The sequence below is a fragment of the Pseudomonas thermotolerans DSM 14292 genome (genome assembly GCF_000364625.1).
GTDB classification, from domain to species: domain Bacteria; phylum Pseudomonadota; class Gammaproteobacteria; order Pseudomonadales; family Pseudomonadaceae; genus Aquipseudomonas; species Aquipseudomonas thermotolerans.
In genome coordinates, this window is record NZ_KB822600.1 from 221,573 (window position 1) to 273,773 (window position 52,201).

General features: G+C 67.3%; 53 protein-coding genes and 1 pseudogene (1 of these 54 only partly in view). 41 read left to right on the forward strand and 13 right to left on the reverse strand.

The window, feature by feature from the left end; genetic code table 11:
* The 3 genes in view from H165_RS0102620 to H165_RS0102630 are tightly spaced (at most 43 nt apart) and all read right to left on the reverse strand, a layout consistent with a single transcriptional unit that may run on beyond the window.
* On the reverse strand, nt 1-1,280 hold the 5' end (the start) of the coding sequence (locus H165_RS0102620; RefSeq protein ID WP_017937351.1) for a site-specific DNA-methyltransferase. The gene continues 1,957 nt to the left of window position 1, outside the view; the window shows 1,280 of its 3,237 coding nt (coding positions 1-1,280); the start codon lies at nt 1,278-1,280; its stop codon lies off the left edge, out of view.
* A gap of 43 nt (nt 1,281-1,323) precedes the next feature.
* On the reverse strand, nt 1,324-4,224 hold the full coding sequence (locus H165_RS0102625; RefSeq protein WP_017937352.1) for an SNF2-related protein: 2,901 nt from the start codon (nt 4,222-4,224) through the stop codon (nt 1,324-1,326).
* Entirely contained in the window at nt 4,211-5,068 is an 858-nt protein-coding gene (locus H165_RS0102630) for a BrxR family helix-turn-helix transcriptional regulator (protein ID WP_017937353.1), read from the reverse strand. The genes H165_RS0102625 and H165_RS0102630 overlap by 14 nt, the downstream gene beginning before the upstream one ends.
* A gap of 628 nt (nt 5,069-5,696) precedes the next feature.
* On the opposite strand from H165_RS0102630, the gene H165_RS0102635 reads away from it, so the two are divergent.
* Nucleotides 5,697-6,254 carry a YbhB/YbcL family Raf kinase inhibitor-like protein gene (locus tag H165_RS0102635; RefSeq protein ID WP_017937354.1) on the forward strand — a complete coding sequence of 186 codons (558 nt, stop codon included), beginning with the start codon at nt 5,697-5,699 and terminating at the stop codon, nt 6,252-6,254.
* Nucleotides 6,255-6,342: 88 nt separating this feature from the next.
* Here the strand turns inward: H165_RS0102635 and trhP are convergent, their stop codons facing one another.
* Nucleotides 6,343-7,743, reverse strand: coding sequence for a prephenate-dependent tRNA uridine(34) hydroxylase TrhP (trhP, locus tag H165_RS0102640; protein ID WP_040640567.1), 1,401 nt, complete (start codon nt 7,741-7,743; stop codon nt 6,343-6,345).
* 257 nt (nt 7,744-8,000) lie between these two features.
* On the opposite strand from trhP, the gene H165_RS0102645 reads away from it, so the two are divergent.
* Nucleotides 8,001-9,371 carry a multicopper oxidase family protein gene (locus H165_RS0102645; RefSeq protein WP_026146310.1) on the forward strand — a complete coding sequence of 457 codons (1,371 nt, stop codon included), beginning with the start codon at nt 8,001-8,003 and terminating at the stop codon, nt 9,369-9,371.
* 64 nt (nt 9,372-9,435) lie between these two features.
* The gene (gene tadA / locus H165_RS0102650; protein WP_017937357.1) at nt 9,436-9,918 is read left to right on the forward strand and encodes a tRNA adenosine(34) deaminase TadA; all 483 of its coding nucleotides are present in this window, start codon (nt 9,436-9,438) and stop codon (nt 9,916-9,918) included.
* A 9-nt stretch (nt 9,919-9,927) separates the two neighbouring features.
* Here tadA and mltF read toward each other — a convergent pair whose 3' ends face one another.
* A complete protein-coding gene (mltF, locus tag H165_RS0102655; protein ID WP_017937358.1) occupies nt 9,928-11,382 on the reverse strand; it encodes a membrane-bound lytic murein transglycosylase MltF in 1,455 nt (484 codons plus the stop codon).
* 158 nt (nt 11,383-11,540) lie between these two features.
* On the opposite strand from mltF, the gene purL reads away from it, so the two are divergent.
* From purL to H165_RS0102670, 3 genes are all read left to right on the forward strand, one after another.
* Nucleotides 11,541-15,437, forward strand: coding sequence for a phosphoribosylformylglycinamidine synthase (purL, locus tag H165_RS0102660; RefSeq protein ID WP_017937359.1), 3,897 nt, complete (start codon nt 11,541-11,543; stop codon nt 15,435-15,437).
* Between the two features lie 123 nt (nt 15,438-15,560).
* Complete coding sequence (locus tag H165_RS0102665) at nt 15,561-15,833, forward strand: CDGSH iron-sulfur domain-containing protein (RefSeq protein ID WP_017937360.1); 273 nt, start codon at nt 15,561-15,563, stop codon at nt 15,831-15,833.
* Nucleotides 15,834-15,990: 157 nt separating this feature from the next.
* Entirely contained in the window at nt 15,991-16,308 is a 318-nt protein-coding gene (locus H165_RS0102670) for a YqfO family protein (RefSeq protein WP_017937361.1), read from the forward strand.
* Nucleotides 16,309-16,353: 45 nt separating this feature from the next.
* On the opposite strand, the gene H165_RS0102675 is transcribed toward H165_RS0102670, so the two are convergent.
* Nucleotides 16,354-16,857, reverse strand: a complete 504-nt coding sequence (locus tag H165_RS0102675) for a L,D-transpeptidase family protein (RefSeq protein ID WP_017937362.1) — start codon at nt 16,855-16,857, stop codon at nt 16,354-16,356.
* Between the two features lie 41 nt (nt 16,858-16,898).
* On the reverse strand, nt 16,899-17,462 hold the full coding sequence (locus tag H165_RS0102680) for an NUDIX hydrolase (RefSeq protein ID WP_017937363.1): 564 nt from the start codon (nt 17,460-17,462) through the stop codon (nt 16,899-16,901).
* 157 nt (nt 17,463-17,619) lie between these two features.
* Here H165_RS0102680 and H165_RS0102685 point away from each other — a divergent pair, with 157 nt between their 5' ends.
* The 5 genes from H165_RS0102685 to H165_RS0102705 are packed head-to-tail and all read left to right on the forward strand — an operon-like array spanning nt 17,620 to nt 20,957.
* On the forward strand, nt 17,620-18,225 hold the full coding sequence (locus tag H165_RS0102685) for a CoA pyrophosphatase (RefSeq protein WP_017937364.1): 606 nt from the start codon (nt 17,620-17,622) through the stop codon (nt 18,223-18,225).
* 49 nt (nt 18,226-18,274) lie between these two features.
* A complete protein-coding gene (locus tag H165_RS0102690; protein WP_017937365.1) occupies nt 18,275-18,799 on the forward strand; it encodes a gamma carbonic anhydrase family protein in 525 nt (174 codons plus the stop codon).
* Entirely contained in the window at nt 18,799-18,990 is a 192-nt protein-coding gene (locus tag H165_RS0102695; RefSeq protein ID WP_017937366.1) for a DUF1289 domain-containing protein, read from the forward strand. The genes H165_RS0102690 and H165_RS0102695 overlap by 1 nt, the downstream gene beginning before the upstream one ends.
* Nucleotides 18,991-19,041: 51 nt before the next feature.
* Nucleotides 19,042-20,223, forward strand: coding sequence for a formate-dependent phosphoribosylglycinamide formyltransferase (purT, locus tag H165_RS0102700; protein ID WP_017937367.1), 1,182 nt, complete (start codon nt 19,042-19,044; stop codon nt 20,221-20,223).
* Complete coding sequence (locus H165_RS0102705) at nt 20,220-20,957, forward strand: SGNH/GDSL hydrolase family protein (RefSeq protein ID WP_017937368.1); 738 nt, start codon at nt 20,220-20,222, stop codon at nt 20,955-20,957. The genes purT and H165_RS0102705 overlap by 4 nt, the downstream gene beginning before the upstream one ends.
* 7 nt (nt 20,958-20,964) lie before the next feature.
* On the opposite strand, the gene H165_RS0102710 is transcribed toward H165_RS0102705, so the two are convergent.
* Together H165_RS0102710 and H165_RS0102715 are read right to left on the reverse strand one after the other, a co-directional pair.
* Nucleotides 20,965-21,789 (reverse strand): transporter associated domain-containing protein, encoded by an 825-nt coding sequence (locus H165_RS0102710; protein WP_017937369.1) that lies wholly within the window; start codon nt 21,787-21,789, stop codon nt 20,965-20,967.
* A complete protein-coding gene (locus H165_RS0102715; protein ID WP_017937370.1) occupies nt 21,786-22,586 on the reverse strand; it encodes a cytochrome C assembly family protein in 801 nt (266 codons plus the stop codon). Before H165_RS0102715 ends, H165_RS0102710 begins: the two co-directional genes overlap by 4 nt.
* A gap of 297 nt (nt 22,587-22,883) precedes the next feature.
* Between H165_RS0102715 and ffh the strand changes: the two genes are divergently transcribed.
* The 5 genes from ffh to rplS all read left to right on the forward strand — a co-directional run bounded on the left by ffh (nt 22,884) and on the right by rplS (nt 26,402).
* A complete protein-coding gene (gene ffh / locus H165_RS0102720) occupies nt 22,884-24,260 on the forward strand; it encodes a signal recognition particle protein (RefSeq protein ID WP_017937371.1) in 1,377 nt (458 codons plus the stop codon).
* 186 nt (nt 24,261-24,446) lie between these two features.
* Entirely contained in the window at nt 24,447-24,698 is a 252-nt protein-coding gene (rpsP, locus tag H165_RS0102725) for a 30S ribosomal protein S16 (protein ID WP_017937372.1), read from the forward strand.
* A gap of 5 nt (nt 24,699-24,703) precedes the next feature.
* Nucleotides 24,704-25,240: a ribosome maturation factor RimM gene (rimM, locus tag H165_RS0102730; RefSeq protein WP_017937373.1), complete on the forward strand. Its 537-nt coding sequence runs from the start codon at nt 24,704-24,706 to the stop codon at nt 25,238-25,240.
* Between the two features lie 13 nt (nt 25,241-25,253).
* Nucleotides 25,254-26,006 (forward strand): tRNA (guanosine(37)-N1)-methyltransferase TrmD, encoded by a 753-nt coding sequence (trmD, locus tag H165_RS0102735; RefSeq protein ID WP_017937374.1) that lies wholly within the window; start codon nt 25,254-25,256, stop codon nt 26,004-26,006.
* A gap of 45 nt (nt 26,007-26,051) precedes the next feature.
* Nucleotides 26,052-26,402 (forward strand): 50S ribosomal protein L19, encoded by a 351-nt coding sequence (gene rplS / locus H165_RS0102740; protein WP_017937375.1) that lies wholly within the window; start codon nt 26,052-26,054, stop codon nt 26,400-26,402.
* A 104-nt stretch (nt 26,403-26,506) separates the two neighbouring features.
* On the opposite strand, the gene H165_RS0102745 is transcribed toward rplS, so the two are convergent.
* Complete coding sequence (locus tag H165_RS0102745) at nt 26,507-27,172, reverse strand: cyclic di-GMP-binding domain-containing protein, MshE-related (protein WP_017937376.1); 666 nt, start codon at nt 27,170-27,172, stop codon at nt 26,507-26,509.
* A 217-nt stretch (nt 27,173-27,389) separates the two neighbouring features.
* On the opposite strand from H165_RS0102745, the gene xerD reads away from it, so the two are divergent.
* The 11 genes from xerD (at nt 27,390) to H165_RS0102800 (ending at nt 37,506) form a co-directional block, all read left to right on the forward strand.
* Nucleotides 27,390-28,286 carry a site-specific tyrosine recombinase XerD gene (gene xerD, locus H165_RS0102750; protein ID WP_017937377.1) on the forward strand — a complete coding sequence of 299 codons (897 nt, stop codon included), beginning with the start codon at nt 27,390-27,392 and terminating at the stop codon, nt 28,284-28,286.
* A gap of 107 nt (nt 28,287-28,393) precedes the next feature.
* On the forward strand, nt 28,394-29,119 hold the full coding sequence (locus H165_RS0102755; RefSeq protein WP_017937378.1) for a DsbC family protein: 726 nt from the start codon (nt 28,394-28,396) through the stop codon (nt 29,117-29,119).
* Between the two features lie 118 nt (nt 29,120-29,237).
* Nucleotides 29,238-30,542 carry a homoserine dehydrogenase gene (locus H165_RS0102760; protein WP_026146311.1) on the forward strand — a complete coding sequence of 435 codons (1,305 nt, stop codon included), beginning with the start codon at nt 29,238-29,240 and terminating at the stop codon, nt 30,540-30,542.
* Between the two features lie 51 nt (nt 30,543-30,593).
* A complete protein-coding gene (gene thrC / locus H165_RS0102765; protein ID WP_017937380.1) occupies nt 30,594-32,003 on the forward strand; it encodes a threonine synthase in 1,410 nt (469 codons plus the stop codon).
* A 472-nt stretch (nt 32,004-32,475) separates the two neighbouring features.
* The gene (locus H165_RS0102770) at nt 32,476-32,970 is read left to right on the forward strand and encodes a phosphate-starvation-inducible protein PsiE (RefSeq protein ID WP_017937381.1); all 495 of its coding nucleotides are present in this window, start codon (nt 32,476-32,478) and stop codon (nt 32,968-32,970) included.
* A gap of 470 nt (nt 32,971-33,440) precedes the next feature.
* Entirely contained in the window at nt 33,441-33,740 is a 300-nt protein-coding gene (locus H165_RS0102775) for a DUF3649 domain-containing protein (protein ID WP_017937382.1), read from the forward strand.
* The gene (locus H165_RS0102780; RefSeq protein WP_026146312.1) at nt 33,737-35,269 is read left to right on the forward strand and encodes a PepSY-associated TM helix domain-containing protein; all 1,533 of its coding nucleotides are present in this window, start codon (nt 33,737-33,739) and stop codon (nt 35,267-35,269) included. The genes H165_RS0102775 and H165_RS0102780 overlap by 4 nt, the downstream gene beginning before the upstream one ends.
* Nucleotides 35,269-35,592: a DUF3325 domain-containing protein gene (locus H165_RS0102785; RefSeq protein WP_017937384.1), complete on the forward strand. Its 324-nt coding sequence runs from the start codon at nt 35,269-35,271 to the stop codon at nt 35,590-35,592. Before H165_RS0102780 ends, H165_RS0102785 begins: the two co-directional genes overlap by 1 nt.
* 188 nt (nt 35,593-35,780) lie before the next feature.
* The gene (locus tag H165_RS18295) at nt 35,781-36,056 is read left to right on the forward strand and encodes a DUF3509 domain-containing protein (protein WP_017937385.1); all 276 of its coding nucleotides are present in this window, start codon (nt 35,781-35,783) and stop codon (nt 36,054-36,056) included.
* A gap of 104 nt (nt 36,057-36,160) precedes the next feature.
* Complete coding sequence (locus H165_RS0102795; RefSeq protein WP_017937386.1) at nt 36,161-36,559, forward strand: PA2779 family protein; 399 nt, start codon at nt 36,161-36,163, stop codon at nt 36,557-36,559.
* Nucleotides 36,560-36,594: 35 nt separating this feature from the next.
* Complete coding sequence (locus tag H165_RS0102800; RefSeq protein ID WP_155943576.1) at nt 36,595-37,506, forward strand: PA2778 family cysteine peptidase; 912 nt, start codon at nt 36,595-36,597, stop codon at nt 37,504-37,506.
* A 19-nt stretch (nt 37,507-37,525) separates the two neighbouring features.
* Here the strand turns inward: H165_RS0102800 and H165_RS0102805 are convergent, their stop codons facing one another.
* Complete coding sequence (locus H165_RS0102805; protein WP_017937388.1) at nt 37,526-38,398, reverse strand: helix-turn-helix domain-containing protein; 873 nt, start codon at nt 38,396-38,398, stop codon at nt 37,526-37,528.
* Nucleotides 38,399-38,543: 145 nt separating this feature from the next.
* Between H165_RS0102805 and H165_RS0102810 the strand changes: the two genes are divergently transcribed.
* The 3 genes and pseudogenes from H165_RS0102810 to H165_RS19905 form a co-directional block, all read left to right on the forward strand.
* Entirely contained in the window at nt 38,544-39,449 is a 906-nt protein-coding gene (locus H165_RS0102810) for a DMT family transporter (protein WP_017937389.1), read from the forward strand.
* Between the two features lie 409 nt (nt 39,450-39,858).
* The gene (locus tag H165_RS0102815) at nt 39,859-42,090 is read left to right on the forward strand and encodes a putative bifunctional diguanylate cyclase/phosphodiesterase (RefSeq protein WP_231492901.1); all 2,232 of its coding nucleotides are present in this window, start codon (nt 39,859-39,861) and stop codon (nt 42,088-42,090) included.
* A 106-nt stretch (nt 42,091-42,196) separates the two neighbouring features.
* Nucleotides 42,197-42,278 (forward strand): annotated as a pseudogene (locus H165_RS19905) (methyl-accepting chemotaxis protein); the annotation flags it as partial.
* 4 nt (nt 42,279-42,282) lie between these two features.
* On the opposite strand, the gene H165_RS0102820 reads toward H165_RS19905, so the two are convergent.
* Complete coding sequence (locus tag H165_RS0102820; protein ID WP_017937391.1) at nt 42,283-43,260, reverse strand: 2-hydroxyacid dehydrogenase; 978 nt, start codon at nt 43,258-43,260, stop codon at nt 42,283-42,285.
* Nucleotides 43,261-43,442: 182 nt separating this feature from the next.
* Between H165_RS0102820 and ercA the strand changes: the two genes are divergently transcribed.
* The 5 genes from ercA to H165_RS0102850 all read left to right on the forward strand — a co-directional run bounded on the left by ercA (nt 43,443) and on the right by H165_RS0102850 (nt 48,466).
* Nucleotides 43,443-44,606 carry an alcohol dehydrogenase-like regulatory protein ErcA gene (gene ercA, locus H165_RS0102825; RefSeq protein WP_017937392.1) on the forward strand — a complete coding sequence of 388 codons (1,164 nt, stop codon included), beginning with the start codon at nt 43,443-43,445 and terminating at the stop codon, nt 44,604-44,606.
* A complete protein-coding gene (locus H165_RS0102830; protein ID WP_017937393.1) occupies nt 44,590-46,284 on the forward strand; it encodes a hybrid sensor histidine kinase/response regulator in 1,695 nt (564 codons plus the stop codon). The genes ercA and H165_RS0102830 overlap by 17 nt, the downstream gene beginning before the upstream one ends.
* A gap of 6 nt (nt 46,285-46,290) precedes the next feature.
* On the forward strand, nt 46,291-46,431 hold the full coding sequence (locus tag H165_RS19555) for a hypothetical protein (protein ID WP_017937394.1): 141 nt from the start codon (nt 46,291-46,293) through the stop codon (nt 46,429-46,431).
* 496 nt (nt 46,432-46,927) lie between these two features.
* Nucleotides 46,928-48,004, forward strand: a complete 1,077-nt coding sequence (locus H165_RS0102845) for a 3-deoxy-7-phosphoheptulonate synthase (protein WP_017937396.1) — start codon at nt 46,928-46,930, stop codon at nt 48,002-48,004.
* Between the two features lie 48 nt (nt 48,005-48,052).
* The gene (locus tag H165_RS0102850; RefSeq protein WP_017937397.1) at nt 48,053-48,466 is read left to right on the forward strand and encodes a PA0061/PA0062 family lipoprotein; all 414 of its coding nucleotides are present in this window, start codon (nt 48,053-48,055) and stop codon (nt 48,464-48,466) included.
* Nucleotides 48,467-48,513: 47 nt separating this feature from the next.
* On the opposite strand, the gene H165_RS0102855 is transcribed toward H165_RS0102850, so the two are convergent.
* Nucleotides 48,514-50,406, reverse strand: coding sequence for a PhoX family protein (locus tag H165_RS0102855; protein WP_017937398.1), 1,893 nt, complete (start codon nt 50,404-50,406; stop codon nt 48,514-48,516).
* 116 nt (nt 50,407-50,522) lie between these two features.
* On the opposite strand from H165_RS0102855, the gene H165_RS0102860 reads away from it, so the two are divergent.
* From H165_RS0102860 to H165_RS0102885, 6 genes are all read left to right on the forward strand, one after another.
* On the forward strand, nt 50,523-50,885 hold the full coding sequence (locus tag H165_RS0102860; protein WP_155943573.1) for a hypothetical protein: 363 nt from the start codon (nt 50,523-50,525) through the stop codon (nt 50,883-50,885).
* A gap of 40 nt (nt 50,886-50,925) precedes the next feature.
* Nucleotides 50,926-51,225, forward strand: coding sequence for a hypothetical protein (locus H165_RS0102865; protein ID WP_017937400.1), 300 nt, complete (start codon nt 50,926-50,928; stop codon nt 51,223-51,225).
* Nucleotides 51,226-51,254: 29 nt separating this feature from the next.
* Nucleotides 51,255-51,533, forward strand: coding sequence for a hypothetical protein (locus tag H165_RS0102870; RefSeq protein WP_017937401.1), 279 nt, complete (start codon nt 51,255-51,257; stop codon nt 51,531-51,533).
* Nucleotides 51,460-51,702, forward strand: coding sequence for a trypsin-like peptidase domain-containing protein (locus H165_RS20210; RefSeq protein ID WP_420493614.1), 243 nt, complete (start codon nt 51,460-51,462; stop codon nt 51,700-51,702). Before H165_RS0102870 ends, H165_RS20210 begins: the two co-directional genes overlap by 74 nt.
* Nucleotides 51,703-51,765: 63 nt before the next feature.
* A complete protein-coding gene (locus tag H165_RS20075) occupies nt 51,766-51,897 on the forward strand; it encodes a hypothetical protein (RefSeq protein ID WP_017937403.1) in 132 nt (43 codons plus the stop codon).
* Nucleotides 51,898-52,000: 103 nt separating this feature from the next.
* Nucleotides 52,001-52,201 (forward strand): IS5/IS1182 family transposase (locus H165_RS0102885; protein WP_017937404.1); only part of this gene is annotated, 201 nt, incomplete at its 3' end.

The following is a 52,201-nucleotide window of genomic DNA, read 5'->3' on the forward strand; positions in this document are numbered from 1 at the left end:
GCCTTTAGAAACTCCACCGTCAGCGGTGCGCTGTAGCCGGGAGTGGTCAGGTCGCCCTTGATCTCATCGATGGCGCACAACCGCACCCATTCCTCACGCTGTGCGTCGTTAGCGGCGATCTCCGGATAGAACTCCTCCGGAATCACACCCAGCCGGATGCAGTAGCTGGTCTCGACGACGAACTTCTTCTTCAGCCACAGCTTCTTCTGGAAGTCCTCCAGCTGCGCCAGGAAGTCGATGATCTTGTGGGCGATGCGGCGGATGACCTTGATCTTGGACAGGTACTGCTCGACGCGCGGGGCGGTTTCGCTTTCCACGTCGTCCAGGTGCATGACCTCGTTCTTGATGTAGAAGTCCAGCTCGCGTCGCAGGAAGCCGCCCAGGTCCTTGTGGATGAAGTAGTCGAAGGTGTTGCGGGCGGTGTAGCGGTCTAGGTGCACGCGCAGGCGGGTGTTCTCCGAGGCCGTGCCGTCGGCGCGCACATGCCGCCCGCCCAGGGCCTTGATCCAGTCGGCCAGCGCCGGGTCGTCGAGGGCCAGGATCGCGGCCTCGGCCTCGGCGTTCAGGTCCTTCTGCTTTTCCGTCTCGGGCTTGTAGGTGAAGCGGATCACCAGCTCGCCGTCCTCGATGGCCGCAAAGGGCGCCGGGGCGAGCCGGAAGCGGCGCTCCTTGCCGGCCTGTTCCTTGACGTTGCCGTGCTCGCCCTCGGCGGCGTCCGCCAGCTTGAAGTGGACGCGCATCGGGTTCGCTTCATCTTCCGGGCGCAGGCGGAAGGCGTAGTCGCGGAAGCTTTCGCTGGTCTTGATGTAGTACTGGTCCGCGTTGGCCCAGTGGAGCTTGACCTCCTCGCCTTCGTAGGGGATGGCGTAGACGCCGGGCTTGTAGACGCGCTTGCTGAGGAAGTCGCCCTCCGAGTAGTAGCGGCGAAAGAAACTGTAGAGGTGGTCGTAGACCTCGGCTTCCAGCGCCCCGGTGTCCACGGCTTCGCTGGCCAGGCGGGCGTGCAGGTCCTTGACCTTCTGCGTGCTTTCCGGATCGACGCCCAGGGCCTGGGCGGCTTCGATGGCCTTGGCCAGTTCCTTCTCCAGTTCGGCCTTGTCGGCGGTGCGGTACTGGGCGAACGCCTGCTTCACCTGCGGCAGCAGGTCCTTGTCCAGGAACTGCGTCACCTCCGCGCTGCGTGCGTGCAGGATGCGGTAGATGCCGAAGTCCAGCTCCGGCTGGTCGAGCTGGAACAGTTCCTTGAGCAGGGTTTTCAGCTTTTCGTATTTCTGGCTCATTGCGTGGTGGTCCTGTTGAATCGTTGGTGGGCGCGTCGCTTCGTCAGACGACGGCCCAGCGAATGGTGAAAAGGGTTTCTGCTTGCGTGCGCTGCACGAGCCGCTGTTCCAGCTGGTCGATCAGCTGGTCGCGCTTTTCCATGATCTCGTCCTCGATGCGGAAGATCTCCTGCCGCTGGCGGCGCTGCTGCCGTTCCAGTTTCTGGAGCTTCTCCTGGATCGCGTGCTGCTCGGCCAGCGTGGTGGCCTGGCGGGCCTGCCGGCGCAGGGCCTTGATCTGTTCCTTGGTGTCGGCCAGCGCCTTTTCGGCGGAAAGCACCATGTCGTCGGCCCAGCGCTCCAGCTTCTCCCGCGCCTCGTGGAAATAACGGTTGTTCTGTTCCAGCGAGCGGCTGAGGGTGGCCTGGGCATGGCGCTCGCTCTCCGCAGCCAGACGCCGGGAAACCGTGTCAGGGATCGTTGCGGTGCCCGCGACGCAGCCGCCGCACTGGAACAGCTTCTCCATGGTTTCCGGGTCCAGCGCAGCCCCGGCGTCGGTAAAGCCGGAGAACAGCAGGTGCTCCTCCCGTTCGTAGGACGCGATGGTCAGGCGGGTGAGCGTCAGGTAGCCGCGCTGGCCGCGCAGGGCTTCGACGACGGCGATACGGGTCGGGTGGCGGCTGATGTCGAAGAGGATCTCGGCGGCAGGTGTATCGGCATCCCGCGCCTGGGCGAGCACATGCTCGCCCAGGGGGTGCGAGAGCCGGTAGAGGAACTGGCCGGCAGCTTCCGTCTGCGGGTGGACGCGGGAGATCAGGTGGTAGCGGCCGGCGGGGATGTCCTTGCGGGGCGGGCTGACCAGGTCGAAGGTGAAGGCGATGTCGTCGAAGCGCGCCTGGTCGGCCAGCACGTGGCGCGTGAGCGACCAGAAGCGCCGGCCGACCCGGTCCAGCTGGGCCTGGGCATCCGCGAGCCGGATGCGCAACCGTTCGTGCACGTCCTCGTCGAAGTGCTCGAACAGCGCCCGTCGGGTGTCTTCCAGCCGCGAGCGGATCTGTTCTTCCATCTCCGCCTGCAGGGCCTTGAAGGCAGCGTCGATCTCCGCGGGGGTCCGGCACGCCTGGTAGATCGCCAGGATGCGCTTTTCGAAATCCACGCCGGACTCGATGGTGCCCAGCACCTCGTCGGAGGCGCCGAACACGCCGCTGAACAGGTTGAACTTCTGCTCCAGCAGCTCCAGCACGCGGCGGTCGGCCTCGTTGCGCTCGTTGAGGAAGTTGATGACCACCACGTCGTGCTTCTGGCCGTAGCGATGGCAGCGGCCGATGCGCTGTTCGATGCGCTGCGGGTTCCAGGGCAGGTCGTAGTTGATGACCAGCGAGCAGAACTGCAGGTTCAGGCCTTCCGCTGCCGCCTCGGTGGCGATCAGAATGGAGGCGTGGTCGCGGAAGTGCTCGAGCAGTGCCGTGCGCATGTTGACCGCGCGGGAGCCGGTGACCTTGTCCGAGCCCCGGTTGCGCTCGAGCCAGCGCTCGTAGATGGCGGTTTCCTCGGGGCCGTTGTTGCTTCCGTTGAAGAGGACAAGCTGGCCGGCGTAGCCGTTGGCCTCGAGGAACTGCTTCAGGTACTCCTGCGTTCGCCGGGATTCGGTGAAGATGACGGCCTTGCGCGCGGCACCGACCGCTGCCATCTGCTCGAACCCTGTTTCCAACGCCTTGAGCAGCGTGCGGCTCTTGGTGTCGACGCGGATGCTGCGGGCTTCCTCGGCAAGGCGTGCGAGGATGGCGATCTCTTCCCGCAGTTTCTGGCGGTCGACCGGTGCATCGGTATCCCCGCCTGGGATCGTGTCCTCGCCCTCGCCGAGGATCTCGTCGAGCAGGTCGGTTTCCAGCTCTTCGTTCTCGGCCAGGAGCTCGGCCAGGTCCACTGTGTCGTCGGTGCCCGAAATGCGCTCGTCGAGCATCGCCTGCAACCGCTGGCGCAGGATGTCCAGGGTGGCGGCAACGGCGGCCGAGGACGATGCGAGCAGCTTGCGCAGGATCAGCGCCGTCAGGTGACGCTGGCGGCGGGGCAGGGCATAGCTGTCTTCGCGCCGCAGGAACTCGGACACCTTTTCGTAGAGGGCGTGCTCCTCGTCGGTGGGACGGAAGGGCCGGGTGACCGGCTTGCGCTCGGTGTAACGGATGTACTCCGTGACCTGGTTGCGCAGGGTCCGCTTGCAGAATGTCGAAAGCCGCTGGCGCAGGGCGCCCAGGTCGCTGCCGGCGCCCGCATACTGCGCGCGGAAGGCATCGACATCGCCGAAGAGGTGCTCGTCGATCAGGGTTGACAGGCCATACAGTTCCAGCAGCGAGTTCTGCAGGGGTGTGGCCGTCAGCAGCAGCTTGCGGCAGTCCTCCGTGGCCCAGCGGATGCCCTGGCCCACCTTGTTGCTCGGGCGGTAGGCATTGCGCAGCTTGTGCGCCTCATCGATGACGACGAGGTCCCACCGGATGGCCCGCAGTTCGTCCCGGATCGAATGGGCGAAGTTGTAGGACAGGATCAGGATGGCGCCCTGCTCCAGCGGGTTGCGGGCTTCCCGGCGGGCCTGCCTGTATGCCCTGGCGTCCAGGACGACCGTGGGCAGGTTGAACTTCTCCTGCAGCTCCAAGGCCCATTGCTTGCGCAGCGACGCGGGGCAGAGGACCAGGAGCCGGCGCCGGCGCTCGGCCCAGTACTGGCACAGTACGATGCCGGCCTCGATGGTTTTCCCGAGGCCGACTTCGTCGGCGAGGATCACCCCCTTGGAGAGGGGGTTCTGGAGCGCGAACAGCGCCGCCTCGATCTGGTGGGGGTTGAGATCCACCGAGGCATCAAAGAGTGCCATGGAGAGGCGATCCATGCCCGAGGCCGCCCGACGGGTCAGGTCGTGGGCATAGTACTTGGCGTGGTGCGGGGTCAGGGAGATGACATCAGGCGACACCATCGAGCACCTCCCTGTTCAACAGCACGATCTGCTGGTCCGCCGGGTTCCGGGTGGACGGGTCAGTGTCCAGCCCGAGACGCTTGAGCGTGTAGTAGAGCAGGGCCTTGCGGACGGTGACCTTGCACTTGCCGTTGCGCATGCCGTAGTCCAGCGCGATGACCTTCTTTTGCGCATCTGATAGCCCCGGGTGCGGGCCGATTTCCAGCGTGATGTGCGTGTGCCAGTCGGCATCCTGGCCGGGGTCCGCGTCACTGGGGCGGCTGTCCCGGATGCCGAGGATGCGCGCCAGCAGGAAGTCCTTGAAGCAGCCGTCGGTGAAGCAGTACGCCCGGGCATGCCAGCGGAAACCGTCGAAGGCAATGGCGTGCGGTGCGATCCAGCGCCAGCGCGGGGCGGGGTTGGAAAGAGACTGGTACTCGACCTCAAGCGCCTGCCCGGTACGGATCGCTTCGATGACGCGGCGCAGCGTGTGGGCATCGATGCCGCGCACGGGGCTGGGAACTGTGTCGAAGTCCGGCAGCTGGCCGATCCAGGTTTCCTCCTGCGTGACGATGCCGTCGGAGATCGACCGCAGCTGGGACAGGTAGCTGGCCGGGTCCGGTTTCAGAAACAGGGGCTCGAAGCGGTCGCCCCGGACGTAGGTGCGGGCGCTCTTGTCGTAGAGCATGTTGCCCGGCGCCATGCCGAGGTAGCGGTTCAGGTCGGCGGAGGCCTGGTTGATCGAGATGCCGAAGGCGGCCATCAGGTCGCCGCGGTTGACATGGCCTTCCCAGAACAGCCGGAACTCAATGAATTCGAGCCGGCGTTCAATGCCCCACCGAACGCTGCCTTGCTTTGCCCCCACCTTTGCCCCCAGTGACCCGCATCGAAATTGTATTCGACCATTTTCTGGTTGGTTTTTAAAGGAGGAGGGGGCTGGCGGGGGCAGCGCCGCAAGGGGGAGGGCGGAGGTCCAGTCAGCAGGTTATGGTGTTTCTCTCGGCGTGCGGAGCTTGGTTTCGTTGTAACACCTTGATTTATAAGGACATGAACTCATTTTTGATAATCGAGCGGGAAAGAGCCGCGCGGTTCCGCCACAAAACAAGAAGCCCGTATTGTTGCGGGCTTTTTGTTGTCTTCTGCGGCACTGCCTGGCAGCGCCAGACAGTGGTGTTTCGCACGGTAGCCCTGGGGTGTGCCCTGCATTCGCCTGAATGCTGTTGCGTGGGTGTCGATGCAATACGGCTCGGGGATACACCCTAGCCAGCACAGGTCGTTTCCATGCCACAGGATTGGGCTCCGAGCATCGCCCGGGCTGCCGAGGTGCCGGCTCGGGCGCAGCCACCCACCTGGGGGTGGGTGATCGCTTTTCGGGGGATGCGCTCAGCTCCACCGACGACGATCGGGTCGCCAGACTGGCCAATGACACATGGGGCTTTCTTCCATATAGATGGCTGGCCGTACTGAACGGATTCTCCCGCAGGAACAGACCGATGAAACGACAGCTTCACGCCCTTGGTGGCACCTTGTTGGCAGCGCTTGTCAGCACCGCGCAGGCAGCGGATTTTTCCCTGAGCAGTCCCACCTTTCAGGCGGACCAGCCCCTGCCCAATCTCCATGTCTTCAACGGCTTCGGTTGCAGCGGTGAAAACCGCTCGCCGGCCCTGGAGTGGCAGAACCCGCCCGAGGGCACCAAGAGCTTCGCGGTGACTCTGTACGACCCGGATGCGCCCACCGGTTCGGGCTGGTGGCACTGGGTGGTCTACAACATTCCCGGGGATGTGCAGGGCCTGCCAGAAGGTGCCGGCAGTGCCGATGGTCAGGGCTTGCCGGCGGGCGCCGTGCAGGGGCGCACCGACTTCGGGGGGCCGGGCTTTGGTGGCGCTTGTCCGCCGGTGGGGGCGCCGGCCCACCGCTACATCATGACCGTGCATGCGCTGAAACTGGAGCAGCTTCCCGTTCCGGCCGATGCCTCCCCCGCCATGATCGGCTACATGATCCACATGAACCGGCTGGGTTCGGCCACGCTTCAGGCGAGTTACAGCCGCTGATCCAGAGGTGACCTGCCCTGAAAAAAGCCCGCAGCATGGCGGGCTTTTTCGTTGTGGCGCGCTGGGCCGGCCCAGGGACGTGATTCGCTCAGCCGGTCTTGGGCAGATGGCGCATCAGCATGGCGAAGCTGGCTTCGTCGCCCAGCTGCACCTGTTCCGGCAGTGGAATGCGCACTACGTGGCCGGAGCCCGGGGCAGCGGCCACGGCAATGCCGTCGCGGTTCTCGATGGCGTCCACGGCGAAGGAGATGTTGCCCCTGGGAGTGATCAGCTCCAGGGTGTCGCCGCGCTCGAAGCGGTTCTTCACCTCGATCTCCGCCCAGCCGCGGGCGCTGTCCACCGTCAGCACCTCGCCGACGAACTGCTGGTTGAGGTTGGTGGAGGTGCCCTGTTCGTAGTTCTGGTACTCCTGGGGCGTGTGGCGGCGATAGAAGCCCTCGGTGTAGCCGCGGTTGGCCAGGTGCTCCAGCTGGGCCATCAGTTCCTTCTCGTCGAAGGGCTCGCCGGCGGCGGCCAGGTCGATGGCCCGGCGGTAGACCTGGGCGGTGCGCGCCACGTAGTAGTGGGACTTGGTGCGGCCCTCGATCTTCAGCGAGTGCATGCCCATGGCCACCAGGCGCGGTACGTGCTGCACGGCGCGCAGGTCCTTGGAGTTCATGATGTAGGTGCCGTGCTCGTCCTCGAAGGCGGGCATCAGTTCGCCGGGGCGGTTCTGCTCCTCCAGGAGGAACACCGGGGTGTCGTCGCGCTGGCTGTCGTCCAGGCTGCCCTGGATATTGGGCAGGCGGTCCGGGGTGTAGGTCTGTACTGCACTCAAGGCCGGGTTGAGCGGTACCAGGTCGCCGGTCTCGGTTTCCCGCGCCGGGTGGGCGTTGTACTTCCAGCGGCAGGCGTTGGTGCAGGCCCCCTGGTTGGGGTCGCGGTGGTTCATGTAGCCGGACAGCAGGCAGCGCCCGGAGTAGGCGATGCACAGGGCGCCGTGGACGAACACCTCCAGTTCCATGTCCGGGCATTCCTCGCGGATTTCCGCCATCTCGTCCAGAGACAGTTCCCGGGAGAGGATCACCCGGCTGATCCCCTGGCGGCCCCAGAAGCGCACGGTGGCGTAGTTGACGGCGTTGGCCTGCACCGAGAGGTGGATGGGCATTTCCGGCCATCTTTCCCGAACCAGCATGATCAGGCCGGGATCGGACATGATCAGCGCGTCCGGCTGCATGTCGATCACCGCTTCCATGTCGCGCAGGTAGGTGCGCACCTTGTTGTTGTGCGGCGAGATATTGCTGGCCAGATAGAACTTCTTGCCCAGCCGGTGCGCCTCGGCGATGGCCTCGGCCATCACGTCCAGATGGTTGAACTCGTTGTTGCGCACCCGCAGGCTGTAGCGCGGCTGGCCGGCGTAGACGGCATCGGCACCATAGGCGAAGGCGAAGCGCATGCTTTTCGCCGTCCCGGCGGGGGACAGCAATTCGGGTTTGAAAGTGACAGGCATCCTGAACTCCCGCTTGCAGGGCGAGGTTGTGGTGAAGGGGCGGCATTCTACATCGTCGGATGCGGTTCGGCAGCGCGGCTCCCCATTGCACTCTGGTTAGGGGACAGCGCTGTCGCCGGGAATGGATCCCCACTAGTGCTGCGGCGATCTGTCGGCTCGCATCTGTTCGGGTTAGGTGAGAAAATCTCTCATCTATGCCGGTCGCCAGATGATATGGCTGAGCCGGCAGCTCATCTTTCAGCCTGGGAACTGCAGCGATGGCATTCACCCGAAGACAAGTGCTCGGCGGCCTGGTTGGCCTTGGTGTGGTCGGTCTTGGCGCCGGCGGTGTGCGCTACTGGCTGGGCCGTCCGGAGCGGGCCGTGACTCACGACTACGAGCTGATCGCCGCGCCTGTGGATCTGGAGTTGGTGCCCGGGCATGTGACTCCGGCCTGGGGCTACGGCGGGCAGGCGCCGGGGGTGGAGCTGCGCTGCCGTCAGGGCGACTGGCTGCGGGTGCGTTTCATCAACAAGCTGGACGAGCCCACCACCATCCACTGGCACGGCATCCGCCTGCCGTTGGAGATGGACGGGGTGCCCTACGTGTCGCAGCTGCCGGTGCAGCCCGGCGAATACTTCGATTACGTGTTCAAGACCGAGGATGCCGGCAACTTCTGGTATCACCCCCACGAGTCCAGCGCCAGCCAGCTGGGCCGCGGCTTGGTCGGCCCGCTGGTGGTGGAGGAGCGCGAGCCCAGCGGTTTCCGCCACGAGCTGTCGCTGAGCCTGAAGACCTGGCACGTGGACGAGCAGGGCGCCTTCACCCCCTTCATGGTGCCCCGCGAGGCGGCCCGGGAGGGCACCCGCGGGCGGCTGACCACGGTCAACGCCAGGCCCAATCCGACCCTGGAGCTGCCCGCCGGCCAGGTGGTGAGGCTGCGTCTGTTCAATCTGGACAACACCGTCACCTACCGCCTCAACCTGCCCGGCGCCGAGGCCCGTCTCTATGCCCTGGACGGCCATCCCATCGAGCCACGGCCGCTGGGCAAGGAATACTGGCTGGGCCCGGGGATGCGCATCGACCTGGCGGTTCGGGTGCCCGAGGCGGGGCGCGAGCTGCCCCTGCGCAACGGTCCGCTGCGCCTGGCAACCCTGAAGAGCGTGGCCACCGCCGAGGCACCTGGAGACTGGCCGGCACCTCTGCCGGCCAACCCGGTGGCCGAGCCGGATCTGTCCATCGCCGAGACCCTGAGCTTCCGTTTCGAGTGGGCGGCGACCCTGGTGGACAACCTGGCCCAGGGCGGCAGCTACAAGTACTGGCAGATCAACGGCCAGGCCTGGGACATCAACGACATCAGCTGCGCCGAGCGGCCGATCGCCACCCTGAAAAAGGGCGGCCACTACATCTTCGAGCTGCGCAACCTGGCCCAGTACCAGCACCCCATCCATCTGCACGGCATGGTCTTCAAGGTGCTCAGCTCGGACCGCCGGGAGATCATTCCGTACTTCACCGACACCTACCTGCTGGGCAAGAACGAGACCGCGCGGGTCGCCCTGGTGGCCGACAACCCGGGGGTGTGGATGTTCCACTGCCACGTCATCGACCATATGGAAACCGGCCTGATGGCGGCTATCGAGGTGGCCTAGCAGACGCCGCTGCGGTAGGGTTTACGCCCCTTTCGCAGTCGCAGTTTCCAGCCACGGGCAGGCCATGAGCAGAATCCGGATCATCGACCGCAGCCAGGACGAGCACTTCATGCGCGAGGCGCTGGCCCTGGCCCACGAGGGCGCCGCGCTCGGGGAGGTGCCGGTGGGCGCGGTGCTGGTGCAGGACGGCCGGGTGGTCGGCCGCGGCTTCAACTGCCCGATCTCGCGCCGCGACCCCAGCGCCCATGCCGAGATGGTGGCGATCCGCGCCGCCGCCGCGGCTCTGGACAACTACCGGCTGCCCGGCACCACCCTGTACGTGACCCTGGAGCCCTGCAGCATGTGCGCCGGACTGATCGTCCACGCGCGCATCCAGCGGGTGGTCTACGGCACCACCGAGCCCAAGGCCGGGGTGGCGGTCAGCCGCGGGCAGTTCTTCGCCCAGGAGTTCCTCAACCACCGGGTGCTGGTGGAGGGCGGGGTGCTGGCGGAGGAGTGCGGGGCCGTGCTGAGCGCCTTCTTCAAGGCGCGGCGCAGCAAGGCATAGCGCGGGGAGTCAGTTCTTCTCCTCGGCCGGCTTGCGCTTGTCGATGGCCGGGAGGTGCAGGCCGCTTTCGGCGATCTGGCCGCCTTCCAGCTGCGGCTGGGTGACCCAGGTGAGGATGTCGTAGTAGCGCCGCACGTTGCGTACGAAGTGCACGGTCTCGCCGCCGCGCGCGTAGCCGTAGCGGGTTTTGCGGTACCACTGTTTCTGCGCCAGGCGCGGCAGCATCTTGCTGACGTCCAGCCACTTGTTGGGGTTCAGGCCCTCGGCCTCGGCCAGCTTGCGGGCGTCGCTCAGATGGGCGATGCCGATGTTGTAGGCGGCCAGGGCGAACCAGGTGCGGTCCGGCTCCTCGATGTCCCCGCTGAGCCCGTCCTTGATCATGGCGAAGTACTTGCCGCCGCCGAAGATGCTCTGCCGGGGATCCAGGCGGTTGCTCACCCCCATGGCCTGGGCGGTGTCCTGGGTGAGCATCATCAGCCCGCGCACCCCGGTCTTCGACGTGGCCTCCGGCTGCCAGAGGGATTCCTGGTAGCCCATCGCGGCGAGCAGCCGCCAGTCGATGCCGGTCTGCCTGCCGGCCTCGCGGAAGTGCCGTTCGTAGCGCGGCAGGCGCTGCTGCAGGTGCCTGGCGAAGGTATAGGCGCCGACGTAGCCGAGTACGTCGACGTGGCCGTAGTAGCGTTCCTTGAGGCGCTGCAGGGTGCCGTTCTTCTCGGCGCGCCCGAGGAACTCGTCGACCGCCTCCAACAGGCTGGTGTCCTCGCCGCTAGGCACCGCCCAGCGCAGGCTGCGGGCGTCGCCGAAGTCGAAGGCCACCCGCACGTTGGGGAAGTACACCTGGTTCATGGCCAGCTCGTTGGAGTCCACCAGGGTCAGGTCAATCTGCCCCTCGTCGACCATGCGCAGCAGGTCGACCACCTCCACGGCGTCGGATTCCTCGAACTTCAGTTCGGGCAGGCGGGTCTGCACCTCGCGCAGCATTTCCGCGTGGCTGCTGCCCTTGAGTACCAGGATGCGCTGGCCGACCATGCCCTCCGGACTGGTTGGGCGGCGCTGGCCGTTGCGATGGATGACCTGCGGGGTGACTTCCAGATAGGGGGCGGAGAAGCGCGCCTGCTGCTGGCGCTGCGGGCTGGCCACCAGGCCGGCGGCGGCCAGCTCGGGACCGCCGGGCTGGTCCAGGCGGGCGAACAGGTCGTCGAGGTTGTCGGCAGTCTCGATCTTGAGCTCGACCCCCAGATCGTCAGCGAAGCGCTTGACCAGTTCGTACTCGAAGCCGGTTTCGCCGTTGCGGTCCTGGAAGTAGGTGGCCGGGCTATTGCGGGTGACCACGCGCAGCACCCCCTCCTTCTGTACCCGTTCGAGACTGGAGGGTTCGTCGACGCAGCCGGAGAACAGCAGAAGGATTCCGAGTGACAGCAGCCAGCACAGGGGGTGCTTGCGGAACACGGTCGGTCTGAGCATCGCTGAAGTATACGCAATGCCGCGACCGCTCCATATCTCGACAGGGGGCGGCTTCTCTGATAGCTGCAGCGCACCACGCCCAGCATGGATGCCTTGGCAGGCGCTTTGAGCTAGAATGCTCGGCCTTCGAAACTCCCCTTTCCGAGGCTTCCCCGACGATGTTGATCCTGCGCGGCGCTCCCGCCCTTTCTGCCTTCCGTCACGGCAAACTGCTCGAGCAACTGACCCAGAAGGTCGACACCGTCAGCGGGGTGTATGCCGAATTCGCCCACTTCGCCGACGTCAGCAGCCCGCTTTCGGGTGATGAGCAGGCGGTTCTCGCCCGTCTGCTCGAGTACGGCCCGAGCGTCCCGGTGCAGGAGCCGAGCGGCCGGCTGTTCCTGGTGGTGCCGCGCTTCGGCACCATCTCGCCGTGGTCCAGCAAGGCCACCGACATCGCCCGCAACTGCGGCCTGGCCAAGATCGAGCGCCTCGAGCGCGGCATCGCCTACTACGTCAGCGGCCAGTTCGACGACGCTGCCGCGGCGCAGATCGCCCGGCTGCTGCACGACCGCATGACCCAGGTGGTGCTCGGCGCCATGGAGGAGGCCGCGGGCCTGTTCAGCCATGCCCAGCCCAAGCCGCTGACCGCCATCGACGTGCTCGGCGGTGGCCGCGCCGCCCTGGAGCGCGCCAACATCGAGCTAGGCCTGGCCCTGGCCGAGGACGAGATCGACTACCTGGTGAAGGCATTCAACGACCTGGGCCGCAACCCCCACGACGTCGAGCTGATGATGTTCGCCCAGGCCAACTCCGAGCACTGCCGGCACAAGATCTTCAACGCCAGTTGGGACATCGACGGCGAGGCTCAGGAAAAGTCCCTGTTCGGGATGATCAAGAACACCTACGAGATGCATCGCGAGGGCGTGCTGTCCGCCTACAAGGACAACGCCGCGGTGATGACCGGCTTCGTCGCCGGGCGCTTCTTCCCGGATCCGGAGACCCGTGAGTACCGCGCGGTGCAGGAGCCGGTGCACATCCTCATGAAGGTGGAGACCCACAACCACCCGACCGCCATCGCCCCCTTCCCCGGTGCCTCCACCGGCTCCGGCGGCGAGATCCGCGACGAGGGCGCCACCGGCCGCGGCGCCAAGCCCAAGGCCGGCCTGACCGGCTTCACCGTCTCCAACCTGAACATCCCCGGCTTCGAGCAGCCCTGGGAAAAGCCCTACGGCAAGCCGGAGCGCATCGTCAGCGCCCTGGACATCATGATCGAGGGCCCGCTGGGCGGTGCCGCCTTCAACAACGAGTTCGGCCGCCCCAACCTGAACGGCTACTTCCGCACCTTCGAGCAGGCGGTCAGCACCCCGCGCGGCACGGAAGTGCGCGGCTACCACAAGCCGATCATGCTCGCCGGCGGCATGGGCAACATCCGCGCCGAGCATGTGCAGAAAGGGGAGATTTCCGTAGGCGCCAAGCTGATCGTGCTCGGCGGCCCGGCCATGCTGATCGGCCTGGGCGGTGGCGCGGCCTCGTCCATGGCCACCGGCGCCAGCTCCGCCGACCTGGATTTCGCCTCGGTGCAGCGCGACAACCCGGAAATGGAGCGCCGCTGCCAGGAGGTCATCGACCGCTGCTGGCAGCTCGGTGACAAGAACCCCATCAAGTTCATCCACGACGTCGGCGCCGGTGGCATCTCCAACGCCCTGCCGGAGCTGATCAACGACGGCGGCCGCGGCGGGCGCTTCGAGCTGCGCGCGGTGCCCAACGCCGAGCCGGGCATGAGCCCGCTGGAAATCTGGTGCAACGAGTCCCAGGAACGCTACGTGCTGTCCGTGGACGCCGCCGACTTCGAGACCTTCAAGGCCATCTGCGAGCGCGAGCGCTGCCCCTTCGCGGTGGTCGGCGAGGCCACCGAGGAGCGCCAGCTGACCGTCACCGACAGCCACTTCGGCAACAAGCCGGTGGACATGCCGCTGGAAGTGCTGCTCGGCAAACCGCCGCGCATGCACCGCTCGGTGACCCACGAAGCCTCCCTGGGCGACGACTTCACCGGCGCCGGCCTGGACCTCGGCGAAGCCCTGTCCCGCGTGCTGCGCCACCCGGCGGTGGCCAGCAAGAGCTTCCTGATCACCATCGGCGACCGCTCGATCACCGGCCTGGTGGCCCGCGACCAGATGGTCGGCCCCTGGCAGGTGCCGGTGGCCGACTGTGCGGTGACCGCCACCAGCTTCGACGTCTACACCGGCGAGGCCATGGCCATGGGCGAGCGCACCCCGCTGGCCCTGCTCGACGCCCCGGCTTCCGGGCGCATGGCGATCGGCGAGACGGTCACCAACCTGGCCGCCGCGCGCATCGAGAAGATTTCCGACATCAAGCTGTCGGCCAACTGGATGGCCGCCGCCGGCCACCCGGGCGAGGACGCGCGTCTCTACGACACCGTCAAGGCGGTGGGCATGGAGCTGTGCCCGGCCCTCGGCCTGACCATCCCAGTGGGCAAGGACTCCATGTCCATGAAGACCCGCTGGCAGGAGAACGGTGCGGAAAAGAGCGTCACCGCGCCGCTGTCCCTGGTGGTCTCCGGCTTCGCCCCGGTACAGGACGTGCGTCAGAGCCTGACCCCGCAGCTGCGCCTGGACAAGGGCGAGACCGACCTGATCCTCATCGACCTGGGGCGCGGGCAGAACCGCCTGGGCGGCTCCATCCTCGCCCAGACCTACGGCCAGCTCGGCCGCGAGGTGCCGGACGTCGACGATCCCGAGGATCTGAAGGCCTTCTTCGCGGTGATCCAGGGCCTCAACAAGGACGGCCTGCTGCTGGCCTACCATGACCGTTCCGACGGCGGCCTGCTGACCACCGTGCTGGAGATGGCCTTCGCCGGCCACTGCGGCCTGAACCTCACCCTCGACGGCCTGGCCGCCTCCCGCGAAGAGCTGACCGCAGTGCTGTTCAGCGAGGAGCTGGGCGCGGTGATCCAGGTCCACCAGGACGCCACCCCGGAAGTGCTGGCCCAGTTCAGCGGCGCCGGTTTGGGCGACTGCGTGGCGGTGATCGGTCAGCCGTTCAACGGCGCCGACGTGGTGATCAGCTTCCAGGGCCAGGCGGTGTTCGAGGGCGAGCGCCGCCTGCTGCAGCGCCAGTGGAGCGAAACCAGCTACCGCATCCAGCGCCTGCGCGACAACGCCGAGTGCGCCGACCAGGAATTCGATGCGCTGCTCGACGAGGACAACCCGGGCTTGGGCATCAAGCTCAGCTTCGACGTCAACCAGGACATCGCCGCGCCCTACATCAAGAAGGGCGTGCGTCCGCAGGTGGCGATCCTCCGCGAGCAGGGCGTCAACGGCCAGGTGGAGATGGCTGCGGCCTTCGACCGCGCCGGTTTCGCCGCGGTGGACGTGCATATGAGCGACATCCTCAGCGGTCGTGTCAGCCTCGAGCAGTTCAAGGGCCTGGTGGCCTGCGGCGGCTTCTCCTACGGCGACGTGCTCGGCGCTGGCGAGGGCTGGGCCAAGTCGATCCTCTTCAATAGCCGCGCCCGCGAGGCCTTCAGCGCCTTCTTCGAGCGCCGCGACAGCTTCGCCCTGGGCGTCTGCAACGGCTGCCAGATGCTCTCCAACCTGCACGAGCTGATCCCTGGCAGCGAGTTCTGGCCGCACTTCGTGCGCAACCGCTCCGAGCAGTTCGAGGCCCGCGTGGCCATGGTCCAGGTGCAGGACTCGCCGTCGATCTTCCTGCAGGGCATGGCCGGCTCGCGCATGCCGATCGCCATCGCCCACGGCGAGGGCCATGCCGAGTTCGAGAACGAGGAGGCCCTGCTCGAGGCCGACCTGTCCGGCTGCGTGGCGCTGCGCTACGTGGACAACTACGGCAAGGTCACCGAGAGCTACCCGGCCAACCCCAACGGCTCGCCGCGCGGCATCACCGGCCTGACCACCCGCGACGGCCGGGTGACCATCATGATGCCGCATCCCGAGCGGGTGTTCCGCGCCGTGCAGAACTCCTGGCGCCCTGACGAGTGGCAGGAGGATGGCGGCTGGATGCGCATGTTCCGCAACGCCCGCGTCTGGGTGGACTGACAGCGGCTGCGCAGCATCCCATGACTCTCTTCCCCTGGGAGAGGGTGCCTGCAGGGCGGGAGAGGGCAGCCCTCTCCTGACCTGCGGCCCGGGTTTCGTTCCCTGACTGCCAAGGGCGTCCCCATGCCCGAGTCCCAGCCCTCGCCGATCCTCCCCGAAGTCCGCCTGGTCCGCCCCGGCGAGCACCTCCTGCTGTGCGGCTGCGGCCGCTGCCCGCAGCGTCCCGAGGCGGCCCCCGACTGCCCGAACCTGAAACGCCTGGTCATCCGCCGCGAACAGCGTCTGCTGCTCTGCCGCTGCGGCCGCTCGGCGGACCTGCCCCACTGCGACGGCAGCCACGCGCCGCCGGCGCCCGGCTGGCGGGCGAAATGGCGGCGTTTCTGGAAGGACGGCTGAAGCGGCTTTCTTATTTCCAACTGCTCTATTGATGCGGCAAACCGGCACGGGCTTTTTCAGTCCAATGGCCGATCCTTGCAGCATTTGGCGTCGGTTGGAGGCATAATGCCACCATTTGCCGGTGCCTCACCTTCGATCCCCTCTTGCGGAGAACCTGATGTACAAGCTGTGTTTCTACGTGCCAGACAGCCATCTGGAAGCGGTAAAAAGCGCGATCTTTGCGGCGGGTGGCGGGCGTATCGGCAACTACGACAGCTGCTGCTGGCAGGTGCTGGGCCAGGGACAGTTCCGTCCGCTGTCCGGCAGTCGGCCGTTCCTCGGCGAGACCGGCGTGGTGGAGCGGGTGGAGGAGTGGAAGGTGGAGATGGTGGTGGCCGACGAACTGATCCACGCGGCGGTCAAGGCCCTGAAGCAGGCTCATCCCTACGAGACGCCGGCTTTCGAGGTCTGGCGGCTGTCCGACCTGCTGTTCTAGGCCGCTCCGCTGCCGGCGCCCCAGGTGAGGGCGCCGTAGTCCGGCTCAGGGGCGGATCTCGATCAGGGTGCCGTCCTTGACCAGATCCCAGACCTCGCGCATGTCGGCGTTGGTCATGGCGATGCAGCCCTCGGTCCAGTCCAGGCTGTTGAAGTACCACTCCGGGTATTCGTCGTCGATGGGCGTGCCGTGGATCATGATCATCCCGCCCGGGTTGACGCCGGCCTCGCGAGCGCGGTGCTGGTCGCGGATGTTCGGGTAGGAGATGTGCATGGCGAGGTTGTACTTGTCGCTGGTCTTGCGCCAGTCGATCCAGTAGAAGCCCTCGGGGGTGCGCTTGTCGCCTTCCTGCAGCTTGGGGCCCACCGGGCGCTTGCCGAGGGAGATGCGGTAGCTCTTCAGGATGTTGCCACGGCTCATCAGGTGTAGCTTGCGCTCGGACTTGATCACCAGCACCTTGTCGACGCGGACTCCGTCCAGGGTCGGGGTGGCGTTGGCATGGCTCCAGGCGGCGAAAGACAGGCAAAGTACGGCTAGCAACCAACGCATCGCAAAGAAATCCCCAAATCCTCGGTGAACGGAATGTCGTGTCAGGTGTAGTGCTGTTCGTTGATGTGCGTGCGCAGGGCCTCGAGGGCTTCGTTGCGCACGGGGTAGTTCTGCGCTACCCGGTCGGCGAAGTAGCATTCTAAGGTGCGGCCGACGGTGGGGAAAGCCAGCTCCGACCAGGGAATCTCGTTTTCACGGAACAGCCTCACCTCCAGGCTCTCCTCGCCGGCGGCGAAGTCGAGGTCGAGCAGGCGGGCGCGGAAGAACACGTAGACCTGGCTGATGTGCGGCAGGTCGAAGAGGGTGTAGAGGTCCAGATCGGTGACCCGCGCCCGGGCTTCCTCGAGGGTCTCGCGCATGGCCGCTTCGAGCATGGTTTCGCTGTTCTCCATGAAGCCGGCCGGCAGCGTCCAGTAGCCGCGTCGCGGCTCGATGGCGCGGCGGCAGAGAAGCACCTGGTCCTCCCACACCGGCAGGCAGCCGGCGACGATGCGCGGGTTCTGGTAGTGCACGGTCTGGCAGCGGAGGCAGACGTAGCGCAGGCGGTTGTCGCCAGGCGGGATGTTCCGGGTCAGTGTCCCGCCGCACTGGCTGCAGAATTTCATGGGCTTTCCCCTATCGTTATTGCCTCATCTTGGCTTGCCCCTCGACGCCCCGCAAGCCGCCCGGAGCAGGGCGGCGGTCGGCGATCAGGCCGCACGGGGCTTGGGCGGCAGGCGTCTTTCTGCCATGATGCCGTGCGGAATAAATGAGAGAATCTGCATGCTCGATGAGCTGGTCCAACGCGTGCGCAACCACCGCCCCCGGACCCTGGAGTGCGACCGGGGCTTCCCGGAGGCGGCGGTGCTGGTGCCCGTCACTCGCAGTCCCGAACCGGAGCTGGTGCTGACCCTGCGCGCCAGCGGACTGTCGACCCATGGCGGCGAGGTGGCCTTCCCCGGCGGACGGCGCGATCCGGACGACCGCGACCTGGTGCACACCGCCCTGCGCGAGGCCCAGGAGGAGGTCGGCCTACCGCCCGGACTGGTCGAGGTGATCGGCCCGCTGAGCCAGCTGGTGTCGCGCTACGGCATCAAGGTGACGCCGATCGTCGGTCTGGTCCCGGACTTCGTCGAGTACCAGCCCAATGACGGCGAGATCGCCGCGGTATTCTCGGTCCCCCTGGAGTTCTTCCGCCAGGATCCGCGCGAGGTCACCCACCGCATCGACTACCAGGGGCAGAGCTGGTACGTGCCCAGCTATCGCTACGGCGACTACCGCATCTGGGGGCTGACCGCGATCATCGTGGTCGAGCTGGTCAACCTTCTGTTCGACGACGCCGACATCCGCCTGCACGAGCCGCCGCCTTCCTTCATAAAGCTGAGCTGACCCGCACCGGCTCCGCGCCTGTATAACAAGACCTGAAGAGGACATCCCGATGAAATACCGCCTGGGCAATGCCCGTGTCGAAGCCCACCCGGACAGCTGGATCGCCCCCGATGCCGCGGTGATCGGCAAGGTCAGGCTGGAGGCCGGCGCCAGCGTATGGTTCGGTGCCGTGCTGCGCGGCGACAACGAGCTGATCCTGATCGGCGAGAACAGCAACGTGCAGGACGGCACCGTGATGCATACCGACATGGGTTATCCGCTGACCCTCGGCAAGGGCGTCACCGTCGGCCACAACGCCATGCTGCACGGCTGCACCGTGGGCGACTACAGTCTGATCGGCATCAACGCGGTGATCCTCAATGGTGCGAAGATCGGCAAGTACTGCATCATCGGCGCCAACGCGTTGATCCCTGAGGGCAGGGAGATTCCCGACGGCTCTCTGGTGATGGGGAGCCCCGGCAAGGTGGTGCGCGAGCTCACCGAGGCGCAGAAGAAGATGCTCGAGGCCAGCGCCGCCCACTACGTGCACAACGCCCAGCGCTATGCCCGCGACCTGCAGATGGACGAGGACTGATGGAGCGACGCGAACGTCCGCTGCCTTCGCCCTGCGTGTCGATTTGCGCGCTGGACGAGGACGACGTCTGTACCGGCTGCCAGCGCACGGTGGCGGAGATCACCCGCTGGGGCCGGATGGACAACGAAGAGCGGCGCGAGGTGCTGAAGCGCTGCCACGAGCGCGCCCAGGCCAAGGGCCAGCTGCTCTGAGCCCCGATTTTCCGGCGACCTGGCTCGCCATTTGACCTTCGAGGAACATTCATGCCCCGTATCGGAACTCCCCTGTCGCCGAGCGCGACCCGCGTGCTGCTGTGTGGCTCCGGCGAACTGGGAAAGGAAGTGGTGATCGAGTTGCAGCGCCTGGGCGTCGAGGTGATCGCCGTCGACCGCTACCCCAATGCACCGGCCATGCAGGTGGCGCACCGCAGCCACGTGATCGACATGCTCGACGGCGCCGCCCTGCGCGCGGTGATCGAGCAGGAGCGTCCGCACTACATCGTTCCGGAGATCGAGGCGATCGCCACCTCCACCCTGGTGGAGCTGGAAGCCGAGGGCTTCACGGTGATCCCCACCGCACGCGCCGCGCAGCTGACCATGAACCGTGAGGGCATCCGCCGTCTGGCCGCCGAGGAGCTGGGCTTGCCCACCTCGCCGTATCACTTCGCCGACAGCTTCGAGGAGTACCGCCAGGCGGTCGAGAAGCTCGGCTTCCCCTGTGTGGTCAAGCCGATCATGAGCTCCTCCGGCAAGGGCCAGAGCCTGCTGCGCGGTCCCGAGGACGTGCAGAAGGCCTGGGACTACGCCCAGGAGGGCGGCCGCGCCGGTCGCGGCCGGGTAATCGTCGAGGGCTTCATCGACTTCGACTACGAGATCACTCTGCTCACCGTGCGGCATGCCGGCGGCACCACCTTCTGCGCGCCCATCGGCCACCGCCAGGAGAAGGGGGACTACCAGGAGTCATGGCAGCCGCAGGCGATGAGCGCCAGGGCGCTGGCCGAGTCCGAGCGCATCGCCAGCGCGGTCACCGAGGCGCTGGGGGGGCGCGGGTTGTTCGGCGTGGAGCTGTTCGTCAAGGGCGACCAGGTGTGGTTCAGCGAGGTCTCACCGCGTCCTCACGACACTGGTCTGGTCACCCTGATCTCCCAGGACCTCTCGGAGTTCGCCCTGCACGCGCGGGCGATCCTCGGCCTACCGATCCCGGCGATCCGTCAGTTCGGCCCCTCGGCCTCGGCGGTGATCCTGGTGGCGGGGCAGTCCCGGCAGGCCAGCTTCGGCAATCTGCAGGCCGCTCTCGCCGAGCCGGACACCGCCCTGCGCCTGTTCGGCAAGCCGGAAGTAGCCGGCCAGCGACGCATGGGCGTGGCCCTGGCGCGGGACGAGTCGGTGGAGCTGGCGCGCGCCAAGGCGACCCGCGCGGCCCGGGCGGTCGACGTCGAGCTATGAGCCCGTGGCGCGGCCTGGTCTGGTGGGCGGCCGCGCTGCCATTGCTACCCCTCCTGCTGCCGCTCGCCGTGCATGCGCGGCGCACGGCGTTGCGCCTGGCCCCGGCGGCGGGGGCGGCGCAGGGGCTGGCTGCCACCGCCGAACAGAGCGGGACGCCGCTACGCCTGCTGGTGCTGGGCGAGTCCACGGTCGCCGGGGTCGGCGCTGCCTGCCTGGAGCAGGCCCTGGCCGGGCAGCTGGCCGTCGCCCTGGCGCGGCGGCTGGCGCGTCCGGTGCAGTGGCAGGCGCTCGGCGAGAACGGCATCACTGCCGGCGAGGCCTGCCGACGCCTGCTGCCGCAGGTGGGCGAGCGCTTCGACCTGGTGGTGCTGGTGTTCGGTGTCAACGACACCACCCACTTCACTTCCGCCGCGGCCTGGCGGGCGGCTCTGGCCCAGCTGATCGAGCGCTTTCGCGGACAGGGCGCCGCGGTGCTCTGCACCGGGGTGCCGCCTCTCGAACATTTCCACGCCTTGCCCTGGCTGCTGCGCCAGCTGCTCGGCTGGCGGGCGCGGCTGCTGGATGCCCAGCTGCGCGCTCAGGCGCAGGACTCTGGGGCGCGCTATTGCGGGCTGAGCCTGGCGATGCGGCGGGAGTTCCTGGCCATCGACGGCTATCATCCCTCGACGCTCGGTTATCGGGTCTGGGCGGAAGGCCTGGCCGAGGTGGCCGCAGCGCTGTACCCGGGGCGCTGAGGCGTGCCTAGCGGGCGCGGGACTGGCTGCGCCAGGCGCGCACCCGTACCACCCGATTCTCGGAGATTTCCAGGGTTTCCAGGCAGTAGGGGCCGACCTTCAGGCACACGTCGTTCTCGGGGATCTGCTCCAGTGCCTCGGTGATCAGGCCGTTGAGGGTCTGTGGGCCGTCGCAGGGCAGCTGCCAGCCCAGGGCGCGGTTCAGCTCGCGCAGGTGCAGGGAGCCGTCCAGGCTGTAGCGGCCGTCGCCTTCCGGCTGAATTGCCGGGTTCGGGCTCAGCTCGTCGAGGTTGCTGAACTCGCCGATCAGCTCGCGGAAGATGTCCTCCAGGCTGACCAGGCCGAGCACCTCGCCGTACTCGTCGACCACCACGGCGATGCGCCGTTTCTCCTTCTGGAAGTTCAGCAGCTGGGTGAGCAGCGGAGTGCCTTCCGGCACGAAGTAGGGCGCCTGGCCGGCGGCCAGCAGGGCCTCGCCGTCCAGATCGGCGCGGCCGAGCAGTTGGGCAATTTGGCGGGCGTGCAGGAAGCCTTCGATCTGGTTGATGTCGTCGCGATAGAGCGGCAGGCGGGTGTGGGTGGCGTTGCGTAGCTGTTCGAGGATGCGCGCCGGCTCGGCGCCGATGTCGATGCCCTGGATCTCGTTGCGCGGCACCATGATCGACTTGATGCTGATCTGCTGCAGGGCCTGCAGCGGCGATAGGGGCGGCTGCTCGCGGGTGTCGGCGGCATTCGGGGCGGGACGCAGGGCGCGGCGGATCAGCCATGCCCCGAGCGCCACCAGCAGGGCGAGGGCCAGGCCGAGCAGCAGGCCGCCAGCGAAGCCGTTCATATGTGCAGGATGAATTCGCGCACCAGCTTGCTGCCGAAGTAGGCCAGCATCAGCAGGCAGAAGCCCGCCAGCGTCCAGCGGATCGCCTTGTGGCCTCGCCAGCCGCGCTGGTGACGGCCCCACAGCAGTACCGCGAAGATCACCCAGGCCAGGCAGGCCAGCAGGGTCTTGTGCACCAGATGCTGGGCGAACAGGTCGTCGAGGTACAGCCAGCCGGACAGCAGGGACAGCGAGAGCAGCAACCAGCCGGCCCAGAGGAAGCCGAACAGCAGGCTCTCCATGGTCTGCAGCGGCGGGAAGCTGCGGATCAGTCCGGACGGGTGCTTGTGCTTGAGCTGGCGATCCTGCACGAGCAGCAGCAGCGACTGGAACATGGCGATGGTCAGCAGGCCGTAGGCGAGAATCGACAGCAGGATGTGGGCGAGGATCCCCGGGTGCTCACGAATTCCCTGGGTAGTGCCGGCCGGGACGAACTGAGCGAAGAGCACGGTCAGGCAGCCGAGCGGAAAGAGCAGGAGCAGCAGGATGGTCACCGGGATGCGCAGCGCGGCCAGCAGGATCAGGGCGATCACCGCGGCGGCGATCAGGCTGGCGGCATTGAAGAAGTCGAGGTACAGCCCGCTCGGGGTGATCAACTGGCCGAACAGGCTGGCGACATGGGCCAGCAGGGCGAGCAGGCCGAGCGGCAGCAGGATGCGCTTGTCCGGCGTCTTGCGCGCGATCAGGCGCAGGGACTGGTAGCTGGTGGCGGCCGCATAGAGCGCGGCGGCGATGACACTGGGCAACAGAGGCTGCATAGGTCCTTTGGAGCGAGGCCCGAAAGGCGCTGAGTGTGGCACACAAAAGCCCTTCCACGAAAGACCGCGAGGGGCTATCCCTTGCGCGCCCGGTCGGTCTGCGGCGCGGCGCCGCGCTGCCCCGGTGCGGCTGCGACGAACGGCCGCGGCGCGGTGCTCCGCAGCCTGCCGGGCGGCCTGGGCGGATCGGCGGCCGGATGCCGCGGACGAGCAGTGTCCGCGCTCGGGGTGCTTCGTTATAATCCGCCGCCTGCCAGAAGCCCAAGTTCCCGGCTCGACCGCTCGAAAGGATCGCGCATGTTTGAAAATCTCACCGAACGTCTCTCGCACACGCTGCGTACCGTCACCGGCAAGGCCAAGCTGACCGAGGACAACATCAAGGACACCCTGCGCGAAGTGCGCATGGCCCTGCTGGAAGCCGACGTCGCCCTGCCGGTGGTCAAGGACTTCGTCAACCGGGTCAAGGAGCGTGCGGTCGGCACCGAGGTGTCGAAGAGCCTGACCCCAGGCCAGGCGTTCGTGAAGATCGTTCGCCTCGAGCTGGAAGAGCTGATGGGCGCGGCCAACGAGGACCTGGCGCTGAACGCCGCGCCGCCGGCTGTGGTGCTGATGGCCGGTCTGCAGGGTGCCGGTAAGACCACGACGGTCGGCAAGCTGGCGCGCTTCCTCAAGGAGCGCAAGAAGAAGTCGGTCATGGTCGTGTCCACCGACGTCTACCGTCCGGCAGCGATCAAGCAGCTGGAGACCCTGGCCAACGACATCGGCGTGACCTTCTTCCCCTCGGACACCAGCCAGCAGCCGGTGGCCATCGCCGAGGCGGCGATCCGCGAGGCCAGGCTGAAGTTCATCGACGTGGTACTGGTGGATACCGCCGGTCGCCTGCACGTCGACGCCGAGATGATGAGCGAGATCCAGGCCCTGCATGCCGCGGTGAAGCCGGTGGAAACCCTGTTCGTGGTCGATGCTATGACTGGTCAGGACGCCGCCAATACCGCCAAGGCGTTCGGCGACGCCCTGCCGCTGACCGGCGTGGTGCTCACCAAGGTGGACGGTGACGCCCGTGGCGGTGCGGCACTGTCGGTGCGGCACATCACTGGTAAGCCGATCAAGTTCATCGGCATGGGCGAGAAGACCGAGGCCCTGGAACCCTTCTACCCGGACCGCATCGCCTCGCGCATCCTCGGCATGGGTGACGTGCTCAGTCTGATCGAGCAGGCCGAGCAGAACCTCGACCGCGAGAAGGCCGAGAAGCTCACCAGGAAGCTCAAGAAGGGCAAGGGCTTCGACCTCGAGGACTTCCGCGACCAGCTGCAGCAGATGAAGAACATGGGCGGCCTGGGCAGCCTGATGGACAAGCTGCCGGCCATCGGCGGGATCAACCTGGCGCAGATGGGCAACGCGCAGAGCGTGGCCGAGAAGCAGTTCCGGCAGATGGAAGCCATCATCAACTCCATGACCCCGGCCGAGCGCCGCGATCCGGAGATCATCAGTGGCTCGCGCAAGCGGCGCATCGCTCTTGGTTCCGGCACCCAGGTGCAGGACGTCAGCCGGCTGATCAAGCAGCACAAGCAGATGCAGAAGATGATGAAGAAATTCACCGCCAAGGGCGGCATGGCCAAGATGATGCGCGGTCTGGGCGGCATGCTGCCCGGTGGCGGCCTCCCGAAATTCTGATCCCTGGCCTGACAGTGGCCGGCCGGAAACCCAGCGGGGCAGCGGGGCGCAGGGATTTTGCCGGCGCGGCGTGCATTTGGCTTGATGCCTGGCGCTTTAGCTCATAGAATATGCGGCCTTTCGGGCCCGGTGTCCGGCCTTGATTGACCAGATTTGCTAGTACCGACCTACAGGAACAACGTTCACATGGTAACTATTCGTCTTGCTCGTGGCGGCTCCAAGAAGCGCCCCTTCTACCACCTGACCGTGACCGACAGCCGCAATGCCCGCGACGGTCGCTTCGTCGAGCGCATCGGCTTCTTCAACCCGATCGCCACTGGTGGTGAAGTGCGCCTGTCCGTGGACCAGGAGCGCGCCAATTACTGGCTGGGCCTGGGTGCCAAGCCGTCCGAGCGTGTTGCCCAGCTGCTCAAGGAAGCTGCCAAGTCCGCAGCCTGAGTCGCATGAGTACGGCGCCTGCTCCGGCCGATGAGCTGCTCGTCATCGGCAAGATCGTATCGGTGCACGGCGTGCGCGGCGAGGTGAAGGTCTATTCCTTTACCGACCCGATCGACAATCTGCTGGATTATCGCCACTGGACGCTGCGGCGCGATGGCGAGATCCGTCAGGTTGAACTGGTCAGGGGACGCCTGCAGGGCAAGGTCCTGGTGGCCAAGCTCAAGGGTCTCGACGACCGCGATGAGGCACGAGCTTTCTCCGGTTTCGAGATTTGCGTTCCGCGCGGCGAACTGCCGCAGCTGGCCGAAGGCGAGTACTACTGGTACCAGCTCGAAGGTCTCAAGGTCATCGACCAGGCCGGGCAACTGCTCGGTCGGATCGATCATCTGCTGGAGACCGGTTCGAACGATGTGATGGTGGTCAAGCCCTGCGAGGGCAGCCTGGACGACCGCGAACGCTGGTTGCCCTATACGGAGCACTGCGTACTGAGCGTCGACCTGGCGGCCGGGGAGATGCGGGTGGATTGGGATGCCGATTTCTGAGCACGGGGCTGGCGTGACTGGCCTGCGCGTGGAAGTCATCACCCTGTTCCCTGAGATGTTTGCCGCCATCACCGATTACGGCATTACCAGCCGTGCGGTGAAGCAGGGGCTGTTGCGGCTCACCTGCTGGAACCCGCGCAGCTACACCACGGACCGCCACCAGACGGTGGACGACCGGCCGTTCGGCGGTGGTCCGGGAATGGTGATGAAGATCAAGCCGCTCGAGGATGCCCTGCTGGATGCCAAGCAGGCCCTCGGCAGGCCGGCGAAGGTGATCTACCTGTCGCCGCAGGGCCGCAAGCTGACGCAGGCGGCGGTCCGCGAGCTGGCGCAGGAAGAGGCCCTGATCCTCATCGCCGGGCGTTACGAAGGGATCGACGAGCGCTTCATCGAGGCGCATGTCGACGAGGAGTGGTCGATCGGCGACTACGTGCTGTCCGGCGGCGAACTGCCTGCCATGGTGCTGATCGACGCGATGACCCGCTTGCTGCCCGGTGCATTGGGCCATGCGAATTCTGCCGAGGAGGACTCGTTTACCGACGGCCTGCTCGACTGCCCGCACTACACCCGACCCGAGGTGTATGCGGGACGCCGTGTTCCTGAGGTGCTGCTTGGCGGCAATCATGAACACATCCGGCGCTGGCGTTTGCAGCAGTCCTTGGGAAGGACCTACGAACGGCGCGCTGATCTTCTGGATTGCCGCTCGCTTTCTGGAGAAGAAAAAGAGCTGTTGGCGGAGTATCTCCGTCAGCGGGACGATAGTTAACGTATCGATGGCTGACCACCAGCGGTCAGTCTTAGGAGCGCAGAGATGACCAACAAGATCATTCAGCAACTCGAAGCTGAACAGATGAACAAAGAGATCCCGGCTTTCGCCCCCGGCGACACCGTGGTCGTGCAAGTGAAGGTGAAGGAAGGCGACCGTTCGCGTCTGCAGGCCTTCGAAGGTGTGGTCATCGGTAAGCGCAACCGCGGTCTGAACAGCGCCTTTACCGTGCGCAAGATCTCCAACGGCGTGGGCGTGGAGCGTACCTTCCAGACCTACTCGCCGCTGATCGACAGCATCACCGTCAAGCGTCGCGGCGACGTGCGCAAGTCCAAGCTGTACTACCTGCGCGAACTGTCCGGCAAGGCCGCCCGCATCAAGGAAAAGCTGGTCTGATCGACCCTTTCCTCACGCAGGACGAAAGAAAAGAGCAGCCCTCGGGCTGCTTTTTTCATGCCCGCGGAAAACTGGTGGCGGGCGGGGGATGGCAGGCGGCGGGCTCAGTGGTGCAGGCTGATCTTCAGGCTGGCCTGGGACAGGTCGATGTCCTGCAGGTGCAGACTGCCCAGGCTCTGACCTGCCGGGGCATGGGCAACGTGGATGTTGTCGAAGCGTAGCTCGCCGATGGAGCTGGGCAGGCGCAGGTTCAGGGTGCCGTCGGGGTTGAGCTGGACATCGGCGTGCTGGATGTCGTAGCGCACGTCCTGCAGCGAGGTTTCCGCCTCCAGGCTCTCCAGCACCGGCATCACCAGCTTGGCCAGTTGCAGCACTGGGGGCGGGCCGTCGCCGCTTTCCGCTTGGAGGAACAGGCCCTGCAGCACGTCGTCCAGGCCTTGGGCGCTGACCCGGCGCATCTCCCGCTCGTCGAGCGGTGCCATGGCCTCGACCGAGCGACTGCCAGGCTGCAGGCGCTGCAGGTCGGCGCTGGCCATCTGGAAGGGGCTGAGCAGAGCGGCGATCAGGGTGGCGGCCAGGCGCAGGTTCTTCTGCTTCTTCAGCGCCCTGGCGAGCTGGCGTTCGCTGAGGACCCCCTGGGCGACGAGGATCTCGCCGAGTCGTTTGCCGCTGCCGGCCTGGGCGCGGATCGCGGCGTCCAGTTGGTCGCGGTTGATCAGGCCCTTGCCGATCAGGATTTGGCCGAGGCGGGAATTCTGTTGGTGCGGCATGCTGGGGACTCGATGCAGTTTGTGGCAATGTGCAATCATGATGCGGCGTGTGCGGCCGTCAAGTCACCCGACGAAAGATAGGGTAGGCCGGGTTGGCGACTCGTGGGGTATCCCGCCGACGGACCGGTCGGCGAACGCCCCTGGTTGCCGAGTCTCTGGCCGTATCGGACCGTGCCATGAAAGACTAGGCGGGTTCGCTTGCTGCCATAGTGATGCCATGCCCGCGATGGACCATCCCCTGATCGACCGCTTCCTCGATGCCCTGTGGCTGGAGAAGGGCCTCTCCGAGCACACCCGCTCCGCCTACCGCAGCGACCTGACGCATTTCAACGGCTGGCTGCAGGCGCGAGGTCTGGAGCTGGCCGAGGTGGGCCGCGAGGCGATCCTCGACCATCTCGCCTGGCGCCTCGACGAGGGGTATGTGGCGCGCTCCACCGCGCGCTTCCTCTCCGGCCTGCGCGGTTTCTACCGCTACCTGCTGGCCGAGGGGCTGATCGCCGAGGACCCGACCCTGCAGGTGGAGCTGCCGCGCATCGGTCGGCCGCTGCCCAAATCTCTGTCCGAGGCGGACGTCGAGGCGCTACTCGCCGCGCCGGATGTGGACGACCCCATCGGCCTGCGCGACCGAGCCATGCTCGAGGTGCTCTACGCCTGCGGACTGCGGGTCAGCGAGCTGGTCGACCTGCGCCTGGAGCAGGTCAACCTGCGCCAGGGCGTGCTCATGGTCTTCGGCAAGGGCCGCAAGGAACGCCTGGTGCCGCTCGGTGAGGAGGCCATCGCCTGGCTGGAGCGCTACCTGCTGGAGGCTCGCTCGCTGCTGCTTGGCGGCAGGCCCAGCGACGTGCTGTTTCCCAGCCTGCGCGGCGAGCGGATGACCCGGCAGACCTTCTGGCACCGCATCAAGCACCAGGCGCGGGTGGCCGGAATCGCCAAGCCGCTGTCGCCGCACACTCTGCGCCACGCCTTTGCCACCCACCTGCTGAACCACGGCGCCGACCTGCGCACCGTGCAGATGCTGCTCGGCCACCAGGACCTGTCCACTACCCAGATCTATACCCATATCGCCAAGGCTCGCCTGCAGGATCTGCACGCCCGTCATCACCCGCGCGGCTGAAGTGGGACTTGCCGGTTTGCGGGTGACTGGCTGCCATCGGCCACGGCGGCCTCCTGTGGTAGGCTTGCAGCATTCATGACGCCGCCCGCCGCTCGATAGGAGTATCCATGCGCGTGACCCGAATCCTCGCTGCTGCCGCCCTCGGCCTGGCCGGCAGCGCCGTCCTCGCCGCCGACCCCGACCAGGCGATCCGCAGCACCCTCAAGGCCCTGCAACCCGACCTGCCCATCGAGGCCATCGCCGAGAGCCCGCTGACCGGCATCTACCAGGTGCAGCTCAAGGGCGGCCGTCAGCTGTACGCCAGCGCCGACGGCCAGTTCCTGCTGCAGGGCTACCTCTACCAGGTCAAGGATGGCCAGGCCATCAACCTGACCGAGCAGGCGGAAAGCCAGGGGATCGCCAGGGAGATCGAGGCCATCCCGGCCAGCGAGATGGTGGTCTTCGCACCGAAGAATCCCAAGGCGCACATCACCGTGTTCACCGACACCGATTGCGGCTACTGCCAGAAGCTGCACAGCGAGGTGCCGGAGCTCAACCGTCGCGGCATCGAGGTGCGTTACGTGGCCTTCCCGCGTCAGGGCATCGGCAGCCACGGCTACAACACCCTGGTCAGCGTGTGGTGCGCCAAGGACCGCCAGGCGGCGATGAACCGCGCCAAGGCCCGCGAGGAGGTTCCGCCAGCTACTTGCGACAACCCGGTGAGCAAGCAGTACGAGCTGGGGCAGATGATCGGCGTGCAGGGCACCCCGGCCATCGTCCTGGCGAACGGCCAGATGATCCCCGGCTACCAGCCGGCCCCGCAGCTTGCCAAGCTGGCCCTGGAGGCCAAGTAAGCCGCGGTCTGGGCCTGATTGACTAATCATGGGCCGCTTCGTAAGGTGCGGCTCCTTCGGATTTACGGCCGGGCGCGCCAAGCCCGGCCGTTTTACGCAGTGCAGATGGGAGTCGAGTGTGAGAGCGGTGAGAGTTGGCATCTGTGGGCTGGGGACCGTCGGTGGCGGTACCTTCAACGTGCTCAAGCGCAACGCCGAGGAGATCGAGCGGCGCGCCGGGCGTGGCATCGAAGTGGCGCAGATTGCCCTGCGCTCGCGCAACCCGCAGTGCGAAATCGGCGACACCCCGATTACCAACGATGTCTTCGAGGTGGCCAATAACCCGGACGTCGACGTGGTCATCGAGCTGATCGGCGGCTACACCGTGGCTCGCGACCTGGTGCTCAAGGCCATCGACAACGGCAAGCATGTGGTCACCGCCAACAAGGCGCTGATTGCCGTGCACGGCAACGAGATCTTCGCCCGTGCCCGCGAGAAGGGCGTGATCGTCGCCTTCGAGGCCGCGGTGGCCGGCGGCATTCCGGTGATCAAGGCGATCCGTGAGGGGCTGGCCGGCAACCGCATCAACTGGCTGGTGGGTATCATCAACGGCACCGGCAACTTCATCCTCAGCGAGATGCGCGAGAAGGGCCGCGCCTTCGACGACGTGCTCAAGGAAGCCCAGGCCTTGGGCTACGCCGAGGCCGACCCGACCTTCGACGTGGAAGGCATCGACGCTGCGCACAAGCTGACCATCCTCGCCTCCATCGCCTTCGGTATCCCGCTGCAGTTCGACAAGGCATACACCGAGGGCATCACCCAGCTGACCACCGCCGACGTGGGCTACGCCGAGGCGCTGGGCTACCGCATCAAGCACCTCGGCGTGGCGCGCCGCACCGAGGAAGGCATCGAGCTGCGCGTGCATCCGACCCTGATCCCCGCCGACTGCCTGATCGCCAACGTCAATGGGGTGATGAACGCGGTGATGGTCAACGGCGACGCCGCCGGCTCGACCCTCTACTACGGCGCCGGCGCCGGCATGGAGCCCACCGCCTCCTCGGTGGTGGCCGATTTGGTAGACGTGGTTCGCGCGCTGACCACCGACCCGGAGAACCGCGTGCCGCATCTGGCCTTCCAGCCGGAGGCGCTGTCCGATCATCCGATCCTGCCCATCGAGGCTTGCGAGAGCGCCTACTACCTGCGCATCCACGCCAAGGACCATCCTGGCGTGCTGGCCCAGGTGGCGAGCATCCTCTCCGCGCGTGGCATCAACATCGAGTCGATCATGCAGAAGGAAGCGGAGGAACAGGACGGCCTGGTGCCGATGATCCTGGTCACCCACCGCGTGCGCGAGGCCCAGATCAACGAGGCCATCGCCGCCCTGGAGGCGCTGGAGGGCGTCACCGGCAAGGTCGTACGGATTCGTGTGGAACAGCTCAATTAACCCAGGCGCGGCTAGCCCGAGGGCTCGTCGCGCACAGCTAAGGTTTGACTTATGCGCTACATCAGTACCCGCGGCCAGGCGCCGGCCCTGAACTTCGAGGATGTCCTGCTGGCCGGCCTGGCCAGCGACGGCGGTCTTTACGTGCCGGAAAACCTGCCGCGCTTCACCGTTGAGGAGATCGCCTCCTGGGCCGGCCTGCCGTACCATGAGCTGGCCTTCCGGGTGATGCGTCCGTTCGTTGCCGGCAGCATCAGCGATGCCGACTTCAAGAAGATCCTCGAGGACACCTACGGGGTGTTCGCCCACCGCGCGGTGGCGCCGCTGCGCCAGCTGAACGGCAACGAGTGGGTGCTGGAGCTGTTCCACGGCCCGACCCTGGCCTTCAAGGACTTCGCCCTACAGCTGCTCGGCCGCCTGCTCGACCATGTGCTGTCCAAGCGCGGCGAGCGCGTGGTGATCATGGGCGCCACTTCCGGCGACACCGGCTCGGCGGCCATCGAGGGCTGCAAGGCCTGCGAGAACGTCGACATTTTCATCATGCACCCGCACAACCGGGTGTCCGAGGTGCAGCGCCGGCAGATGACCACCATCAAGGGCGACAACATCCACAACATCGCCATCGAGGGCAACTTCGACGACTGCCAGGAGATGGTCAAGGCCAGCTTCGCCGACCAGTCCTTCCTCAAGGGCACCCGGCTGGTGGCGGTCAACTCGATCAACTGGGCGCGGATCATGGCCCAGATCGTCTACTACTTCCACGCCGCCATCCAGCTCGGTGCGCCGGCCCGCTCGGTGGCCTTCTCGGTGCCCACCGGCAACTTCGGCGACATCTTCGCCGGCTACCTGGCGCGCAACATGGGCCTGCCGGTCAGCCAGCTGGTGGTCGCCACCAACCGCAACGACATCCTGCACCGCTTCATGAGCGGCAACCGCTACGAGAAGGACACCCTGCACCCGTCGCTGTCGCCGTCCATGGACATCATGGTGTCGTCCAACTTCGAGCGCCTGCTGTTCGACCTGCACGGCCGCAACGGCAAGGCCGTGGCCGAGCTGATGGATGGCTTCAAGGCCACCGGCAGGCTGTCCGTGGAGGATGACCGCTGGACCGAGGCACGCCGCCTGTTCGATTCCCTGGCGGTGAGCGACGAGGAAACCTGCGCGACCATCGCCGAGGTCTACAAGGAGTGCGGCGAGCTGCTCGACCCGCACACCGCCATCGGCGTGCGCGCCGCCCGCGAGACTCGTCGCAGCCTGGCCACCCCGATGGTGATCCTGGGCACCGCGCACCCGGTCAAGTTCCCCGAGGCGGTGGAGAAGGCCGGCATCGGCCAGGCCCCGCAGCTGCCGCCGCACCTGGCCGACCTGTTCCAGCGCGAGGAGCGCTGCACCGTGCTGGCCAACGACCTGAAGGCCGTGCAGCAGTTCGTCAGCGCCCACGGCAATCGCGGCAAGCCGCTCTAAGCCCTGCGCTGCAAGCACGAAGGCCGGCCTCTGCCGGCCTTCTGCGTTTCCGGGCTCGGGCTTCGCCAGGCGTTGGGGCGACGGTCTCCGGCCTGGGCGAGCAGCCGGCGGCGGGTGATCTCGAGCAGTGGGTCGGACGGCTCCGGATTGCTGACGCTGCACGACAGTAGCAGGGCGCCGGGCATCGCGGAGAGCACTCCAGGCTCTGCGTGGCAGCCTCCTCGCCGCCACCCAGGGCGGCCTCGATCAGTGCCAGCCGGCTCCTGACCACGCGTCGCTGGTCGGGCTGGGTAGTTCGCACGGCCTTTCACCCGCCGCTGCGCGCGTGGCGTCCGCCCCCTGCGGCCGTTTGCCGCGGCGGGGAGGGTGTCCTTCGTCACCCGTTCTCCTTCACAGTAGGGCCATTCCCGTCAGCGGATGACGGAGAAGAAGAGCGCACCGTCTGCAATGTCTGTAATCGAGGAGTTCCAGCGTGAAGATCAAGTGGGCCGAATCCCTGCGTGAAAGCGTGCACGACCTGGCGGAATCGTTGGGCAACCTGCTCGTCGAGAGTTTCCACTACCTCGCCCTGTTTGCCATCGGCGCCACTACCGCCTGGGCCTCGGTGATGACCTTCCTGGACATGGTGAAGGCGGGCCACGTCAGCGTGGACGACATTCTCCTGCTGTTCATCTACCTCGAACTGGGGGCCATGGTCGGCATCTACTTCAAGACCAACCACATGCCGGTGCGTTTCCTGATCTATGTGGCGATTACCGCGTTGACCCGCCTGCTGATCTCCGACGTGTCGCACCACAACGGCCCGGGCATGGGGGTGATCTACGTATCGGCGGCGATCCTGCTGCTGGCCCTGTCGATCCTGGTGGTGCGCTTCGCTTCCGCCCGGTTCCCTGCGGTGAGCAGCGATGCGCCGCGCCGCCGCATTTCTGCCGCTCGGTCGGGCGAGGCGGATCCCGGCGAAAGCTGAACTGGCCCTGCGTCACGCGCGCCGAGCCCGGCGCATCCTCGGCTGCGATCGATGGCGAAGGCGCAGGCTGTGGGGCCGTCGCCACATGCTGGCTGTCGAACAGAGGCAGCACCCGCCATCCAGGCTCTCGATGCCGAAGTTCCCCCGGCACTCGGGCTGAAAGGCTGCGCTCGACGGCTGGAGCGGATTCTCCATGGCACGTTACCCGCTCTCGTGAAGAGAGAGCGGCGGGGCTGGCTTGCCGGCCATGCACGACCTTCGTTCGCCACGCCGGAAGTCCCTGGCACCGGGGCTGATTCGAATCTGTTCGTAAATCTTGTGTTTACAAATTTGAATTATTCGTAAATGATCTTGCGAATTTTTCTCGTATCCGCCGACTGGTGGAGGCGGGAACATCGAGCGGATCATGATGGCGGCCCCGGGCTTTTCCGGCGCCGCCCAGCGAAACGGCTTTCACTGGGGAAACGACCGTGACCGGCAAGAGCAGAGCCTCCAGTCCCTGGAGCATCACCTCGCGCGTGCTGGCGGCGCTGGTCGGCGGCTATGCGCTGGCCTACGGCTTCACCGCCTTCTTCACCGTCTACCTGCCGCTGGCCCGCCCCGACCGGGTGGTGTTCGCCGGCCTGCTCAGCTTCGTCGTGTGGACCGCGGCGGTGATCTACGTGTTCGCCGCGCGCAGCGCTATCCGGGCCTGGCTGGTGCTTGGCGTGCTGACCCTGGCCCTGGGCCTGGCGGCCTTCCTGCCGAGCGAACTAGGGGGCCGCCCATGAGCCTGCGACAGAGCATGGCCGGCCTGCACACCTGGGGCGGGCTGCTGCCCAGCTGGCTGCTCTACGTGATCATCTTCGCCGGCAGCCTGGCCTGTTTCGACAAGGAACTGGAGCGCTGGATGCGCCCGGCGCTGCACGTACCGGTGGCCAGCAGCATGACTGCCGACGAGGTACGCGACTGGCTGAGGCGCAACGTCAGCGACGAGCTGCATGCCTTCTGGACCCACGCGCCCACCGAGCGCGAGCCCTACTGGCGGCTCGGCTGGGAGGTGGACGGCAGCATGGAGATCCACGACGTGGCCTTCGACCCGGCCGGTCGCGAGCCGATGCCGGGCAGCGTCGGTGGGAGGTTCTTCTTCGACCTGCACTACAACCTGCACGCCGGCATGCCGGGGGTGTACATCGTCGGTCTGGCCGGCATGTTCATGCTGGTGGCGCTGGTTTCCGGGGTAATCATCCACCGGCGGATCTTCAAGGACTTCTTCACCCTGCGCCCGCAGACCAACGGCCAGCGCGCCTGGCTGGACGCCCACAACCTGTTCGGCGTGCTCGGCCTGCCGTTCCATCTGGTCCTCGCCTACACCGGGGTGGCGATCTTCGTCGCCACCTATATGCCGGCCGGTATCCAGGTGGCCTACGGCAGCGACATCGAGAAGTTCTTTGGCGAGGTGATGGGCGCCTACATCCGCGAGGGCATCCACCAACCGTCGTCCCAGCAGGTGTCGCTGGACGGGCTGATCGAGCGTTCCCGCCAGCGCTGGGACGGCGCCGAGGTGGGCTGGGTGAGCGTGCACCATCCGGGCGACGTCGCCGCGGTGGTGGACGTGCGCCAACGCGACGAGTCGCGGATCGCCCCGCCGCAGGCCACCCTGAGCTACGACGAGGCCAGCGGCGAGTTGCTCGGCGAGCAGCAGGTGTCCGCCGGTTATCAGACCTACAGCTGGCTGACCGGCCTGCACATGGCGCAGTTCGGCGGCACCCTGGTGCGCGTCCTGTACTTCCTGCTCGGTCTGGCCGGCTGCGCCATGCTGGTCGGCGGCCTCAAGGTCTGGCTGGCCAAGCGAGAAGAGCGTAGTGGACGCGCTCTGGCCCTGGTCCGTGCGCTCAATGGCGCGGTGCTCGGCGGCCTGCCACTGGCCAGCCTGGCTCTGCTATGGGGCAACCGCCTGCTGCCGGCCTCTCTTCCGGAGCGGGCCGAGGCGGAGGGCTGGGTGTTCGTCGCCAGCTGGCTCGTGCTGGCCATCTGGGCGGTACTGCGCCGCCACCAGCCGCGCGCCCTGTACCGCGAACAACTGGCCTTGGGCGCGCTGTTGGCTCTGGGCCTGCCGCTGCTCAACTGGCTGACCACCCGCGATGGCCACCTGTTGGCCAGCCTGGCGCGCGGCGACTGGGCGCTGGCCGGTATCGACCTGACGCTGCTGCTGGCCGGCCTGCTCTGCGCGCTGTTCGCCTGGCGAACGGCCCAGCCCATGACGCAGGCTGCCCGCCAGCCGCGCGGTCGCCGGCAACTGGTGGAGGAGGGCGTCTGATGGGCTGGCTGAGTTTCGCCTTCGCCTACCTGGCCATGCTGACCTTCTGCCTGGCCATGGCGCGCCACCACAAGGCACTGTTCGGCCGTGCGCCGACGGCTGGGCACAGCCGCTGGCTGCGGGTGACCGGTGCCGCCGCCCTGGCGGTCGCCCTGGTGCTCGGCATCGCTACGCCGGGCATCGAGATTGGCGTGGTGGTCTGGCTCTGCCAGCTGATGATTGCCGGTCTGCTGCTGGTGCTGCTGCTGGCCTGGCGGCAGCGCTGGGCTCTGCCCCTGGCGCTGCTGCTGCCGGTCGGGGCACTGCTGCAGCTGCTGGTCTGAAGGACGGGCCTGCCCTCGGATGGGGCAGGCAGCCCGGAGCTGCGTCATCCTGGTCCGTGACGGGGCTGCGCCGGCCGGCCGGAAAGGCCCGGCGCAGGGGGCTTTCAGCCACTCGTCGCAGGAGAGACCGGGTTGGCCCCGCGTTTGCTCTGGGCTAGGTGTGTCACCCCAGTTCCAGGTATGCCGCCATGCTCAATCCCTTCAAATTCGTCAGCGACTCCTTCAAGGACCAGTTCCAGGTCCGCTTCACCATCGGCAGCCCGGACGGTAGCACGACCCTCTCGCTTCTGGACGAGCACGGCACCGTGGCCCAGCGCCTGCTCAGCGTCGAGCAACTGAGCGACCCTGCCAAGCTGGAGCAGACCATCCAGAGCATCCGCTTCGGCCTGGCCATCGACCGCGGCCAGGGGCTGTCCTGCCTGGAGGAGATGAGCTCGCGGCGCTGGGACGGGCCGGTCGGCTGAGCGGCGTAGGCTTCCAGTGTGGCGCCGGTCATGGCAGGACTGATATGGAACTGCCATCCTTGGTGGACTGTCTAGGGAAAACACCACCCCAGGAGAGAGTCCTCATGACCATGCGCATTTCCATGCGTCAACTCGCTGCCGGACTGGCGGCCCTCCAGCTCGTCACCTTCGCTCAGATCCCCGTGGCGCAGGCGGCGATGATCGACACCCCGCAGGTGCTCCAGGAGCATCGGCAGGAGGTCGACCGCCAGCAGCTGCGCGCCATGCTCGACGACCGCGAGGTGCAGCGGAAGCTCGAGTCCCTAGGCGTCGACCGCGCCCAGGTGGAGGCCCGCATCGACAGCCTGACCCCCGCCGAGCTGGCCCACTTCAACCAGCAGCTCCAGGAGGAGCCGGTGGGCGGCAGTGTGGTCGGCATCATCGTGCTGTTCCTGGTGATCTTCATCATCACCGACATGCTCTGCGCCACTGACATCTTCACCTTCGTCAAGTGCGTGCGCTGAGCTGCCTGCGCGTCCTCGTCCTGGGGACGCTGGCCGTGCTCGCCGGCTGTGCCGGCAAGCTGCAGCTGCCGGCCGGCAGCGAGCGCCTGCCCGTGGCGGTGGAGCTGCGTGACACCCCCTTCTTCCCCCAGAAGGACTACCAGTGCGGTCCCGCCGCGCTGGCCACCATGCTGGTCCAGCGCGGCGTGGACACCTCGCCTGAGGCGCTGGTGCCGAGGGTCTATCTGCCGGCGCGGCAGGGCAGCCTGAAGCTCGAGCTGGTCGCCGCGGCTCGCCAGCACGGGCTGCTGGTCTATCCGCTACGGCCCGGTCTGGATGCGCTGCTCGCCCAAGTGGCGGCCGGCCATCCGGTGCTGGTGATGCAGAATCTCGGCTTCGACTGGTGGCCGCAATGGCACTTCGCGGTGGTGGTGGGCTACGACCGTGCCCGTGAGGAGCTGGTGCTGCGCTCGGCCACCACGAAACGCTGGATCACCGGTTTCACCGCCTTCGACAACACCTGGCGGCGCGCCGGGCGCTGGGCGGTGCTGACCCTGCCGCCGGAGCGCCTGCCCGCGGAGGCGCAGCTGCAGCCCTGGCTGCAGGCGGCCAGCGACCTGGAGGAAACCGGCCAGCGCGAGGCTGCCGAGCGGGCCTACCGGACCGCCGCCATGCACTGGGCGGACGAGCCGCTGCCGCTCTTCGCCCTGGGCAACGCCCGCTACGCGGCAGGCGATCGCGCCGGCGCCGAGCAGGCCCTGCGCGCCAGCGTGCAGCGCCGCCCGGACTTCGCCATCGGCTGGTTCAACCTCTCCGAGGTGCTCAACGAGCGTGGCTGCGCCGCCCAGGCCAGCGCAGCCCGCGCCTGCGCTCGCAAGCTGGCGCCCGCGGACCGGCGCCTGGCCGCACCACTCGATCCACCCGGGCGCCGGGAAGGTGCCTGCCCGGTGCTGCCGGCCTGTCCCTGATCCGGCTTTTGCCGTCCGGCTAGGCGAAGGCCGCCCGGTACTGTCCGGGCGTGCCGCCCAGTGCCGCGCGGAAGCGGTTGCTGAAGTGGCTGGCGCTGGCGAAGCCGCAGGCCAGGGCGATTTCACCGAGGGGCAGGAGGCTGTCGCGCAGCAGCCGGCAGGCCCGCTCCAGGCGGCGCGCCAGCAGGTAGCGGTGCGGTGGCACGCCGAAGCTGATACGGAACATCCGCGCGAAATGGTAGGGCGACAGGGCCACCAGGCTGGCCAGATCGTCCAGCTCCAGCGGCTCGTCCAGGTGCTGTGCGATGTAGTCCTGCAGCAGGCGGCGCTGCTGCGGCGCCAGGCCGCCCCTGAGCAGCGGGTTCTGGCGCGGCGCGGCCTGGGTGCGCAACAGATGGTCGAGCAACTCGTGGCTCAGGCTGCTGACCAGCAGGCGCTCTCCGGGCTCTTCCCAAGGTAGGGCGATCAGCCGGCGAAAGCGCAGCGCCTGGACGGGGTCGTCGAGGAAGGTGTGCTCGCGCAGCTGCATCTCCCGCGGCTCTCGGTCGAACAGCCGCAGGGCGTCGAGGGCGAAGCGCTCGTCGCTGACGTAGAGGTGCACCAGTCGGATGTCGCCGTTGATCACCCAGGCCGATTCGTGACCGGCCGGCAATACGCAGAGTTTGTCCGGCGCGCCTTTCTCGGCGGGACGTTCGCGGCGGAAGGTGCCGGTGCCGCCGTCCAGGTAGCAGGTCAGGGTGTGGTGCCCGGGGCTGTGGTATTCGCGGGAGTCGTGGTGGTTGCGCCAGATCGCCAGGGCCAGGCCGTCGTTCAGCTCTGCGCAGCGTTCGAGGCGCGCGTGCGGGGAGCTGGCGAGGGACTGGAACACCTGGTGTTGGAGCAGCTGGGGCATGACCGGGCAACCTGCCTGAGGGAGTGCGTCCATGCTACTCCGCGGCGGTGCGGATGCCAGCCGGTGCCGGCGAAAGTGCGCAAGTTTGTGCAAGCCGGGGCGCAGCGGAGGCGGGAGACTGGCACGAGTCACCGCGGAGCCTGCCATGAATCTGTCGCTCTATCTGCTCACCGTGCTGATCTGGGGCACCACCTGGATCGCCATCAAGCTGCAGCTGGAGGTGGTCGCCATTCCCGCCTCCATCGCCTACCGCTTCGCTCTGGCGGCCGTGGTGCTGTTCGCCATGCTGCTCGCCAGCCGACGCCTGCAGCGACTGGATGCCCGCGGCCAGGCGCTGTGCATGGTGCAGGGTCTGTGCCTGTTCTGCCTGAACTTCCTGTGCTTCTACAGTGCCAGCCGGTGGATCCCCAGCGGGCTGATCGCCGTGGTGTTCTCCACTGCCACTCTGTGGAACGCGTTGAATGCTCGGCTGTTCTTCCAGCAGCGGATCGCCGCCAACGTTCTGGCCGGCGGCGCCCTGGGGCTGGCCGGCCTGGCCCTGCTGTTCTGGCCGGAACTGGCCGGACACACGGCGACTCGGGAAACCTGGCAGGGCCTTGGCCTGGCGCTGCTCGGCACCCTGTGCTTCTCGGCCGGCAACATGGTTTCCAGCCTGCAGCAGAAGGACGGCATCCGCCCGCTGACCAGCAACGCCTGGGGGATGTTCTACGGTGCTCTGATGCTGGCCGCTTACTGCCTGCTCAGCGGCACGCCCTTCGGCTTCCAGTGGAGCTTCGCCTACGTCGGCTCGCTGCTCTACTTGGCGATTCCCGGCTCGGTGATCGGCTTCACCGCCTACCTTACCCTGGTCGGCCGCCTCGGCCCGGAGCGGGCCGCCTACTGCACGGTGCTGTTCCCGGTGGTGGCGCTGAACGTCTCGGCGTTCTTCGAGGGCTACCAGTGGACCCTGCCGGCGCTGCTCGGCCTGGTCCTGGTGATGCTCGGCAACCTGCTGGTGTTCCGCCGGGCGCGGCGAACCGGGGCGCCGACGGTGCCCGCCGCCGAATCGTAAATTTCTGCCTGGGGCGAGGACATCTCACGCTTTCATTGATCTGGGTCAATGAAAGCGGCAATCGAGGCAATACAGAGTGCCATCATTTCGGCATCAGTTTATCGATTCCATGGATCGCCTCGGTCATCCCGCCCGGGTCCTCGATCGTCATGACGACCCGAACAGCCGTCCGGAGCCTGCCCCTATCGGGCCGCTGGCGTTCAGGCAGAGCGTGGCGACCGACAAGGAGCCGGCCAGCCAGGGGGCCCGGATGGAGCGGTCGACGCCACTCCCACCTGCAGGTGCGGGCCATTCTTGCTGCGCAGGACACAGAGGCCTGAACGAAGCGCCGTGATGTACGCCCCTAGGGAGCGTGGCCCCGGCGCTTTTTGGCGCCCGTAGAAAACAAGAACACGGGGAGAAGGGAATGATGAATGAGGAACTGGAGGATCTGCTGTGGCGGATCCGTCTGGACGGCGAGGAGATCGCTGAGCGGCGGCGCTTTCTCGACTGGGACGAGGCCGACGCCCGGCGCCTGAACGGGGCTGCCGCACGGCTGGCGTCCTCGCAGCAGGCTTTCGTCGAGCGCCTCTACGCGCATCTGGGCCAGTTCTCCGTACCCTCCGCGCTGCTAGACAACCCCCAGCTGGTCGAGCGCCTCAAGCACAGCCAGGGCGACTACTACCGGCGGCTGTGGATTGGGCCGTTCGACGAGGACTACGTGCGTGGCCGGCTGCGCGTGGGGATGATTCACCAGCGGGTGGGAGTGGCGCTGAAGTGGTACCTGGGCGCCTACTGCCTGTACCTCAACGACATGTTGGCCGAGCTGTTCGCCGGACACCCCGAGCGCGAGCTGTTCGCCAGCCTGCTGAAGGCCGTGTTCTTCGACATGACGTTGGCCATCGACACCTACGGAGCCGCGCAGATCCGCGCCCTTGAGGACAGCGAGGCGCGCTTCGCCCGCGCCCTGCGCGGCGCCAACGACGGCATCTGGGACTGGCACATCGGCCTCGACCGGCTGTACGTCTCCGAGCGCTGGGCGAGCATGCTCGGCCTCAGCCGCGACGCCATCGGCGAGACCAGCGCCAGCTGGTTCGGCCGCGTGCATCCCGACGACCTGCCGGGCCTACGCCAGGCCATCGACGCTCACTTGCAGGGGCGCACGGAGTTCCTCCATCACCAGTACCGCATCCGCCATCACGATGGCGAGTACCTCTGGGTACTGGCGCGCGGCGTGGCCGAGGTGGTGGATGGCCGGGCCCTGCGCATGGCCGGCTCGCAGACCGACATCAGCGCCCGCAAGCGGGTCGAGGAGCGCCTCGAACATGCCGCCCGCCACGACCCGCTGACCGGCCTGGCCAACCGCACGCGCCTCGACGAGCAGCTGCAGCGCCTCCTGCAACGCAAGGACCGCGGCGTTCCAAGAGAGGCGGCGCTGCTGTTCATCGACCTGGACCGCTTCAAGCTGATCAACGACAGCCTCGGCCACACCGTCGGCGACCGCGTGCTGGTGGAAGTGGCGCAGCGTCTCAACCGCTGCCTGCGCCCCGGCGACCAGTTGTTCCGCTTCGGCGGCGACGAGTTCATCGTGTTGCTCGACGGCATGTCCTGCGTCGGCGACGCCGAGCGGGTGGCACAGCGCATCCTCGAGCAGCTGCACCAGCCACTGGAACTAGACGAGCGCACCCTGGTGGTCAGTGCCAGCATCGGCATCGCCCCGCTGCGCGAGCACGGCAAGACTCTGGACGCCCTGCGCGCCGCCGATCTGGCCCTGTACCGCGCCAAGGAGGCCGGCAAGGCGCAGTTCGCCCGCTACAGCGAGGATTTGCAGGTGACGGTGCGCCGCCGTTTGGAGCTGGAGTCGGCGCTCGGCCAGGCGCTGGGGCGCCGCGAGTTCGAACTGCACTACCAGCCGATCTGCAGTCTCGACCGCGATCCGCCCGAGCTGTTCTGTGTCGAGGCGCTGCTGCGCTGGCGCCAGGACGAGCGCCTGGTGTCGCCGCAGGAGTTCATCCCGGTGCTGGAGGAGTCCGGCGGTATCGTCGAGGTCGGCACCTGGGTACTGCGCGAAGCCTGTCGCCAGGTGCGCGCTTGGCAGCTGCGCGGTCAACCGCAGCTGAACTGCGCGGTGAACATCTCCAGCCGCCAGCTGCAGCAGGCCGGCTTCGTGCCGCAGCTGATCGACATCCTCCAGGAAACCGGCCTGCCACCCACCAGCCTGATCCTCGAGATCACCGAGAGCCTGCTGATGCAGGACGATGCCATGACCCAGGTGAGCCTGCGCGAGCTGGCCGACCTGGGCATCCAGCTGGCCCTCGACGACTTCGGCACCGGCTACGCCGCGCTCGGCTACCTGGCGCGCTTCCCGCTGCACATTCTCAAGGTGGACAAGAGCTTCATCGGCGGCTCGCCCCATGACGGCGAGCTGAGCGCCATCGCCCGGGCGATCATCGGCCTCGGTCGCAACCTGCGCATGGAGGTGGTCGCTGAGGGTATCGAGCGGGCTGAGCAATTGGCCTTCGTCGCTGGCGAGGGCTGCCATTACGCCCAGGGCTACTGGTTCAGCCGCCCGCGGAGTGCCACGGAGATGGACCGGCTGCTGGAGGCCGCGGACTTCTCGGGCGTCGGCCGGGCGGCGCAGGTTCCGGGAGACCGGCCATGAAGCGCAACTACTCGGTCAGTGGGCGGACGATCACCATGCATCCCGCCGCCGACATCCTCTCCACCACCGAGCTCAAGGGGCACATCACCTACGTCATTCGGGCTGCGAGGCCATCAGCGGCATCGCCGAGCAGACCAAACTGCTGGCCCTCAAGGCGGCCATCGAGGCGGCGCGGGCCGGCGCCCGGGACGGTCAGGATTGGCGCCAGGCCTGCGGGTTGACCAGGTCGCGCGGGCGTTCGCCGGCGAGTGCGGCGAGCAGGTTGTCCGCGGCACGGAAGGCCATGGCCTGGCGGGTTTCGTGGGTGGCCGAGCCGACGTGGGGCAGGGTCACCGCCTGGGGCAGGGCGAACAGCGGCGATTCGGCCAGCGGCTCCTTCTCGTAGACGTCCAGGCCGGCGCCGCGGATGCGTTGCTCCTGCAGCGCCTCGATCAGCGCCGCCTCGTCCACCACCGCGCCGCGGGAGATGTTGACGAGGATCGCCGAGGGCTTCATCAGCGCCAGCTCGCGGCGCCCGATCAGCTGGCGGGTCTGGGCGCTGAGCGGCACCACCAGGCAGACGAAGTCCGCCTCGCCGAGCAGTTCGTCGAGGCTGCGGTACTCGGCGCCCAGTTCCTGCTCCAGGGCCGGCTTGCGGCTGTTGCCGGCGTAGAGCACCCGCATGCCGAAGCCGAAGCGGCCGCGCCGGGCGATGGCCGAACCGATGTTGCCGAGGCCGACGATGCCCAGGGTCTTGCCGTGCACGTCGCAGCCGAACAGGTCGGCCTCCACAGTGCGCTTCCAGTTGCCGGCCTTGGTCCAGGCGTCCAGCTCGGCGACCCGCCGCGCGGTGCCGAGCAGCAGGGCGAAGGCCAGGTCGGCGGTGCTTTCGGTGAGCACGTCCGGGGTGTTGGTGAGCAGGATGCCGCGGCGGGTCAGGTAGTCGACGTCGTAGTTGTCGTAGCCCACCGAGATGCTGGAGATCACCTCCAGGCGCTCGGCGTTGTGCAGCTGCGCCTCGCCCAGCGGTCGGCCGGCGCCGATCAGCCCGTGGGCGCGGGGCAGGGCCTCGGCGAACTGGGTGGCTATGTCGCCCAGCTTCGGGCTGGGGACGACCAGCTCGACGTGGGGTTGCAGGCGCTCGATCAGCGCGGGGCTGAGACGGCTGAAGGCGAGGACGGTCTTTTTCATCGGGGCTTCCCGGGCAACGGAACGACAGCCGTGCAAGTTATCATTCCCGGTAGCATTCGGGGACACGCCGGGGCGAGTTACGTGCGGTTATCGAAGTAAGGATGAAGGTCGCATTGCAATGCCCGAGGAATGCAGTAGGCTGCTGCCACCTAACCTACATAACAAGAAAATCAGATCCCTGCATGAGCCACGACCTTAGTCAGCTGCGTAAATTCGTATCGCCGGAGATCATCTTTGGCGCCGGCTGCCGCCACAACGTTGCCAACTACGTGAAGACCTTCGGCGCCCGCAAGGTGCTGGTGGTCTCCGACCCCGGCGTGGTCGCCGCCGGCTGGGTTGCTGATATCGAGGCCAGCCTGCGTGCGCAGGACATCGCCTACAGCCTGTACACCCAGGTATCGCCCAACCCGCGGGTCGAGGAGGTGATGGCCGGCGCCGAGGTGTACCGCAGCGAGGGCTGCAATGTGATAGTCGCGGTTGGCGGCGGCAGCCCCATGGACTGCGCCAAGGGCATCGGCATCGTGGTCGCCCACGGCCGCAACATCCTCGAGTTCGAGGGCGTGGACACCATCCGCGTGCCCAGCCCGCCGCTGATCCTGATCCCCACCACCGCCGGCACCTCGGCGGACGTCTCGCAGTTCGTGATCATCTCCGACCAGGTGGAGCGGATGAAATTCTCCATCGTCAGCAAGGCGGTAGTGCCCGACGTGTCGCTGATCGACCCGGAAACCACCCTGACCATGGACCCCTTTCTCTCCGCCTGCACCGGCATCGATGCTCTGGTGCACGCCATCGAGGCCTTTGTCTCCACCGGCCACGGGCCGCTCACCGACCCCCATGCGCTGGAAGCCATGCGGCTGATCAACGGCAACCTGGTGGAGATGATCGCCAATCCTCACGACATCGCCCTGCGCGAGAAGATCATGCTCGGCAGCATGCAGGCCGGGCTGGCCTTCTCCAACGCCATCCTTGGCGCGGTGCACGCCATGAGCCACAGTCTGGGCGGCTTCCTCGACCTGCCCCACGGGCTGTGCAACGCGGTGCTGGTCGAGCACGTGGTGGCCTTCAACTACAGCGCCGCGCCGGAGCGCTTCAAGGTGATCGCCGAGACCTTCGGCATCGACTGCCGCGGCCTCGGCCACAAGCAGATCCGCCAGCGGCTGGTCGAGCACCTGATCGCCCTCAAGCATGCCGTGGGCTTCCAGGAGACCCTCGGCCGCCACGGCGTGGGCACCTCGGACATCCCCTTCCTGTCGCGGCATGCCATGGAGGACCCCTGCATCCTCACCAACCCGCGGCCGTCCAGTCAGCGCGATGTCGAGGTGGTCTATGGCGAAGCCCTCTGACCAGCGCCACGAGGCACTGGCTGGGCTGCTCGGGCTCGGCACCCATTCGGCGCGCAAGAGCCATTATCCGGAGCTGCTGGCGCGCCTCGAGGAGCTGGAGACCGAGCGCAACCGCTACAAGTGGCTGTTCGAGCACGCCGTGCACGGCATCTTCCAGGCCAGCCTCTACGAGGGCCTGCGCGCCGCCAACCCGGCGCTGGCGCGGATGCTCGGCTACAGCGACCCCCACGAGGTGCTCTGGACCCTCACCGATCTGGCCAACCATCTGTTCGTCGGCGGCGAGGCCGAGCTGCGGGTGATTCGCGACCAGTTGCGCGAACATGGCGGCCTGTTCGGCTACGAGACCCGTCTGCGCCGTAAGGACGGCAGCCACATCGACGTGCTCATGAACCTGCTGCTCAAGCCGGACGAGGACGGCCTGGTGGAAGGCTTCGTCGCCGACATCACCGAGCGCATCCAGGCGCAGCAGCGCCTGCAGACCCTCAACGACGAGTTGGAGCAGCGGGTCGCCGAACGCACCCGCGAGCTGGAGGCGCTCAACCAGCAGCTGCGCGAGGCGCGCGACGCCGCCGAGGCGGCCAACCTGAGCAAGGACAAGTACCTGGCGGCCGCCAGCCACGATCTGCTGCAGCCGCTCAACGCCGCGCGCCTGCTGGTTTCCACCCTGCGCGAGCGGCCGTTGCCGGAAGCCGAGCGGACCCTGGTGGAGCGCACCCACCTGGCCCTGGAAGGTGCCGAGGAACTGCTCACCGACCTACTGGAAATCTCCAAGCTGGACCAGAGCGCGATCAAGGCGGACATCGACACGGTCTGCGTCGATGAGCTGCTGGTGCCGCTGGCCTCGGAGTTCCAGAGCGTGGCGCAGTCCGCCGGCCTGCAGCTGCGGGTGCGCATCCCCAAGCAGCTCGCGGTGCGTACGGACATGCGCCTGCTGACTCGCATCCTGCGCAACTTCCTCAGCAACGCCTGCCGCTACACCGAGCGTGGCGGCGTGCTGCTCGCCGCCCGGCGGCGCGGTACGCGGCTGCGCCTGGAGGTCTGGGACACCGGCATGGGCATTCCCGCCGACCAGTTGCAGGCGATCTTCCTCGAATTCAGCCGCTTGGACAGCGGCCGCGCCGCCGAGCGCAAGGGCGTCGGCCTGGGCCTGGCGATCGTCGACCGAATCGCCGGCATCCTCGATTGCCCGGTGCAGGTGCGCTCGCAGCTGGGCCGCGGCTCGGTGTTCAGCATCGAGGTGCCGCTGGCCCAGACGGTGCTGCCCGGCCCGCGTGCTGAAGCGGTGCTGAGACCGGTCACCGGCGACCCGCTGCCGGGCCGCCGCCTGCTGGTGATCGACAACGAGGAGAGCATCCTGCACAGCATGGCGGCGCTGCTGGGCCAGTGGGGCTGCGAGGTGGTCACCGCGGTGGATGCGGCCACCGCGGTGCGCGAGCTCGACGGCCGGGTGCCGGAGGTGATCCTGGTCGACTACCACCTGGATCACGGCGAGACCGGCTGCACCGCCCTCAAGGAGCTGCGCAAGCACTTCGGCCAGGTCCCCGCGGTGATGATCACTGCCGACCGCAGTGACGAGTGCCGTCGAGCCCTGCAGAGCATCGGCGTGCCGCTGCTCAACAAACCTGTCAAGCCCGGCAAGCTGCGCGCGGTGCTCAGCCAGCTGCTCAACGGGGTCTGAGTCGCGATGCGTCGGCTGTCCATCGACACCGAGCTCACCCGCCTGGACGACCCGCTCGGCGTGCTGCCGGCCGAGCAGGTACCGCACCACGCGCTGCTCGATGCGCGGCTGCCACGCGATCTCTGCGAGGGCTGCCGGCCGGACTGACAGACCGGTCGAAAGGCGTTCGCCCGGCTATCGATCCAATGGTTGAACTCCATGTGGCCGATGCAGTAAGGTCGACTCCATCGTCAACGGAGATAGCCATGTCGTTCCTCCACAGCCTTCCGCTCCTCGCCTGCCGCGTCGTTTCCCGCGCCGTGCTGGCCTGCGTGCGCCCGGCTGCCGCCGGCTATTTCTTTTATGGGTATTGGTTTAGCCACAGGCGCGCCTGATACCCCACAGGCGCCCTAGAACAAGCAGGGTCGCCAACCAGACAGTTTCTCCAAACCCCCGGTCGGCAACCCGACCGGGGGTTTTGTTTTTCCGGCCCGCAAAGGCCCCACGAATCGAGGATCGCAGCATGTACGCCTACCGCACCTATTACGCCTATCCCCGTTGCCACTGGCGATTTAGCCGCCGAGTCGCTGTACCCACGTCACCGACCCGAACACTTCGCTAGCGCCGGCGCGTCCTCATCGCGCCGGCCGAGGACAACTCGATCATGAACGCTTCCGTTTCCGCCCAGCTCACCACCATTGCCCAACCCGCCGCCGCGCCCGCCCGGCGCAGCGCCCAGCCCCTGCCCAGTCCCGCCGTGCTGCGTCAGCGCCTGCCGCTGGCCGCTGAACTTGCCGCCCAGGTCCAGGCCGACCGCGCCGCCATCCGCGCCGTGCTCAACGGCCGCGATCCGCGCCTGCTGGTGGTGGTCGGACCCTGTTCCCTGCACGATCCCGAATCCGCTCTCGACTACGCCAGCTGTCTCGCCGCTCTGGCCCCCGAGGTCAGCGACCAACTGCTGCTGGTGATGCGTGCCTACGTGGAGAAGCCGCGCACCACCGTGGGCTGGAAGGGACTGCTCTACGACCCGCACCTGGATGGCAGCGGCGACATGGCCGAAGGCCTGGCTCTGTCGCGGCGCCTGATGCTGGACATCCTCGCCCTCGGCCTGCCGCTGGCCAGCGAACTGCTGCAGCCCCTGGCCGCCGGCTACTTCGACGACCTGCTCGGCTGGGCGGCGATCGGCGCGCGCACCAGCGAATCGCAGATCCACCGCGAGCTGGTCAGCGGCCTGGATCTGCCGGTGGGCTTCAAGAACGGCACCGACGGTAGCCTGACCATCGCCTGCGACGCCATGCGCGCGGCGGCCCGGCCCCATCGTCACTTCGGCATCGACGACCTCGGCCATCCGGCCATGTTGGAAACCCGCGGCAACCCGGATACCCACCTAGTGTTGCGCGGCGGGCATGGCGGTCCCAACTACCAGCCCGAGCAGGTCGCCGCAGCGCGCGCCGTGCTGGAGCAGCAGGGCATCGCGGCGCGGATCATGGTGGACTGCAGCCACGCCAACAGCGGCAAGGACCCGCTGCGCCAACCCGCGGTGCTGGATAGCGTGATCGCCCAGCGCCTGGCCGGCGAGCAGGCCCTGCGCGGGGTGATGCTGGAAAGCCATCTGTTCGATGGCTGCCAGCCGCTATCCGGCGAGTTGCGCTACGGGGTGTCGGTGACCGATGGCTGCCTGGGCTGGAGCGGCACCGAGCAGGCCCTGCGTCGCGCGGCGGATGCCCTGCGCGGCCGCTGACCGGCATTGCGGCAGGGCGTAGGATGGCGGCATCGTTCGGAGGTCTGCATGCGCCACCTGCTCGTCGTCCCCTTCGCCCTGCTGCTCGGCGCCTGCGCCGCGCCCCTGCCGCAGCCCGATCCCCGGCAGGCCTGGGTGGAGCTGTACACCCCGGCCACCAACCTGCTGATGGCCGACCGTCTGGACCGCCGGTTCTGGCCGGACGGCCGCTACTTCCAGGTCAGCCCCGGGGCCCACGAGCTGGAGCTGCGCTTCCAGTTCGAGACTGGCGGTGGCATGGGCCTCGACCGCGACTTCAGCCGCATCACCTGCTACCTCCGGGTGCGCTACGCCGACTTCGCCGCCGGCGAGCGCTACCGCCTGGAAGCCGACTCCCTGGGCCTCGGGGTGCGGGCCTGGCTGTACGACAGCCGGCGCCGGCCACTGGTGGAAGGGGAGGTGACCAACTGCGGGCCGTTCTGAGCCCGCCGAGCCGGGGCCGTAGCAGCGCCGCGGCGGGGCGTTCACGGCTAGGCGCCGATCACCCCGCCGTCCTCCCGGGTGATGGCGATCACCGTGGAGCGCGGGCGCATGCCCGGCTGGTGGTCGGGGAAGCTGGAGCCGCCTTCCTCGCCGGGGTGCTGGATGCCGACGAACAGGGTCCGGTAGTCCGGCGCGAAAGCCAGGCCGGTGACCTCGCAGCCCACCGGGCCGACCATGAAGCGGCGGATCTCGCCACTGCGCGGGTCGGCGCAGAGCATCTGGTTGTTGCCCATGCCGGCGAAGTCGCCGCTGTCACTGTACTTGCCGTCGGTGAGCACCCAGAGCCGGCCGTCGGCGTCGAAGCCCAGGCCGTCCGGGCTGTTGAACATGTTGTCGGCGTTGATCTGCGGGGAACCGGCGTTCGGCGTGCCGGGGTGCACCACCGGGTTGCCGGCGATCAGGTACAGGTCCCAGGCGAATTCGCCGGCCGCGGCATCGTCGCCATCCTCGCGCCAGCGCAGGATCTGCCCGTAGATGTTGTTGGCCCGCGGGTTAGGGCCGTCCACCGGCAGGTCGTCGCTGCCGCGCTTGTGGTTGTTGGTCAGGGTGCAGTAGACCTGCCCGTCATGTGGGTTCACCGCGATCCATTCCGGGCGGTCCATGCGCGTGGCGCCGACCAGGCTGGCGGCTTGGCGGGTGCGGATCACCACATCGCCCTGGCTGGCGAAGCCCCGTTCGGCGGTCAGGCCGTTCTTGCCGGCGCTCAGTTCGATCCAGCGGCCGCGCCCGCGGGGCTGCTGCGGATCGCCGTCGCCCGCGTCGAAGCGCGCCACATAGAGGCTGCCGTGGTCGAGGATGTCGCGGTTGGCCCGGGGATCCCGGGTGTTCAGGCGGTCGCGGGTGACGAACTTGTAGATGAACTCGCCGCGCTCGTCGTCGCCCATGTACACCACCACCCGGCCGTCGCGGCTGATGGTGAGGGCCGCGTTCTCGTGCTTGAAGCGGCCCAGGGCGGTGCGCTTGACCGGCCTGGAGTTCGGGTCGAAGGGATCGATCTCGGTGATCCAGCCGTGACGGTGCAGTTCGTTGGGGTGCCTGGCGATGTCGAAGCGCTCGTCGAAGCGGTGCCAGTCGTTGCCGACGCTGGCATGTTCGACGCCGTAGCGCTGCTGGTCCGGAGTGAGTGCGAGGCCTGCATCGCTGCTGCCGAAGCAGTCGGAGAAGTTCTCCTCGCAGGTCAGGTAGGTGCCCCAAGGCGTGCGACCGCTGGCGCAGTTCTGGAAGGTGCCGAGCACCTCGATGCCCTGCGGATCGGCGGCGGTTCTCAGCAGCTCGTGCCCGCGCGCCGGGCCGCTGATCGAGATCGGCAGGTTGGCGTGGATGCGCCGGTTGTACGGCGAGCCCTGGACGAAGCGCCATTCGCCGCCTTTCCGCTGCACCTCGATCACCGTCACCCCCACCGCGGCCTGGGCCTTGCGCACGTCCTCCAGCGACTGCGGCAGGTGCCCGTGGGCGAGTAGGTAGCGGTAGTTGACGTACTCGTTGTTGATCGCCAGCAGCGCGCGATCCGGGTCGTCCGGCCAGGGGAAGAAGCCCATGCCGTCGTTGTTGTCGCCGAACTGGCCCAGTTGCTCGGCGGCGCTATGGCTGCCGTCGCCGCGGTAGGGCGCCCCGTCGGCATGCAGCGGCTGGCCCCAGCTGATCAACGGGCGGAAGCGGTAGCCCGGCGGCAGGGTCACGGTGTCGGCGCTGGAGGCCGGCACGTTGGCGAAGCCCAGCAGCGGCCGGCTACGGGCCGCGGCCAGCGGCTCGGCCAGGGCGTTGCGCCCGAGTGTTCCACCACCCAGGAACAGCGCAGCCCCGGCCAGGGCACCGGCGCCGATGAAGCGGCGGCGGGACAGTACCAGGCGTTCGAGATCGGTCATCTGCTCATCGTGCATAACGGTCGTCCTTTGCTTCTGGAAGGACATGGAGGTTATGGCTCGGGGATGATGATTCGATGACAGTAACTAGGCTAATGTCGCCTGCATCCAGACTCGATCGGACTGGCCACGTCATGAAGAACATTCACCCAATGCTGTTCGTACTGCTCGTATCGGGCACTGCCGGCTGCCATCCCCGCATGGGCGCGGAAGGTTGTGCCATGCACGGGCCGGAACGACTGCTGCCGGAGCAGGTGAGGCAGGTTCGCCTAGGCATGTCCCGGGACGCGCTGGAGCAGTTGCTGGGGCCGGCGGACTACTCGCCGGCCGAGGGTCTGTTGTATTTCAGCACCGGCGGCGACTGTCCTCTGGCGGAGGGCAGCGAGCGGCTGGCCTCCTGCGGGCTGATGGCGGAGTTCCGGGATCACCGAGCGGATGGCGAGGCGGTCGTCGGAGCGTCGTTGAGGTCGTGCTGGTGGGGAGCGATAGGCGAATAGAGCCCCGAGAAGAACTGGACGGATTGAGAAGAATTAAGGCATGAAATTTCAGCGCAAGCCTGCCTCGGTAGACGGATTCACTGCCTGGCTTTCGTCGATCACCGTCTTCCTCGGCACGGTGTTCAGTTCGGCCGCCATCTATGCGTTGATGACCGGCGGCATCCGTGTAGCGCAGTCTTATCGGCCGATGGGGGTAGGGGGATTCTCCGTCGTCGTCCGGGCACCAGCTATTGGAGGGCTAGCTGTGCTGATGCTTGTCGCGAGCATCCTCTGCTTCCTCTACTTGGGCTGGATAGTGAAATTGCGAAAGCGAACGATCGAGCAGTCGCGCAAGTCCTGAAAACCGGTGACGACACAGGCGAGCGCCTGATGCAGCGCAGCCTGATTGCTGGGGTGCACAGCATGAGCAGCGTTAAGGCCTGGCGACGTGCGGCCCTGGTGGCCTACATTGCGGCCGGTGTTGGTCTGACCGGCGGCGGCTTTGCCACCGTCAAGGCGAACGAAAGCGCCCAGGTGGCCGCCCTGCGGGCCTACATATGGAGAGCTGGAAGGATGCAGCAGGATCAGGCCGAGCTTGCCACTGCGGTCACGGCAGCCAGCGACGATCTGGTACTGTGGTCATGGTGTCGGTCATGCCCCGTCCGATGAGGGCGGCCACGGCCACAGCCGCCATGCCCTGACGGCTGCGCATGTCCTGGCAGACACCGAAAGCGTGCTTGTGAGGCTGGCCGGGGGCGAGTGGCACAGTGCCCGCATGGTACGCAGCCAGGAGCATTTCGACGTGGCTCTGTTGGAGATCGAGGGCGAGGCAGGATAGCCGGCAAGCACCGCCCCTGCCCCGCCAGGGGCAGGACATAGCGGCTATTGGTTCGCCAACTCCATGAGCGCCGGCATTATCAGCCAGTATGGTGTGGTCATGGGCCTGCTCGCGCCGGCCCTCATGATGGACACGGATGCACGCATCACCGGCGGCCCAGTATTCAACGCCAGGGGGAAGCCGTGGGTATTGTGAGCTACAGCGAGGCGGTTTTTGCCATATCGTGACCATTAAGGAAACTCTGAAAAAGACTTCCTGATTTGGCAAAATCCGCCGACTTCACCCGCAGAGCTTTCCGATGAAGCAGATGACCTTCGCCGACGCCGAGTACGCCGGCAAGCGCAAGCAGACCCGCAAGGAACTGTTCCTGATCGAAATGGAACAGGTGGTGCCGTGGCAGGGCCTGATCGCCCTGATCGAGCCGCACTACCCGAAGGGTGAAGGCGGTCGTCCCGCCTATCCGCTGATGGCGATGCTGCGTGTGCATCTGCTGCAGAAC

Bases quoted from the DNA above. Each gene is read 5' to 3' on its own strand.
- H165_RS0102830 (WP_017937393.1), top strand. From the start codon at position 44,590: ATGGCGAAGCCCTCTGACCAGCGCCACGAGGCACTGGCTGGGCTGCTC.
- xerD (WP_017937377.1), top strand. From the start codon at position 27,390: ATGCCCGCGATGGACCATCCCCTGATCGACCGCTTCCTCGATGCCCTG.
- H165_RS0102665 (WP_017937360.1), top strand. From the start codon at position 15,561: ATGCCCGAGTCCCAGCCCTCGCCGATCCTCCCCGAAGTCCGCCTGGTC.
- mltF (WP_017937358.1), bottom strand. From the start codon at position 11,382: ATGCTCAGACCGACCGTGTTCCGCAAGCACCCCCTGTGCTGGCTGCTG.
- H165_RS0102710 (WP_017937369.1), bottom strand. From the start codon at position 21,789: ATGAACGGCTTCGCTGGCGGCCTGCTGCTCGGCCTGGCCCTCGCCCTG.
- H165_RS19555 (WP_017937394.1), top strand. From the start codon at position 46,291: ATGCGTCGGCTGTCCATCGACACCGAGCTCACCCGCCTGGACGACCCG.
- rpsP (WP_017937372.1), top strand. From the start codon at position 24,447: ATGGTAACTATTCGTCTTGCTCGTGGCGGCTCCAAGAAGCGCCCCTTC.
- tadA (WP_017937357.1), top strand. From the start codon at position 9,436: ATGAGCAGAATCCGGATCATCGACCGCAGCCAGGACGAGCACTTCATG.
- ercA (WP_017937392.1), top strand. From the start codon at position 43,443: ATGAGCCACGACCTTAGTCAGCTGCGTAAATTCGTATCGCCGGAGATC.
- H165_RS0102745 (WP_017937376.1), bottom strand. From the start codon at position 27,172: ATGCCGCACCAACAGAATTCCCGCCTCGGCCAAATCCTGATCGGCAAG.
- H165_RS0102625 (WP_017937352.1), bottom strand. From the start codon at position 4,224: ATGGTGTCGCCTGATGTCATCTCCCTGACCCCGCACCACGCCAAGTAC.
- H165_RS0102635 (WP_017937354.1), top strand. From the start codon at position 5,697: ATGAAACGACAGCTTCACGCCCTTGGTGGCACCTTGTTGGCAGCGCTT.
- H165_RS0102845 (WP_017937396.1), top strand. From the start codon at position 46,928: ATGAACGCTTCCGTTTCCGCCCAGCTCACCACCATTGCCCAACCCGCC.
- H165_RS0102690 (WP_017937365.1), top strand. From the start codon at position 18,275: ATGAAATACCGCCTGGGCAATGCCCGTGTCGAAGCCCACCCGGACAGC.
- H165_RS0102850 (WP_017937397.1), top strand. From the start codon at position 48,053: ATGCGCCACCTGCTCGTCGTCCCCTTCGCCCTGCTGCTCGGCGCCTGC.
- ffh (WP_017937371.1), top strand. From the start codon at position 22,884: ATGTTTGAAAATCTCACCGAACGTCTCTCGCACACGCTGCGTACCGTC.
- H165_RS0102795 (WP_017937386.1), top strand. From the start codon at position 36,161: ATGACCATGCGCATTTCCATGCGTCAACTCGCTGCCGGACTGGCGGCC.
- purT (WP_017937367.1), top strand. From the start codon at position 19,042: ATGCCCCGTATCGGAACTCCCCTGTCGCCGAGCGCGACCCGCGTGCTG.
- rplS (WP_017937375.1), top strand. From the start codon at position 26,052: ATGACCAACAAGATCATTCAGCAACTCGAAGCTGAACAGATGAACAAA.
- H165_RS0102645 (WP_026146310.1), top strand. From the start codon at position 8,001: ATGGCATTCACCCGAAGACAAGTGCTCGGCGGCCTGGTTGGCCTTGGT.
- H165_RS0102855 (WP_017937398.1), bottom strand. From the start codon at position 50,406: ATGCACGATGAGCAGATGACCGATCTCGAACGCCTGGTACTGTCCCGC.
- thrC (WP_017937380.1), top strand. From the start codon at position 30,594: ATGCGCTACATCAGTACCCGCGGCCAGGCGCCGGCCCTGAACTTCGAG.
- H165_RS18295 (WP_017937385.1), top strand. From the start codon at position 35,781: ATGCTCAATCCCTTCAAATTCGTCAGCGACTCCTTCAAGGACCAGTTC.
- H165_RS0102860 (WP_155943573.1), top strand. From the start codon at position 50,523: ATGAAGAACATTCACCCAATGCTGTTCGTACTGCTCGTATCGGGCACT.
- H165_RS0102705 (WP_017937368.1), top strand. From the start codon at position 20,220: ATGAGCCCGTGGCGCGGCCTGGTCTGGTGGGCGGCCGCGCTGCCATTG.
- H165_RS0102865 (WP_017937400.1), top strand. From the start codon at position 50,926: ATGAAATTTCAGCGCAAGCCTGCCTCGGTAGACGGATTCACTGCCTGG.
- H165_RS0102715 (WP_017937370.1), bottom strand. From the start codon at position 22,586: ATGCAGCCTCTGTTGCCCAGTGTCATCGCCGCCGCGCTCTATGCGGCC.
- H165_RS0102670 (WP_017937361.1), top strand. From the start codon at position 15,991: ATGTACAAGCTGTGTTTCTACGTGCCAGACAGCCATCTGGAAGCGGTA.
- H165_RS0102870 (WP_017937401.1), top strand. From the start codon at position 51,255: ATGCAGCGCAGCCTGATTGCTGGGGTGCACAGCATGAGCAGCGTTAAG.
- H165_RS0102755 (WP_017937378.1), top strand. From the start codon at position 28,394: ATGCGCGTGACCCGAATCCTCGCTGCTGCCGCCCTCGGCCTGGCCGGC.
- H165_RS0102810 (WP_017937389.1), top strand. From the start codon at position 38,544: ATGAATCTGTCGCTCTATCTGCTCACCGTGCTGATCTGGGGCACCACC.
- purL (WP_017937359.1), top strand. From the start codon at position 11,541: ATGTTGATCCTGCGCGGCGCTCCCGCCCTTTCTGCCTTCCGTCACGGC.
- H165_RS0102685 (WP_017937364.1), top strand. From the start codon at position 17,620: ATGCTCGATGAGCTGGTCCAACGCGTGCGCAACCACCGCCCCCGGACC.
- H165_RS0102805 (WP_017937388.1), bottom strand. From the start codon at position 38,398: ATGCCCCAGCTGCTCCAACACCAGGTGTTCCAGTCCCTCGCCAGCTCC.
- H165_RS0102785 (WP_017937384.1), top strand. From the start codon at position 35,269: ATGGGCTGGCTGAGTTTCGCCTTCGCCTACCTGGCCATGCTGACCTTC.
- H165_RS0102695 (WP_017937366.1), top strand. From the start codon at position 18,799: ATGGAGCGACGCGAACGTCCGCTGCCTTCGCCCTGCGTGTCGATTTGC.
- trhP (WP_040640567.1), bottom strand. From the start codon at position 7,743: ATGCCTGTCACTTTCAAACCCGAATTGCTGTCCCCCGCCGGGACGGCG.
- H165_RS0102675 (WP_017937362.1), bottom strand. From the start codon at position 16,857: ATGCGTTGGTTGCTAGCCGTACTTTGCCTGTCTTTCGCCGCCTGGAGC.
- H165_RS0102780 (WP_026146312.1), top strand. From the start codon at position 33,737: ATGAGCCTGCGACAGAGCATGGCCGGCCTGCACACCTGGGGCGGGCTG.
- H165_RS0102680 (WP_017937363.1), bottom strand. From the start codon at position 17,462: ATGAAATTCTGCAGCCAGTGCGGCGGGACACTGACCCGGAACATCCCG.
- H165_RS0102815 (WP_231492901.1), top strand. From the start codon at position 39,859: ATGAATGAGGAACTGGAGGATCTGCTGTGGCGGATCCGTCTGGACGGC.
- H165_RS20075 (WP_017937403.1), top strand. From the start codon at position 51,766: ATGAGCGCCGGCATTATCAGCCAGTATGGTGTGGTCATGGGCCTGCTC.
- rimM (WP_017937373.1), top strand. From the start codon at position 24,704: ATGAGTACGGCGCCTGCTCCGGCCGATGAGCTGCTCGTCATCGGCAAG.
- H165_RS0102820 (WP_017937391.1), bottom strand. From the start codon at position 43,260: ATGAAAAAGACCGTCCTCGCCTTCAGCCGTCTCAGCCCCGCGCTGATC.